The organism is Kluyvera genomosp. 3, from assembly GCF_011765685.1.
In the GTDB taxonomy this organism is placed as follows: domain Bacteria; phylum Pseudomonadota; class Gammaproteobacteria; order Enterobacterales; family Enterobacteriaceae; genus Kluyvera; species Kluyvera georgiana_A.
Genome location: NZ_CP050321.1, coordinates 4,447,649 through 4,505,319 on the forward strand (window position 1 = coordinate 4,447,649; position 57,671 = coordinate 4,505,319).

The 57,671-nt window shown below is 53.7% G+C and carries 52 protein-coding genes, 1 tRNA gene and 1 pseudogene (2 of these 54 running past the window's edge); 28 read left to right on the forward strand and 26 right to left on the reverse strand.

Going from position 1 to position 57,671, the window contains the following annotated elements; genetic code table 11:
- From GY169_RS20770 to GY169_RS20805, 8 genes and pseudogenes are all read left to right on the forward strand, one after another.
- On the forward strand, positions 1 to 230 hold the 3' end of the coding sequence (locus GY169_RS20770; RefSeq protein WP_167577002.1) for a fimbria/pilus periplasmic chaperone. It extends 514 nt beyond the left edge of the window; the window shows 230 of its 744 coding nt (coding positions 515-744); the start codon falls outside the window, past its left edge; it ends in the stop codon at positions 228 to 230.
- On the forward strand, positions 227 to 1,282 hold the full coding sequence (locus GY169_RS20775; protein WP_167577003.1) for a fimbrial protein: 1,056 nt from the start codon (positions 227 to 229) through the stop codon (positions 1,280 to 1,282). Before GY169_RS20770 ends, GY169_RS20775 begins: the two co-directional genes overlap by 4 nt.
- A gap of 156 nt (positions 1,283 to 1,438) precedes the next feature.
- Entirely contained in the window at positions 1,439 to 1,915 is a 477-nt protein-coding gene (locus GY169_RS20780) for a CaiF/GrlA family transcriptional regulator (RefSeq protein ID WP_167577004.1), read from the forward strand.
- On the forward strand, positions 1,908 to 2,768 hold the full coding sequence (locus GY169_RS20785; protein WP_167577005.1) for a hypothetical protein: 861 nt from the start codon (positions 1,908 to 1,910) through the stop codon (positions 2,766 to 2,768). The genes GY169_RS20780 and GY169_RS20785 overlap by 8 nt, the downstream gene beginning before the upstream one ends.
- Before the next feature lie 241 nt (positions 2,769 to 3,009).
- The gene (locus GY169_RS20790; RefSeq protein ID WP_163374925.1) at positions 3,010 to 3,468 is read left to right on the forward strand and encodes an IbrB-like domain-containing protein; all 459 of its coding nucleotides are present in this window, start codon (positions 3,010 to 3,012) and stop codon (positions 3,466 to 3,468) included.
- An 863-nt stretch (positions 3,469 to 4,331) separates the two neighbouring features.
- Complete coding sequence (locus tag GY169_RS20795) at positions 4,332 to 5,042, forward strand: hypothetical protein (protein ID WP_167577006.1); 711 nt, start codon at positions 4,332 to 4,334, stop codon at positions 5,040 to 5,042.
- A gap of 194 nt (positions 5,043 to 5,236) precedes the next feature.
- Positions 5,237 to 5,670, forward strand: a pseudogene (locus tag GY169_RS20800) (integrase core domain-containing protein).
- 425 nt (positions 5,671 to 6,095) lie between these two features.
- Entirely contained in the window at positions 6,096 to 10,343 is a 4,248-nt protein-coding gene (locus GY169_RS20805; protein WP_167577007.1) for a DEAD/DEAH box helicase, read from the forward strand.
- A 12-nt stretch (positions 10,344 to 10,355) separates the two neighbouring features.
- Here GY169_RS20805 and GY169_RS20810 read toward each other — a convergent pair whose 3' ends face one another.
- The 3 genes from GY169_RS20810 to GY169_RS20820 all read right to left on the reverse strand — a co-directional run bounded on the left by GY169_RS20810 (position 10,356) and on the right by GY169_RS20820 (position 13,218).
- The gene (locus tag GY169_RS20810) at positions 10,356 to 11,510 is read right to left on the reverse strand and encodes a DNA methyltransferase (RefSeq protein ID WP_223882130.1); all 1,155 of its coding nucleotides are present in this window, start codon (positions 11,508 to 11,510) and stop codon (positions 10,356 to 10,358) included.
- Between the two features lie 167 nt (positions 11,511 to 11,677).
- Positions 11,678 to 12,934, reverse strand: coding sequence for a tyrosine-type recombinase/integrase (locus GY169_RS20815; protein ID WP_167577008.1), 1,257 nt, complete (start codon positions 12,932 to 12,934; stop codon positions 11,678 to 11,680).
- A gap of 199 nt (positions 12,935 to 13,133) precedes the next feature.
- Positions 13,134 to 13,218 (reverse strand) — tRNA-Leu (locus tag GY169_RS20820).
- Positions 13,219 to 13,493: 275 nt separating this feature from the next.
- Here GY169_RS20820 and GY169_RS20825 point away from each other — a divergent pair.
- The 3 genes from GY169_RS20825 to ahr all read left to right on the forward strand — a co-directional run bounded on the left by GY169_RS20825 (position 13,494) and on the right by ahr (position 16,182).
- Entirely contained in the window at positions 13,494 to 14,507 is a 1,014-nt protein-coding gene (locus GY169_RS20825) for an HNH endonuclease (RefSeq protein WP_163445778.1), read from the forward strand.
- Positions 14,507 to 15,088, forward strand: a complete 582-nt coding sequence (locus GY169_RS20830; RefSeq protein WP_167577009.1) for a class I SAM-dependent methyltransferase — start codon at positions 14,507 to 14,509, stop codon at positions 15,086 to 15,088. Before GY169_RS20825 ends, GY169_RS20830 begins: the two co-directional genes overlap by 1 nt.
- 74 nt (positions 15,089 to 15,162) lie before the next feature.
- A complete protein-coding gene (gene ahr, locus GY169_RS20835; protein ID WP_167577010.1) occupies positions 15,163 to 16,182 on the forward strand; it encodes an NADPH-dependent aldehyde reductase Ahr in 1,020 nt (339 codons plus the stop codon).
- 45 nt (positions 16,183 to 16,227) lie between these two features.
- Here the strand turns inward: ahr and GY169_RS20840 are convergent, their stop codons facing one another.
- The gene (locus GY169_RS20840; protein ID WP_167577011.1) at positions 16,228 to 17,865 is read right to left on the reverse strand and encodes a dihydroxyacetone kinase subunit DhaK; all 1,638 of its coding nucleotides are present in this window, start codon (positions 17,863 to 17,865) and stop codon (positions 16,228 to 16,230) included.
- A gap of 134 nt (positions 17,866 to 17,999) precedes the next feature.
- On the opposite strand from GY169_RS20840, the gene GY169_RS20845 reads away from it, so the two are divergent.
- Positions 18,000 to 19,499, forward strand: a complete 1,500-nt coding sequence (locus GY169_RS20845; protein ID WP_167577012.1) for a helicase HerA-like C-terminal domain-containing protein — start codon at positions 18,000 to 18,002, stop codon at positions 19,497 to 19,499.
- 163 nt (positions 19,500 to 19,662) lie between these two features.
- Here GY169_RS20845 and lptG read toward each other — a convergent pair whose 3' ends face one another.
- Together lptG and lptF are read right to left on the reverse strand one after the other, a co-directional pair.
- Complete coding sequence (gene lptG / locus GY169_RS20850) at positions 19,663 to 20,745, reverse strand: LPS export ABC transporter permease LptG (RefSeq protein WP_163445783.1); 1,083 nt, start codon at positions 20,743 to 20,745, stop codon at positions 19,663 to 19,665.
- Positions 20,745 to 21,845, reverse strand: a complete 1,101-nt coding sequence (gene lptF, locus GY169_RS20855) for an LPS export ABC transporter permease LptF (protein WP_167577013.1) — start codon at positions 21,843 to 21,845, stop codon at positions 20,745 to 20,747. The genes lptG and lptF overlap by 1 nt, the downstream gene beginning before the upstream one ends.
- A 267-nt stretch (positions 21,846 to 22,112) precedes the next feature.
- Between lptF and pepA the strand changes: the two genes are divergently transcribed.
- The 4 genes from pepA (at position 22,113) to GY169_RS20875 (ending at position 27,757) form a co-directional block, all read left to right on the forward strand.
- The gene (gene pepA / locus GY169_RS20860) at positions 22,113 to 23,624 is read left to right on the forward strand and encodes a leucyl aminopeptidase (protein ID WP_064546996.1); all 1,512 of its coding nucleotides are present in this window, start codon (positions 22,113 to 22,115) and stop codon (positions 23,622 to 23,624) included.
- 111 nt (positions 23,625 to 23,735) lie between these two features.
- Entirely contained in the window at positions 23,736 to 24,179 is a 444-nt protein-coding gene (holC, locus tag GY169_RS20865; RefSeq protein ID WP_163445785.1) for a DNA polymerase III subunit chi, read from the forward strand.
- Positions 24,179 to 27,034 (forward strand): valine--tRNA ligase, encoded by a 2,856-nt coding sequence (locus GY169_RS20870; RefSeq protein ID WP_167577014.1) that lies wholly within the window; start codon positions 24,179 to 24,181, stop codon positions 27,032 to 27,034. The genes holC and GY169_RS20870 overlap by 1 nt, the downstream gene beginning before the upstream one ends.
- Before the next feature lie 219 nt (positions 27,035 to 27,253).
- A complete protein-coding gene (locus GY169_RS20875) occupies positions 27,254 to 27,757 on the forward strand; it encodes a GNAT family N-acetyltransferase (protein ID WP_163445787.1) in 504 nt (167 codons plus the stop codon).
- A 25-nt stretch (positions 27,758 to 27,782) separates the two neighbouring features.
- Here the strand turns inward: GY169_RS20875 and GY169_RS20880 are convergent, their stop codons facing one another.
- The 3 genes from GY169_RS20880 to rraB form a co-directional block, all read right to left on the reverse strand.
- Positions 27,783 to 28,613 carry a topoisomerase II gene (locus GY169_RS20880; protein ID WP_163445788.1) on the reverse strand — a complete coding sequence of 277 codons (831 nt, stop codon included), beginning with the start codon at positions 28,611 to 28,613 and terminating at the stop codon, positions 27,783 to 27,785.
- Positions 28,614 to 28,758: 145 nt separating this feature from the next.
- The gene (gene miaE / locus GY169_RS20885; protein ID WP_163445789.1) at positions 28,759 to 29,517 is read right to left on the reverse strand and encodes a tRNA isopentenyl-2-thiomethyl-A-37 hydroxylase MiaE; all 759 of its coding nucleotides are present in this window, start codon (positions 29,515 to 29,517) and stop codon (positions 28,759 to 28,761) included.
- 51 nt (positions 29,518 to 29,568) lie between these two features.
- A complete protein-coding gene (rraB, locus tag GY169_RS20890; RefSeq protein ID WP_163445790.1) occupies positions 29,569 to 29,988 on the reverse strand; it encodes a ribonuclease E inhibitor RraB in 420 nt (139 codons plus the stop codon).
- Positions 29,989 to 30,083: 95 nt separating this feature from the next.
- Here rraB and argL point away from each other — a divergent pair, with 95 nt between their 5' ends.
- Together argL and argF are read left to right on the forward strand one after the other, a co-directional pair.
- Entirely contained in the window at positions 30,084 to 30,179 is a 96-nt protein-coding gene (gene argL / locus GY169_RS23665; RefSeq protein WP_411908129.1) for a putative translational regulatory protein ArgL, read from the forward strand.
- Positions 30,149 to 31,153, forward strand: coding sequence for an ornithine carbamoyltransferase (gene argF / locus GY169_RS20895; RefSeq protein ID WP_167577015.1), 1,005 nt, complete (start codon positions 30,149 to 30,151; stop codon positions 31,151 to 31,153). Before argL ends, argF begins: the two co-directional genes overlap by 31 nt.
- Positions 31,154 to 31,192: 39 nt before the next feature.
- Here argF and GY169_RS20900 read toward each other — a convergent pair whose 3' ends face one another.
- Positions 31,193 to 31,645, reverse strand: coding sequence for a YhcH/YjgK/YiaL family protein (locus GY169_RS20900; protein WP_163445792.1), 453 nt, complete (start codon positions 31,643 to 31,645; stop codon positions 31,193 to 31,195).
- A gap of 264 nt (positions 31,646 to 31,909) precedes the next feature.
- On the opposite strand from GY169_RS20900, the gene GY169_RS20905 reads away from it, so the two are divergent.
- From GY169_RS20905 to ridA, 4 genes are all read left to right on the forward strand, one after another.
- Positions 31,910 to 32,014, forward strand: a complete 105-nt coding sequence (locus GY169_RS20905) for a pyrBI operon leader peptide (protein ID WP_191091012.1) — start codon at positions 31,910 to 31,912, stop codon at positions 32,012 to 32,014.
- A gap of 35 nt (positions 32,015 to 32,049) precedes the next feature.
- The gene (pyrB, locus tag GY169_RS20910) at positions 32,050 to 32,985 is read left to right on the forward strand and encodes an aspartate carbamoyltransferase (RefSeq protein ID WP_163445794.1); all 936 of its coding nucleotides are present in this window, start codon (positions 32,050 to 32,052) and stop codon (positions 32,983 to 32,985) included.
- A gap of 12 nt (positions 32,986 to 32,997) precedes the next feature.
- Positions 32,998 to 33,459, forward strand: coding sequence for an aspartate carbamoyltransferase regulatory subunit (gene pyrI / locus GY169_RS20915; protein WP_163445795.1), 462 nt, complete (start codon positions 32,998 to 33,000; stop codon positions 33,457 to 33,459).
- A 73-nt stretch (positions 33,460 to 33,532) separates the two neighbouring features.
- Positions 33,533 to 33,919 carry a 2-iminobutanoate/2-iminopropanoate deaminase gene (gene ridA / locus GY169_RS20920; RefSeq protein WP_000047541.1) on the forward strand — a complete coding sequence of 129 codons (387 nt, stop codon included), beginning with the start codon at positions 33,533 to 33,535 and terminating at the stop codon, positions 33,917 to 33,919.
- Between the two features lie 60 nt (positions 33,920 to 33,979).
- On the opposite strand, the gene mgtA is transcribed toward ridA, so the two are convergent.
- On the reverse strand, positions 33,980 to 36,688 hold the full coding sequence (gene mgtA, locus GY169_RS20925; RefSeq protein ID WP_167577016.1) for a magnesium-translocating P-type ATPase: 2,709 nt from the start codon (positions 36,686 to 36,688) through the stop codon (positions 33,980 to 33,982).
- Positions 36,689 to 36,840: 152 nt separating this feature from the next.
- Positions 36,841 to 36,891 carry a mgtA regulatory leader peptide MgtL gene (mgtL, locus tag GY169_RS23670; protein ID WP_122983162.1) on the reverse strand — a complete coding sequence of 17 codons (51 nt, stop codon included), beginning with the start codon at positions 36,889 to 36,891 and terminating at the stop codon, positions 36,841 to 36,843.
- Between the two features lie 155 nt (positions 36,892 to 37,046).
- Between mgtL and treR the strand changes: the two genes are divergently transcribed.
- The 5 genes from treR (at position 37,047) to nrdG (ending at position 44,407) form a co-directional block, all read left to right on the forward strand.
- A complete protein-coding gene (gene treR, locus GY169_RS20935) occupies positions 37,047 to 37,994 on the forward strand; it encodes a trehalose operon repressor TreR (RefSeq protein ID WP_167577017.1) in 948 nt (315 codons plus the stop codon).
- Between the two features lie 194 nt (positions 37,995 to 38,188).
- Positions 38,189 to 39,610: a PTS trehalose transporter subunit IIBC gene (treB, locus tag GY169_RS20940; protein ID WP_163445798.1), complete on the forward strand. Its 1,422-nt coding sequence runs from the start codon at positions 38,189 to 38,191 to the stop codon at positions 39,608 to 39,610.
- A gap of 55 nt (positions 39,611 to 39,665) precedes the next feature.
- Positions 39,666 to 41,309 (forward strand): alpha,alpha-phosphotrehalase, encoded by a 1,644-nt coding sequence (gene treC, locus GY169_RS20945; RefSeq protein ID WP_167577018.1) that lies wholly within the window; start codon positions 39,666 to 39,668, stop codon positions 41,307 to 41,309.
- A 386-nt stretch (positions 41,310 to 41,695) separates the two neighbouring features.
- Positions 41,696 to 43,834 (forward strand): anaerobic ribonucleoside-triphosphate reductase, encoded by a 2,139-nt coding sequence (nrdD, locus tag GY169_RS20950; RefSeq protein WP_167577019.1) that lies wholly within the window; start codon positions 41,696 to 41,698, stop codon positions 43,832 to 43,834.
- 108 nt (positions 43,835 to 43,942) lie between these two features.
- Positions 43,943 to 44,407, forward strand: a complete 465-nt coding sequence (gene nrdG / locus GY169_RS20955; protein ID WP_167577020.1) for an anaerobic ribonucleoside-triphosphate reductase-activating protein — start codon at positions 43,943 to 43,945, stop codon at positions 44,405 to 44,407.
- A 17-nt stretch (positions 44,408 to 44,424) separates the two neighbouring features.
- Here nrdG and GY169_RS20960 read toward each other — a convergent pair whose 3' ends face one another.
- The 12 genes from GY169_RS20960 to pmbA all read right to left on the reverse strand — a co-directional run bounded on the left by GY169_RS20960 (position 44,425) and on the right by pmbA (position 55,233).
- Complete coding sequence (locus GY169_RS20960) at positions 44,425 to 46,335, reverse strand: BglG family transcription antiterminator (RefSeq protein WP_167577021.1); 1,911 nt, start codon at positions 46,333 to 46,335, stop codon at positions 44,425 to 44,427.
- 22 nt (positions 46,336 to 46,357) lie between these two features.
- Positions 46,358 to 47,509, reverse strand: a complete 1,152-nt coding sequence (locus GY169_RS20965; protein ID WP_167577022.1) for a lactonase family protein — start codon at positions 47,507 to 47,509, stop codon at positions 46,358 to 46,360.
- Between the two features lie 164 nt (positions 47,510 to 47,673).
- Positions 47,674 to 48,414 carry a 2-dehydro-3-deoxy-phosphogluconate aldolase gene (gene dagF, locus GY169_RS20970; protein ID WP_167577023.1) on the reverse strand — a complete coding sequence of 247 codons (741 nt, stop codon included), beginning with the start codon at positions 48,412 to 48,414 and terminating at the stop codon, positions 47,674 to 47,676.
- A complete protein-coding gene (locus GY169_RS20975) occupies positions 48,411 to 49,529 on the reverse strand; it encodes a DgaE family pyridoxal phosphate-dependent ammonia lyase (RefSeq protein WP_167577024.1) in 1,119 nt (372 codons plus the stop codon). The genes dagF and GY169_RS20975 overlap by 4 nt, the downstream gene beginning before the upstream one ends.
- On the reverse strand, positions 49,513 to 50,646 hold the full coding sequence (locus GY169_RS20980) for an amidohydrolase/deacetylase family metallohydrolase (RefSeq protein ID WP_167577025.1): 1,134 nt from the start codon (positions 50,644 to 50,646) through the stop codon (positions 49,513 to 49,515). Before GY169_RS20980 ends, GY169_RS20975 begins: the two co-directional genes overlap by 17 nt.
- Before the next feature lie 41 nt (positions 50,647 to 50,687).
- Positions 50,688 to 51,332 carry a DUF4310 family protein gene (locus GY169_RS20985; RefSeq protein ID WP_065358444.1) on the reverse strand — a complete coding sequence of 215 codons (645 nt, stop codon included), beginning with the start codon at positions 51,330 to 51,332 and terminating at the stop codon, positions 50,688 to 50,690.
- Between the two features lie 12 nt (positions 51,333 to 51,344).
- Positions 51,345 to 52,121 carry a DUF4311 domain-containing protein gene (locus tag GY169_RS20990; RefSeq protein WP_167577026.1) on the reverse strand — a complete coding sequence of 259 codons (777 nt, stop codon included), beginning with the start codon at positions 52,119 to 52,121 and terminating at the stop codon, positions 51,345 to 51,347.
- A gap of 21 nt (positions 52,122 to 52,142) precedes the next feature.
- Entirely contained in the window at positions 52,143 to 52,442 is a 300-nt protein-coding gene (locus GY169_RS20995) for a DUF4312 family protein (protein WP_163445807.1), read from the reverse strand.
- A gap of 2 nt (positions 52,443 to 52,444) precedes the next feature.
- Positions 52,445 to 52,807 (reverse strand): SFCGS family glycine-rich protein, encoded by a 363-nt coding sequence (locus GY169_RS21000; RefSeq protein ID WP_004206501.1) that lies wholly within the window; start codon positions 52,805 to 52,807, stop codon positions 52,445 to 52,447.
- A 10-nt stretch (positions 52,808 to 52,817) separates the two neighbouring features.
- Complete coding sequence (locus GY169_RS21005) at positions 52,818 to 53,156, reverse strand: glycine dehydrogenase (protein WP_077248635.1); 339 nt, start codon at positions 53,154 to 53,156, stop codon at positions 52,818 to 52,820.
- A 289-nt stretch (positions 53,157 to 53,445) separates the two neighbouring features.
- Positions 53,446 to 53,832, reverse strand: a complete 387-nt coding sequence (gene cybC / locus GY169_RS21010) for a cytochrome b562 (protein ID WP_064546963.1) — start codon at positions 53,830 to 53,832, stop codon at positions 53,446 to 53,448.
- A 60-nt stretch (positions 53,833 to 53,892) separates the two neighbouring features.
- Positions 53,893 to 55,233, reverse strand: a complete 1,341-nt coding sequence (gene pmbA / locus GY169_RS21015; RefSeq protein ID WP_167577027.1) for a metalloprotease PmbA — start codon at positions 55,231 to 55,233, stop codon at positions 53,893 to 53,895.
- 106 nt (positions 55,234 to 55,339) lie between these two features.
- Between pmbA and yjgA the strand changes: the two genes are divergently transcribed.
- A complete protein-coding gene (yjgA, locus tag GY169_RS21020) occupies positions 55,340 to 55,891 on the forward strand; it encodes a ribosome biogenesis factor YjgA (RefSeq protein WP_064546960.1) in 552 nt (183 codons plus the stop codon).
- Positions 55,892 to 55,927: 36 nt separating this feature from the next.
- Here the strand turns inward: yjgA and GY169_RS21025 are convergent, their stop codons facing one another.
- Together GY169_RS21025 and mpl are read right to left on the reverse strand one after the other, a co-directional pair.
- Positions 55,928 to 56,449 (reverse strand): GNAT family N-acetyltransferase, encoded by a 522-nt coding sequence (locus tag GY169_RS21025; RefSeq protein WP_167577028.1) that lies wholly within the window; start codon positions 56,447 to 56,449, stop codon positions 55,928 to 55,930.
- Positions 56,450 to 56,604: 155 nt separating this feature from the next.
- Positions 56,605 to 57,671, reverse strand: partial view of a UDP-N-acetylmuramate:L-alanyl-gamma-D-glutamyl-meso-diaminopimelate ligase gene (mpl, locus tag GY169_RS21030; protein ID WP_167577029.1) — the 3' portion only. It continues 301 nt past the right edge of the window; only the last 1,067 of its 1,368 coding nucleotides appear in the window; its start codon lies beyond the right edge, outside the window — the gene reads right to left on this strand; its stop codon occupies positions 56,605 to 56,607.

The following is a 57,671-nucleotide window of genomic DNA, read 5'->3' on the forward strand; positions in this document are numbered from 1 at the left end:
ACCACATCACCCTCGCCTGGCTGGGGACCACCCGTCGTGAGCGCCTTGAAGGCTTCAGCGAGGGGGTGATGGTCTCCCCGCTGAGCGCGCTGCCGGTGAAGGCCATCCTGCCGGCCGGGTCCACCCGGCTGTGGGTAGGGTACGTGGACGACTACGGCGGGCTGCAGATGAACCAGTACACCTGTAACGCGCAGCGTTGTGCCATGTCACTGCGGGAGACAACACCATGACAGTACGGAGACGCCTTCTGCCGGCGGTGTTCTGTCTGCTGGCCGGGTACAGCCTCACGGCAGCAGCGGCAGACTGGAATGATCACTCCTCCTGCACAGGAACGGGCATCACGACTTTTCCGCTACAGAACATCACCTTCTACGCGGGCCGGCTACCCGCTGACGGAACGGTTTTGTACACCTCCCCGGCGTATCCCCTGTCGTATAAGTGTACGACCGAGCTGAACAGCCAGGCCATCTTTGCTCCCTCGCTGCAGAGACTGGGAGACTTTCAGGGGGTGGTTGATGCCCTTCAGCGTGCCGGACTGGGGCTGGATATCATCCTGCAGGAAACGGGGCAGCCAGAGGTGACCTGGTCCTGGCACGACATGCAGATACAGAATACGAAAAGGTTTGGTGCCTCCATGCCATCCAACGCCACTGATATTCCTCGTTCTGCCACCTTTAAACTGAGACTGTTTGTGGCGAAACGAATCGACAGTGCGCAGATTGTCCAGGTCCCCGCCCTGAGCGCCTTCAGCATCATTCCCGGCCCGAATCTCACCTCCTCGCCGGGTGTATACCTGACATCCACCGCGTTTTCCATCCGCTATATGCCGGACAACTTTGGCTATGTCAGTCTCAGCCCCACCACGGTCAACCTCGGTCACATCTACACGAATTATCAGAATCCGGCCAAACGGGCCCGTTTTACGGTCACGGCGGGTCAGCGGATGGGCGTCGGGGGACCCGATGGAACTTTTACCATCCCCCTGCAGACCACGTTTACCGCCACCGGTAAGACGCTGACCGATAACGGTCAGGCGGCTCGCATGACAAACGAGGATGGTCAGGCGAACGGACTGAAACTGAGCATTCTGGACACGTCTTCCGGCGACAGGCTGACCTTCGGGCAGCCCTCCGACCTGGGCAAACTGAAATCCGGCGGAACCGGCATCCCCGCGACGCCGGTCAGTAAAAACTATACGGCACTGCTGGAACAGGATGCCGGTGCACCACTGAAAACAGGGCCTTTCTCAGCGGATGTGGTGGTGACTGTGACGTACAACTGAAGACGTCACATGTGGATATCGGGCGCTCTGCAGCATGGGGCATGACATGAAAAATAACAGACAAAAAATCACAGACTGAAAAAGGAAACAACGGAAACAGGGACGCTGTCAGCGGGTTTACCGGGCCCCCTGTTATCCGGTTAAGGAGTTGCCATTATGTGTTCAGAGAAAAAAATTAACGAAGCAGACCACACACATCACCCGAGTCAGGCCGGATATGATGCCTGTTATATACCGGAGTCCGTCCGTCAGTATCGTGGAGAACCTCTGTATATCCTGGTGGCGTGGTGGTGCCTGCAACAGCACGACTGGGTCAACCGCAGTCAGATTTCGGAGGCGTTCCGTGTACCTGTCCAGCGGGCCAGTTTCCTGATGGCCTATTTGCGTAACAAAACCCGACGAGTAATCGTTGAAAGTCGTGAAATGTTACTGGCCAATAACGTTTATCGCTACGAAATTCAGGTCACCCGCGTGATGCCTCCCGGTTCCCGTAAAAAACGTCTCCCCGGGGAGAAAAGACGCCTGACCCGCAAACGTATTGGTAATGCAGACACGACACAGGCCACTCTTATCTGGAATAACCTGAGAAAAGGTAATCCATCCCCGGTAAAAGGGGGGACGAACAATGACTGAACCATCACTAAAAATGCCCGCAAGCAGGAACGTCATTCTTTATGGTGACTGCTGGCCTGTGGTCAGTGCCGTACAGAGCCTGACCACGACCATGCTGCCGGACAGTGAGTGCCGGGCAATATTCGACCTGCCATCACTGATTGAGCAGCTCACGGTTGAGCCACGGGCGGCACTGATTTTATGTCTTCGTCCACGAGAGCATGTTTTCCTTTTTTACGCCCTCAGACAGGAGCTGTCTGACCATCCTGCCCTGGTCATCAGCGACGAGATATTCTTCAACGACAGACTCATGCTCAGGGTATGGGGCGATCTTCCCTGCATGATGCATGACGAGTTATCCATGATGGTAACCAGCCAGCAACTCTGTGAATTCCTGACAGTTCCTTCCGGTTATTGTCCGGAAAAAAGCCTTCTGGCGGAATTTCTGCAATCTCCGACGCTTCCTGCCGGATTTTCTGAAGTGCCTCAGATATTCCACCTCGAAGCACCACTGATGGACTATATGTCGTTACTGATATATCGGGAAATGCTCGACAGAAAAATCACACCTTTTCGTATGCGAATGCTCCAGGCGATCTGGTCTGGTTTTCAGACAAGGGATGAGCTTATTACTGAATTAGATGCCCCAAAAAGCAAAATATGGAATGAAAAACACCGTTTACTGATGCAACTGGAGATGCCAGCACGTCTGCGTGACATTCTTTATGGCACACGATTTTGTTCTTTCCTGCAAAGAACAGAATTCATATCACCTGCTGAGGTGGAAAATATACGCTCTGAGGTCAGAGAACGACGGATAGCCAAGGTTGAAAAGAATTGCATAACAACTCTCTCTAACGAGACAATGTCCTGAATATACTGAAAAATGATAAAAAGCTGCTGCTGGACTCGCAAAAGAACAGACAGAATCAGGAGCGATAAATAAGTTAACACATACAGGTGATCATTGCGGATATTCCCTCAGGATTGCTGTCCAGTTACTGACATATAACCCACTGTCACCTGATTACTTTTAATATAATGTACTCAAAAATAACCATCATAATGGCAACTCTTACGACTGAAGCCTGTTATCTGATGCAGGAATAAAAATTATGTTACCCGAAGATATCGTACACTCACTTGCAGACTGGCTTTCAAAAATGAATGATTTAGAGAAAATTGCTGCACTGAACAGCCTGCAACGATTCATACACTATCATGGCCCGTTTCGCAATGAACCCGTCGGTTGCGTCCAGTGGATACCAGCTGAGTGCGTAATAGCTAATGACTATAATCCTGATACTATTGGCCCGGTTGAGCGAAAAATACTGGAGCTGTCATTGCTACAGGACGGTTTTACTCAACCTATCGTTGTCACTGTGGGACGGGCAGAAGAACTTCATTATCACGTGATGGATGGCTATCAGCGTTATCTTCTCAGTCAGAAACCACTATTACGTAAGAGGCTGCGTGGGCATATCCCCGTGACAATTATCCGCCCTCAAGATGATGCTATTTTCTCGCTGATGGCGGCGGTTACTCGTGAACAGGTGATAATCAATTCCAAATAATTTGATTCAGAATAGTTCAGGACAGAAAACATGATTCCTTAACTATGTATTTCCCCAATTTACTTACAGGGGTTTGATGCTGTCCAACAAAAGAATACCTGCCCGTGGACTCCCGATTATCCTGCTCCCGCAGTCCAGGCTATATGACTCTCCAGCGGATACCACCCACGCTTTATCTGTTCGATACAACTTCACAGTTTTACGAACTTTCCCTAGAGCCGTCTGCACAACCACAATCCCGGTATGAGTCTTTCTTATTCGTTGGTACATATCCCCCCCAATAAGACTGTCAGTGCCATCCTCTGATACCAATGATTTTTAACTCATTGGTATCATCATATGTTTTCGTATTTTTAGAATAATCACTACCCATTACTTCACACTCTGACTAGATGGTCATTATCTTTATCAAGTGTCCTTTAATCTTCAGAAAACCAGAACTAACCCAGTCACTGATTAAGATTAACTTTCAAAATTCAGTAAACCACTCGCTTTAAGCCCCTGCAATATCGCTGATATACATACATCACAATGGTGCTAAATCAATAAGCAAGGAATAACAATCCTAAACTCAAACAAATAAATTTTTTCATAACGATAAACACACCTTGCTTTAGAACAACAGATGAATCAGCATTAAATCTCATACAGATCCATCGATTTATTCTAATTATTCCCGGAACATCACGATGAGAAGACAGGTCTGCCTTTTGAGAATAAAAAAGTGGATACGATTAATGATATAGCTGTATTTGTATCAACAAGTGATTTCTAAAACAATTCATCTGTACTGAAACGGTATAACTCGCTATGCTATCCTGGTTGGCCTGAGTATTGATATTACGTGTTTAAGGAGTATAAGAATGTCATCGATTTCTGGGATTGATATTGTTACAGGGTTGCTCATCCCCGTAGTTCTGTATTTGATAAAGAAAATTATTGACTGGACAGGAAAAATCGTTGGTAACCCACGACCTAAACGAAAATACCAGTTTGATAAAATTCCTGCGGATAAGAAAGTAGAGATTTTTTCAAAAATTGATGCATTAAAAGAAAAAACAACAACGCCGCATGTTCTTGTTCAGATGAAACTTTTATATGAACAACTGGGAATGTATTTGCCTGTGTGGCATTGTCACCAGTTGGTTTCCTGTATGGCGGCTGAAAATATTAGCTCGCTGGATGTACGTCTGCGAGGTTTTCTGAAAAACACTATTATCGGTCACTATCCTGAGAAAGGATTCAGTGTTAACACTAAGGTTGTCCGCAGGTCCTACGTGATAACTACCTTGTTCGGGGTATTTGCAGTTGCTATGTTTATCTATGCAGGATGGGATGCCATCTCTTCTTTCTGGAGAAGCAAAGAGACAGGGTTGTTTATCTTGTTTTTATTGATTTATGCTTCCGCTATTATTACTGTTATAGGTTATATAATTTCCCAGATTGAAGATATCTACCTGGGATCTAAATTTGGGCATTTATTCGAGACTTGGCTCAGGAACCATCCACCGTGTAACGATGTGAACCCTGATACTTCTGCAGCAACGCCAACTGAGGAGCAAGCATCATCCTAAGGCTCCCAAGAAGATTCTCTCGCGAGTTAACATGATTTATTAACGGGAGAGAACCGTTTTAAGTGCGCTTTTCTGACCCTGACCCAAAATCCTGCGCCATTCAGAAACAGAATTCCGGCATGATCTACACTCCCTGAACGGAGGCGGTGCCGATGAAAAAATCACGATTCACCGAAGAGTAGGTTGTTTTTGCCCTGAAATAGGCTGAACTGGGAGGTCCGCACCGGATGTCTGTTGCAAACTGGGTATTTCCGATGCCACGTTCTATACGTGGCGCAAGAAATACGGTGGCATTTCGCCCTCTGAGCTGAAGCAAATGCTGCAGCTTGAGGAAGAGAATCTCAGGCTGAAGAAGCTAGTTGCCGATCTGAGCCTCGACAAGGCCATGCTGCAGGATGTGCTGGACAAATGGGTGTATGAGCGAGGGATCCGAATAGACTTCTCACGGCCGGGAACACCGACGGACAGTGCCACGGTGGAGTCGTTCAACGGCAGACTGCGACAGGAATGTCTGAACGAGAACGGGTTAATGTTCCTGGAGGACGCACGGTGCAAACTCGAGGACTGGCGCATACACTATAACCAGAGACGTCCTCATTCTACGCTGGGATGGATAACCCCGTCCTAATTTGCAGAAAAATCTGTCGGTTGCCAGAATATGCAGCCAAAATGAAGCCGGTTATTCCTGATTATGCTTGGAGCATATTCGGGGTCTGGGTCACAAGAAGACATTACTAACATCGCGGTGTGTTAATCAACGGGAGCAGGTTAAAAGCATGGATTTGCACAACAAATCTCCGTAGCTAGCTGCGTAGCCTATAAAAGACTTAAATCTTTGGATGAGGATAAATAGATTTTTAGAATTCCTCTTTAGAGGATATTTTATAATAACAAACTTGACAATAGGAGTTCTTTTTTTAAAATAGAGAATTATAGAGCCTAACTAACAATAAAAGTCGTTTATTATTTATATCTAATGACATATAGTTTATATTTTCTACAATTCTGTTACTCAGGAAAAGAACTGTAGATCCAATAAATAGGTATCATAAGATGGCAGATAAAAGAATATCAAAAAGCACTTTGTCAATGTTTCTAAGATCAAAGTGTGACAGAAGTTTATTTTTATCTCTTCACCAAGATTCTGAGTTGGCTACTCACAACATGCCGGTTCCCTTGCAAGCTCGACCTGGAGTTGGCGTTCTTCAAACAGCCGGTCGTAATTTTGAGGATCAGCGTAACGACCAACTGATTCGAGCTTTTGGTAGTAGAGTTATCTACCAGCCAGATAAATTAGGTACAAATAAACCAGTCAAAGCTTCTCTTTCTGATTTATTAAAAAAAGTCAACTCTCTTCCGTCTGTCATTCTCCAAGGAAAATTTGAGCCAATAGATTTCCAAAGTGACTTTCTAAATAACATTGGACTTAATTCATCTCACTCCTCACTTATTCCTCCTATAGCAGGGCTTATACCAGATATTATTTTAGTAAGAGAGCCAAGGGAGGACGACGAGGAAATAAAACCAAATGGAAGCCGGAATGTTATACAAACTGCAACAGAAAAACGTTTTGCCCTAAGCATTATTGATATTAAACATACAAGTGAGGCAAACCCAAGTTATTCTGCTGAGGTTGCATTGTATGCGCTACTCCTTTCAAATTGGATTATTAAACAAGGGTTGCAGAATAAATATTTCGTCACCATTCGTAGTTATCTATGGACAAGATTCAAGCAAGGACAGTCCATACTTGATACGCTATTATTAAACCCTAACAACATAGCACCTGAGCAATACATCAACGCTCTTATTTCAGATAGTGAAGATGCGAATCTTCGATTTTATCTACCTACAGTGTTACATTTTTTTCGCGAAGATTTACCGCGAGTAATTTCTATTGGTGATAGTTCTAATAAAGGCTGGGAAAATCTGGAATGGCATGTTGACAGCCGATGCAGTGCCTGTGACTGGCTCGGAAATGAAGTATGGGCAAATACAAAAGATAAAACCAGAATTTCTGCCTTTCCCAATCACTACTGCTTCACAGCAGCCAAAATTACCGGCCACCTAAGCCAAATCGCAGGAATGACACGAGGGGCAAGAAAAACACTTAATCTGAACAGAATAAATTGCACAAACGATGTCGCTACATTGCCTCCTTCAGATATTGCTTTTCAATCTCATAGTCACTTAAAGAAAGAGCGCAGCCGAATCCCAGCAAGAGCAAATGCTCTTTTATCATCGAATACAAATGTTGATACTTCAGCTGTACTTGCTAGCTTAGCTCCATGGCCACAACTACATTCATGTATAGCAGTTAACTTTGATCCAAGCGCCGGATTATTAACGGGATTATCAATTACAGGAAAAACTACTGCTTATATAAAAGGTCAAAGTCCACGATACTTCCCAACTAAATCGTTTGTTGTGGATCAGAAAAACTTAGACGATGAATGGAACGCTCTCGAAGGTTTATTATCTACACTATCTGATATGATTGATCAATCCGAAAAATATATTCGAGAAGCAGGAAAAACCCCTCTCACAGCTCAAATTGCATTTTGGGAAAAACGTCAGTTTGAGGAGTTATGTAATGCGATGGGGAGACATCTACCACGCGTACTTGGTCTAACTGATAGAAAAACAAAAGCATTAGCATGGTTATTCCCAGCGGATGAACTTATAGAAAAACCGGATGGAGCAGTTAGCCCATGTGTAGTATTCATTGATGACATTATTAAGAGAGTTGTTTTCTCTCCATCACCTCATGTCATCACTTTATTTGACACAGCAACAAACTATTACTTCGGGAACTTTCCTGTCGTACAAAAAGATGCTTATTATCGTGAGTTTCTTACTAATGGTATACCCCGTGAAAGAATATATGAAATATGGAGCAATGCGGCCACAATAAAAAGAGGAAGTGTCATATCTCCAAGAAATACTGTTATTCAAGAATTTGCAAACGCTTTAGAAAAACAATGTAAAGCGTTAAACAGTATTGTTGATAAATTACGATTTGACTTCAGCGGGCATTTAAAGGCAAATGCTCCTAAACTCTCTCTTTCTATCCCCAGAGGTACAACAAATGTTGCTTTTGACTCCAAACTATGGGTTTGGTGGGATGAATTACAATATCAGACAAAAAAATTAGAGTCACATCAGAGAATCGCTCTTGACGCCGAGACATTAGAGGCAAGCTACGATGCTATTAGAATTACAAATGGAAGACCAACAGGTCAACCTAACGAGTATGTATTCGATGTACTAACTGGTTCTACAGAGGCTAAACTTGATGACAATGATGGTTTTTTGATTCTTGGAAAAGAAGGATTCCCTGGTTTTCCATTACAACGTGCATTAGATATCTTAAATAAGGGTATTAACTATTCTATAATTCAAGATGCATTGTTGACCACTCCCTTATGGTCATCACTTAGCGTAACATTAATTTCATTCGATAGAAACACTCGTAAGGCAGTACTATCAATATTTAATAGAAAGCAAACTAATTTCTTTCAGTTACTTGTCGCAAATTCGCCTATAGATTTCATGAATGATATTTTTATAACAAAAGGGCAATCATCATTTAAATGGTACGAAAAAGTAAAAAATATCTTAAGCTTAGTTGGAAATCCATCAATAGCTGTTGCAGATACTAACGCTGCACATGCAATGGGGGCTAAACCTGCAAAATCTGGCAAAGATGTTGTGACTCCTCTTGCCCGCGTATTATGGGAAGCTGATACCCTTTATAATAATTCAATAATTTCAACAGCAGATGCTAAATCTATTGCCTCATATGCGAAAGCAAAATTTGGTTTGAATGATAGTCAAATGGCTGCTATATCACATGCTTCAGAAAAAGGATTAACGCTAATATGGGGACCACCTGGAACGGGCAAAACTCAAACATTAGCGGCATGTATTCATAGCATGGTCTATCATGCTATGAATACCAACGCCCCCTTAAAAGTCTTAGTAACAGGTCCAACATATAAAGCAGTTGAAGAACTTATAGAAAGGGTAATTAACTCACTAAGTGCGGAAAAATCGTGTAACACTGAGATATTCGTAGGATATTCACAATCTCACTCCCCAAAAAACATCTCGTGTTGCACAACACACTTAAAAGTATCTTCATTTAAACTCTCAAATAGCAATAATGAAACAGCTGATTGCATTGCAAGTTTAAGGAATACAAAATCTACTACAATAGTCGCAACATCTACTATGCAAGCTTATAAACTTGCCGAATGGATGCATGGTTCTTCCGTAGCTCCTATTTTTGACATTTTAATCATAGATGAAAGCTCCCAAGTTCAAGTTACTACAGCTATTTCTCCGTTAGCTACAATAAAAGATAGCTCACGTGTTATTATCGCGGGTGATCATTTACAGATGCCGCCAATATTAGCATTAGAACCACCAAAAGGATCTGAATATTTAGTCAGCAGCATTCAGAAATATCTCATGGAACGATCCTTTGGCAGTAAAATATTGCCATGTCCATTAGAAGAAAATTATCGTTCTGCCGAAGACATTGTTGCGTATGCAAGAACTATAGGTTACAGATCTACTCTTAAAGCATCAAATGAGAAAACAAGCCTTCATTTCTTGTCTAAATATCCGAAACCACTATCAAACTATCCTAGCACCCTTCCCTGGTCTACTTTATGGTCTGATATTCTAGATGAAAACAAAAAGATATTAACATTATTACATGAAGATGAACTATCATCTCAGAGTAACATTTTCGAAGCGAAGATTGTTTCTGCTTTAACTTGGATATTAAGTCAGACAGTTAGTAATAACTTGAACGGCAGGGAAGCATGTGTTCATGATACGCCGACCGCCGAACACTTCTGGCAAAAATGCATTGGTATAGTGACGCCACATAGAGCCCAACGAGCACTGGTAATAAGAGAGCTAAAATCTATTTTTCCTGCAGATCAAGGAGAACTTATTGATAGCGCAGTGGATACTGTAGAAAAATTTCAAGGTGGTGAAAGACATACGATCATTGTAACATTTGGAGTAGGTGATGCAGATGTCATCATCGGTGAAGAGACATTTTTAATGCAACTAGAACGTACAAATGTTGCTATATCGCGTGCAATGGCCAAGTGTATTGTAGTTATGCCTCAGACTCTTGCAGGGCATGTGCCCCAAGATAAAAAAGCACTTGAGACAGCCCATGCAATAAAAGACTATGTTGATGAATTCTGTAATCAAGAAATCCTTGCACAGATTCAATATGGCTCAGAAGTTAGGAATGCTAAATTGCGATATCATGTTTAGACATTGACTGAGCTAAATTCGCTCGACATGGAAGTCATATTCTATAGCGGCAGAAGACCCTGTTCTCATTTGATGGGCTTGCCGCTTACCTGCTTCAGCACTATCAGCAGCCCGAACAGATATCAATCGCCATAGAATGTTCGATTCTTCTAGTGAATTTCTAAATATCTCTTTAGCATTCACTGATGCAGATGGAATAATTCCAAATCTAACATACATATGCAGATCATTACTTTCAGAAGCACATTTAGCAATGTTACGCCAAACCTCACCAAGTGATTTTGAAAATGTATCCTTACCAGAATGATCTAATTGTGATCCAGAACTGTAATCTACGGATTCAGGACCACCTAAAAACCAATTCCTTAGCCACTGATCTTGTACATAGGTCTTCATACCATAATAAGGAGGAGAGGTAATTATAAGTGAAGGACGCATATTCAAAGACTGAAAAACATCAGCAGACCTTGAGTCTCCTTGGATCACTTGTTTAAATGTGTCCGGAATCCCGCTTGAAAGACCGACAAGACGTTCAATTTTACGACGAAGGACTCGCAAAACATCGACTTTAGGTGGACTCATTCCTCGCTCACTCCAAAACCTTACAGCATAATCTGGTTTAGAAGCATAAGTTCGAGGCATTTGATTTGAAAAATAACTCATATTATCTATATTTCTTGCAAGAGGGCCATGCAATGCCCCTAATATTGCAGCTCTAAGTATAACGGAACTGTCTGTATCTAATGGTAATTTAGATAGTCCTTCTCTTAATGCGCAAATATCTCTGAGAGTATCAGAATGATATGCAACCCTAAAAAATGGAGTATTAGGTATTTTATTTGGATCAACTTTAGAAAGAATATTTTCTGCAAGCTCAATAGGTGACATGGGATCACAACTAGCAAGTTTCGCTCTTGCAACAGCTACTGCAACGGGTGATGAATCAATCCCCCATGCAGAAACTCCAAATGTACGAGCTGAAAAAAGCGTTGTACCTCTCCCGCAAAACGGATCTAAAACCACCGGGCGTTGTTTTTTGTATTTCTTTATTATTTTATTAGGATATTCCAACGGAAACATAGTAAAATATGGGCAAATAGCATTCAGCGCATTTTCTTTACGGTATGCAAGGGCCATGACTCTGCTCTTCCTTAAAATTTTATCCATGCTACCTCATACCAAGATATTCTACTAGCAGTAGGTGATACACACTAGTCGACGATGAAGAAGCATTCAATTTCGTTTCACAAATAAGTGCGGTGTAAGTTAGCCATTGAATAATGGCACCAATAACATAAACATACTATTTTTCAATATGTTAATTAATAAAAATACTATGTCTTTACTTTAGCAAAATCAAACGGACTAATCCCCTTCTCCCGATTCACATCCAAATAATCCGCCCACCACTGCAACATCAATCGGCGCTCATCTAAGTGCTCGGCCTTGTGAATGTAAGCTGCACGTACTAAGTTACGTTCCATATGGCTCATTTGCCGCTCTACAGCATCCCTTGACCACAGCCCTGACTCAATCAGCGAGCTACATGCCATAGTCCTGAAGCCATGCCCACAAACCTCCACCTTAGTGTCATACCCCATAACACGCAGCGCCTTATTCACCGTGTTTTCACTCATCGGTTTACGAGGGTTATGATCGCCAACGAAAACAAAATCACGCTCGCCACTAAACTTGTGAACCTGTTTCAGAATTTCTAATGCCTGGCGAGACAGCGGTACTAAGTGAGGTGTTCGCATTTTAGAACCTCGTTGCGAATGCTTAACACCTTCTATAGCTTCTCGTTCTGCTGGGATTGTCCACATTGCCCTTTCAAAATCGATCTCGGGCCAACGGGCAAAGCGCAACTCACTGGAACGAATAAAGATTAATAACGTGAGCTCAACAGCCAGACGGGTTAAAGGTCGTCCGGAGTAGCTATCAATTCGCTGGAGTAGTTCAGGTAAGCTTTTCAGTTCAAGTGCTGGTCGATGGACACGATTACTTGAAGCAACTGCCCCAGCCATCTCCTGAGCAGGATTGTAATCGATCAAACCGCTTTGCACTGCATAACGCATAATCGCATTGGTACGCTGCTGAAGACGCGAAGCCACTTCAAGACGCCCTGTAGCCTCAACTACTTTGATAGGGACAAGGAGATCGCGCGTACTAAAACTATCAATACTCCGCTTCCCAATTGCTGGGAACAAATTATCTTCCAGGCTCTTCAGCACCCGTCGGCTATGTTCTTCTGTCCATTTTTTATTTGCTGCGTGCCACTCTCTGGCAACTGACTCAAAGGTAATAGCCTCTTTCGTCTGCTCTTCTTTCACTGCACGTTTGTGTTCACGGGGATCGATACCTGCAGCAACAAGCTTTCTGGCCTCTTCCCTTTTTTGACGAGCATCAGCCAGTGATGTTTCAGGATAAACCCCAAATGCCATCAGGTGCTGCTTGCCCCCGAAGCGAAAGCGGAACCGCCAGTATTTTGAGCCATTAGGGTGAATGAGCAAAAACATGCCATCCCCATCGACAAGGGTATACTCCTTTTCCTGTGGTTTTGCAGAACGCACTTTGATATCTGTCAGAGCCATAAAAGTTCTCCTTCCATGTGCCGAAGTGAGTATACAACCATTATCGAACCAACATATATACTCGGTTCTATACTCACAAGCGTCTTGATGTGGGTTGACTCAGATTGACTTAGGTTGAGTGAAAAAGCGAGGAAAGCCTTGCGGATACTGGATTTCAGGCACAAAAAAAGACGTCCGTTGACGTCTATTGATGTTCCGATGGTGCCGAAGGCCGGACTCGAACCGGCACGTATTGCTACGGTTGATTTTGAATCAACTGCGTCTACCGATTTCGCCACTCCGGCACGGAAAGGTATGCGGAAAACGTTGTGGATTATACCTGTCACGCGCCACCATGCAAGCGTCAGACACCCACTCCGCCACTAAGTGTCTAAAAAAACATCGACTCCCCTACAAAACCCTTAACCACCGCTAACTCAGCCGCCAGCCAGTGCTTTTTCCTGGAATCCGCCTCGCAAAAAAATGCAACGTGACCAGGTCGGTTTACATTTCCCTTTATTTGATATGAGATCGCGTAACTAAATCCTGTAATAACAGTCACCGCTTTCAGGACACCGTCATGCGCTTCTATCAGGTTGAACCGACGCTCGAAAACTACTGGCGCGGGATTATTCTTTTTGGCAAAAACGTCGCGTCCTATAAGTTCGCGCTGGCGCATGCGCTGTACGATCTCAAACCTAAAGGTAGAGATCTGATCTTACTGGACGATCTGGCTGTGCCGTTCAGCGAACATCTCTGTCGCCATCTGCAACATGCACCGAAGCAGATAACCTCACGCAGCAGCCAGTTTATTACCGCCTGTTCCCAGTTCAATGCGGGGGAGATCACCCGCGATGCGTTAACCGCCATTACGGTGCGTCAGGGGTTCAACAATGTGATTGATGCTTTCCACAACGTGAATCAGGGCGAGATTGAGAAACGTTTTTTTATTGATGAGCGCAAGACCCATAAGGGCATCCGACTGACGGAGAATTTTTATCGTCTGGGTGAGCGCCTGCAGTATCAAAACCTCAGCTTTGAAACCAACGCGCGCTGGAGCCTGGTCGAGCAGGCGTGGGCGATGAATATCGCCAGCCAACTTATCAACGTGGAGTACGACGATAACGATCAGATACTGTTTAGCCGCAGTAGCGATCGCCGCGTGGCCATCTCGAGCTGTCGTGATAGCCTCAACGGCTACCAGAAGGGGCGCTGCTTCTACTGTTATGCGCCGATCAGCCTGAAGCCGGACGATGAACAGTTTGCTGACGTTGACCACTTTATCCCGTGGAAGGCGCGTGAGCAGGTGCGTAACGTGAATGGCGTCTGGAATCTGGTGCTGGCATGTAAGGAGTGCAACCGGGGCGAGAAAGGCAAGTTCGCTCGCCTGCCGTCCCGCAAGCTGCTCCAGCGCTTGCACGATAGAAACGAATACTTTATCAATAGCCACCTGCCGCTACGCGAAACATTGATCAGGCAAACCGGAACGGCGACGGCGCAGCGCGAAAAATTCCTCGCTACCAGTTGGAACGATGCGCTACAAGTTCTTTTCCACCAATGGGAACCTGCCGCGCAGGGAACGGATACTTTCTGATGACGCTTGAATACTATCAGTACCACGCCGACGATTTTTTTAGCTCGACGGTTAACGTCGATATGAGCTCGCTCCATACGCCTTTTCTGGAGCATATTCCGCAAGGCGGCTGGATTCTGGATGCCGGATGCGGTTCGGGGCGCGATAGCAAAGCATTTTTACAGCAGGGCTATCAGGTTGAGGCTTTCGACGCAACAGCGGAAATGGCAAAGCTTGCCAGTCAGCATACCGGTCTGCCGGTTAAGCAAATGACCTTTAGCGACGTCAATACCGTTAATCGTTACGACGGCATCTGGTGCTGTGCCTCGCTGCTGCACGTCAGCGCCACCGAACTCCCGGATGCCATGGCAAAACTGGCGCAGGCACTTAAGCCCGGCGGTATCTGGTACGTCTCCTTTAAATATGGCGACGGCGAACGAATCAAAGATGGCCGCCGCTTTACCGATCTCAATGAACAAGGGTTGAATGCTCTGCTGGCAGGGTTTGCGGGCATCACGCTTGTCGGTCACTGGATAACGGAAGACAAGCGGCCCGGCCGCAGCGAGATGTGGTTAAACGCACTGTTACAGAAGCGTGCTTAATCCCCCCTTCCGCCAAGCGCCCTGCCCCCACATGCTCTACACTCTCAGTTCAACACCACACTGAGAGATACACGATGTCCATCATAAAAAGCTACGCCGCGAAAAATGCCGGGGCAGAACTGGAAGTCTGGGAATACGATGCCGGGGAGCTGTTGCCGGAAGACGTTGAAGTGAAGGTGGATTACTGCGGGATCTGCCACTCGGACCTGTCGATGATCGACAACGAATGGGGGTTCTCTCAATATCCGCTGGTTGCAGGCCACGAGGTGATTGGTCACGTGGTGGCGCTGGGCAGCGCGGCACAGAATAAAGGGCTGAAAATTGGTCAGCGCGTGGGTATTGGCTGGACGGCGCGAAGCTGCGGCCACTGCGATGCCTGTATCGATGGCAACCAAATTAACTGTACCGAAGGATCGGTGCCGACCATCCTCAATCACGGTGGCTTTGCCGATAAGCTGCGCGCCGACTGGCAATGGGTTATTCCGCTGCCGGATAACATTGATATCGAAACCGCAGGCCCGATGCTGTGCGGCGGGATTACCGTCTTTAAACCGCTGCTGATGCATCACGTTACCGCCACCAGCCGCGTGGGGGTGATTGGGATTGGGGGTCTGGGGCATATCGCCATTAAGCTGTTGCGGGCGATGGGTGCCGAGGTGACGGCGTTCAGTTCCAATCCGTCGAAAGAGCAGGAAGTACGGGCGATGGGCGCGGACCACGTGGTCAACAGCCGTTCGCCGGAAGCGCTCAAAGAGCTGGCGGGTCAGTTTGATCTGATCATCAACACCGTCAACGTGGATCTGAACTGGCAGCCGTACTTCGAAGCGCTGGCCTCGGGCGGCAACTTCCATACCGTTGGCGCGGTGCTGACGCCGCTGCCGGTCCCGGCGTTTACTCTGATTGGCGGCGACCGTAGCATCTCCGGTTCGGCAACGGGTAACCCGTTCGAACTGCGCAAGCTGATGAAGTTTGCCGGTCGCAGCAAAGTGGCGCCAATCACTGAGCTGTTCCCGATGTCGAAAATCAACGATGCCATCCAGCACGTGCGTGACGGTAAAGCCCGTTACCGTGTGGTGTTGAAGGCTGATTTCTGATGTCACTCCGGCGGCGTTCTGCCGCCGGATCTTCTCTCTGCGCCATTAACCTTTAGCAAACGCAGCGAAGACTTCCGCTACGGCAACGGCTCCGGGATCCGGCACGCCGTTCAGGTTGTCGCTGTTCACATAAGATGCGCGTCCTGCTTTCGCTTTCTGCATGGTCGCCGTGCTATCAGCGCCCTGCTGCGCCGCCGCAATCGCCTCTGCCAGCCCCTTGTCACGCAGCGCTTCCAACGCCGGCTGCAAGGCATCAATTAATGTACGATCGCCGGGTGCGGCACCACCGTAGAACTTCATCTGCTTTAACCCTGCCAGTAGCGCATCCGGTAGCATCTCCCGCTGTGCTAACGCCTGCCCTGCTGCGGTAAAGAACAGCGACATCAGCACGCCGCTGGAGCCCCCCATCACCGTTGCCAGACGCTCGCCAATCAGCTGCAAAAGTTGCGCCGGGTTGTTCAACGGCAGCGCATTCTGTTCAAGCTGCGTGGCGATATCCTGCGCGCCCAGCGCAAAGGTCGAGCCGGTATCGCCGTCACCCACTTTAGCATCCAGCGCGTTCAATCGCGCTTCGAGCCCCAGCAGCGTCTGCGTCGCTTGCTCCACCAGCGCATGCACCTGTGGGTTCTCCGATGGCTGAACCTCCAACGCGTCGTGCACTTTGGCATGCGTCAGGGTTCTGAGCGGCGCAAAAGCCACCGCCTTCACCCAGCCAGAGGTTTCAACATCAGCCAGCAGCGCTTCTTCGATGACCTGATTAAGAACAATCAGCGACAGCGAGAAACCTTTCATATCCAGCGAGCTAACCAGCGTCGCCGGGCCAATCAGATAGGCTATCTGCTCGCGCAGCGCGGAATGCGCCAGCTCTTTGGTGAGCAGCGCCATCTCCAGCTCCGACACGCCGCCCAGGTTGTTGATCAGCACTGCCACACGGTTGTCTCCCGCAGAGGCTTTCAGGGTCTCAACCAGCGTGCCTATCAGCTGTTTACTGTTATGGCTGCTGACCGTCGAGGCACCCGGCTCGCCGTGAATGCCCAGCCCCAGCTCCACCTGTCCTGGCTTAATGCGATCTTCGGTCTCTCCACCGGGCAGATTGCAGGTTTCCATCGCCAGCCCCAGGCTGAACACGCCCCGGCTGGCCTGCTGGGCTATCTCGTGCACTTCGCTAAGCGATTTACCCTGCTCCGCCGCGTAGCCCGCCACTTTATGCACCAGCGCCGTGCCCGCAATACCGCGCGGCTGTTTGTTATCCGGGAGCGCAACGTCGTCGGCGACAATCACCATCTCCACCTTCAGGCCGTAGCGTTTGGCCTTTTCGGCGGCAAGCCCGAAGTTGAGGCGGTCGCCGGTGTAATTTTTGACAATCAGCAGGCAACCTCGGTCGCCCGTGACCGCGACGATGGCGTTCAGTACCGCATCCACGCTTGGGGAAGCAAAGAGTTCGCCACATACGGCAGCGGTGAGCATGCCTCTGCCGACAAAGCCCGCGTGCGCCGGTTCGTGGCCGGAGCCACCGCCGGAGATAATCGCCACCCGGCTTTTATCCCAGTCACCGCGAGCCACAATACGAATAGCCGGATCGATATCCAGTCGAACCAGGTTGCCGTGAGGCGCAGATAACACTACGCCTTCCAGCGCATCGTCGACCAGCTGTTTGCGATCGTTAAAGAAGAATCTGGACATAACCTTCCAAAAAAAAGAAAACCGTATGCAAAGCATAGTCCGCACTGGATAACGCGCCGCAAAACAGACAATTTACTGCCGCGAGTTATCGTTGTTTTGCCTATACTCGACGCAGAATAAATGGAGGATTACCCATGAGCGCACCTTTGCTGATCGCACGCACCCAGGACAAGCAGCTTGAATTGCTGCCTAATATGGCCAACCGCCACGGGTTGATTACCGGTGCCACCGGTACCGGGAAAACCGTCACCCTGCAAAAAATGGCCGAGTCGTTCTCGGAGATTGGCGTGCCGGTCTTTATGGCGGACGTGAAAGGCGATCTGACCGGTGTGGCAAAAGAAGGCCTGGCCTCTGAAAAGCTAATGGCGCTCCTGAACAATATCGGTGTCACCGACTGGGAGCCGCACGCAAATCCGGTAGTCGTGTGGGATATCTTTGGCGAGAAGGGCCACCCGGTGCGGGCAACAGTGTCTGACCTCGGCCCACTGTTGCTGGCACGCCTGCTCAACCTCAACGAAGTGCAGTCCGGGGTGTTAAACATCATCTTTCGCATTGCCGACGATCAGGGGCTGTTGCTGCTGGACTTCAAAGACCTGCGCGCGATAACCCAGTACATCGGCGATAATGCGAAATCTTTCCAGAACCAATACGGCAATATCAGCAGCGCCTCCGTAGGGGCTATTCAGCGCGGGCTACTGACGCTGGAGCAGCAAGGTGCCGAACACTTCTTCGGCGAGCCAATGCTGGATATCAAAGACTGGATGCGTACCGACAGCAATGGCAAAGGCATCATCAATATCCTCAGCGCGGAAAAGCTCTACCAGATGCCGAAGCTGTACGCCGCCAGCCTGCTGTGGATGCTCTCCGAGTTGTACGAGCAGTTGCCGGAGGCCGGCGACCTCGAGAAGCCGAAGCTGGTCTTCTTCTTCGATGAAGCGCACCTGCTGTTTAGCGATGCGCCGCAGGTGCTGCTGGATAAAATCGAGCAGGTGATCCGCCTGATTCGTTCTAAGGGCGTGGGCGTCTACTTTGTCTCGCAGAACCCATCGGATATTCCCGATGCGGTGCTGGGCCAGCTTGGTAACCGCGTGCAGCACGCGCTACGCGCCTTTACACCGAAAGATCAGAAAGCGGTGAAGACGGCGGCGCAGACCATGCGCGCTAATCCGGCATTTAACACAGAGCAGGCGATTCAGGAGTTAGGGACCGGGGAGGCGCTTATCTCGTTCCTTGATACCAAAGGCAGCCCATCTGTCGTTGAGCGAGCGATGGTGATTGCGCCATGTTCACGCATGGGGCCAGTCACCGACGACGAGCGCAATGGTCTTATTAATAACTCGCCGCTGTATGGCAAGTATGAGGATGAGATAGACCGTGAGTCGGCGTTCGAGATGCTGCAAAAAGGGGTGCAGAACAGTGCAGGTCAGGCGGATGCTCCGCCGGCCAAAGGTCAGCAGGGCGTTGATGACGGCATACTTGGCGGGCTGAAAGATATTATCTTCGGCACCACCGGTCCGCGCGGCGGCAAACACGATGGTCTGGTGCAGACGGCGGCAAAAAGCGCCGTGCGTCAGGTGACGAACCAGATTGTGCGTGGGATGTTGGGTAGCCTGCTGGGTGGACGGCGGCGTTAGTTTCGTACCGTTTGTTTGCCGGATGGCGGCGTAAACGCCTTATCCGGCCTACATGATCCCGTAGCCCGAGCCCCGGGGGCAGCGCCAATGTACAAAAGGAATACAGCCATTCCAGGCATAAAAAACCCGGCGTCGCTTTCGCTTGGCCGGGCTACAAGAGAGGTTACGCTTTTCGCATCATCAGCCAGAGGCTTATCAGGAAGAAGCTGGCGCTTGGCAACAGCGCGCCGATAATCGGCGGAATGCCGTATACCAGCGTGAGCGGGCCGAAGATCTGATCGAGCACGTAGAACACGAAGCCGAAGCTAATCCCTGTCACCACGCGCACGCCCATCGGCACGCTACGCAGCGGGCCGAAGATGAACGACAGAGCCATCAGCATCATCACCGCTACGGAAAGCGGCTGGAATATTTTGCTCCACATATTCAGCTGGTAACGTCCGGCGTCCTGGCCGCTGGCGTGCAGATACTTCACATAGTTGTGCAGCCCGCTGATGGACAGCGCATCCGGGTCCAGCGCCACGACGCCAAGCTTGTCAGGCGTGAGGGTGGTTTTCCAGGTACCGCTCACCGTCTGCGAACCGGTAATCTGTTTCGGATCCGAGAGGTTAGATTCATCCACCTGCGATAAACGCCAGACCTTCTGTTCAGTATCAAATTTGGCGCTAGCCGCATAGCGAACAGACTGTAGACGACGCTCGTTGTTAAAACTGTAGATGCTCACGCCACCCAGTTCGTCGTTGCCCTTAACACGCTCGATATACACAAAACTGTGGCCGTCTTTCGCCCACATGCCCTGCTGGGTTGAAAGCAGCGAGCCGCCATACATCTGCTGCGCACGGTAGTTACGCGCCATCTGCTCGCCCTGCGGTGCGACCCATTCGCCCATCGCCATGGTCAGCAGCACCAGCGGAATCGCGGTTTTCATCACCGACAGCGCCACCTGCATACGGGTGAAACCCGAAGCCTGCATCACCACCAGTTCGCTGCGCTGCGCCAGCATCCCCAGCCCCAGCAGCGCGCCAAGCAGCGCCGCCATAGGGAAGAAGATCTGCACGTCTTTCGGCATGCTGAGAAGGGTATAGATACCCGCGCCCAGCGCGTCATAGCTCCCCTGCCCGGCCTTTTTCAACTGGTCGACAAACTTGATGATGCCGGACAGCGACACCAGCATGAACAACGTCATCATGATGGTGGTGAAAATGGTTTTACCGATATAGCGGTCTAGTACACCAAATGGCTGCATTATACCGCTCCTTTATTGGTCAAGCGGGCGCGAAGACGACGCATTGGGACGGTGTCCCACAGGTTCAGCGCCACGGCCAGCGCGATATACAGCAGGTTAACCGCCCACATCCATACCGCCGGGTCGAGCTTGCCTTTGCCGGCATTCGATTTCAGCGAGGTTTGCAGCAGGAAGAACACCAGATAGAGCAACATCGCTGGCAGCATCGAAAGCACACGCCCCTGACGCGGGTTGACTACACTGAGCGGAACCACCATCAGCGCCATAATGAACACCGTCAGCACGAGCGTCAGGCGCCAGTGCAGCTCGGCGCGGGCACGGTTATTGTCCGTATTCCACAGCGTGCTCATACTCATCTGCTCGGTATCGGTCGGGTCGGCGGCTACCGCTTGATGGCCAATAATCGCCTGATAGTTTTTAAAATCGGTAATGCGAAAGTCGCGCAGCATAGCGGTACCTTCAAAGCGGGTCCCCTGGTTTAAGGTCACCACCTGAGAGCCGTCTTTACGCTGCGAAAGCTGACCGGAATCGGCGACAACCACCGAAGGACGCGCGCTGCCTTTTGGCCGCAGCTGCGCCAGGAAGACGTCATGGAAGCTTGAGCCATTCACACCTTCGATGAATAACACCGCGTTACCATCGGTTGACTGCTGGAACTGGCCCTGCGCCAGCGCCGCCATACCGGGGTTAGCTTTCGCTTCGGCGAGCACTTCATCCTGATGGCGAGAAGACCATGGCCCAGCCCACATCACGTTGACAGCCGCGACGATGCCGGTAAACAGCGCCAGTACCATCGCCGCTTTAATCAGGACGGCTTTACTCAGGCCGCAGGCGTGCATCACCGTAATTTCACTTTCGGTATACAATTTCCCCAGCGTCATCAGAAGACCCAGGAACAGGCTCAGCGGCAGGATAAGCTGCGCCATTTCAGGCACGCCGAGCCCCAGCAAAGAGAGAACCAGGTTTGTCGGGATATCACCATCAACCGCCGCGCCGAGGATCCTCACCAGTTTCTGACAAAAGAAGATCAAAAGCAGGATGAAGAGGATGGCAAGCTGGCTTTTTAGCGTCTCCCGCACCAGATATCGTATGATTATCACTATAAATACGCCCGTAAAAACCCGTCTTATTGCAGGAAAATAGCTTGTTTCATGGCTTAAACGTCATTTATTCTCTTGAGTCGTCGAAATCATCGCTAAGATTAAATGACTCAGCGGTTTCACGTTTCATGACCTGTTCTGACGTGCCAGGACCGTAATAACGTTAAGATTAACACGAAGTCACCGCAACAGCGGAAATGAGTTACGTAAGCTTGCAATTCTATCCGTAGCCACCGCCGTTGTCTTTAAGATTCAGGAGCGTAGTGCATGGAGTTCAGTGTAAAAAGTGGTAGCCCGGAGAAACAGCGGAGTGCCTGTATCGTCGTAGGCGTATTCGAACCACGTCGGCTCTCTCCCATCGCCGAACAGCTCGATAAAATCAGCGACGGTTATATCAGCGCGCTGCTGCGTCGCGGCGAACTGGAAGGCAAACCGGGGCAGACCTTATTGCTGCACCACGTACCGAACGTGCTGTCAGAACGCATTCTGCTGATTGGCTGCGGGAAAGAGCGCGAGCTCGACGAACGCCAGTACAAGCAGGTCATTCAGAAAACCATCAACACCCTGAATGACACCGGTTCAATGGAAGCCGTCTGCTTCCTGACCGAACTGCACGTTAAAGGGCGCAATAACTACTGGAAAGTGCGCCAGGCGGTTGAAACCGCGAAAGAGACGCTGTACAGCTTCGACCAGCTCAAAACCAACAAAAGCGAGCCGCGTCGTCCGCTGCGTAAAATGGTCTTCAACGTGCCAACCCGCCGTGAACTGACCAGCGGCGAACGTGCGATTCAGCACGGTCTGGCCATTGCCGCCGGTATCAAAGCGGCGAAAGACCTCGGCAACATGCCGCCAAACATCTGTAACGCCGCCTATCTGGCCTCACAGGCGCGTCAGCTGGCAGACAGCTACAGCAAAAATGTCATCACCCGCGTCATCGGCGAACAGCAGATGAAAGAGCTGGGAATGCACTCCTACCTCGCGGTCGGCAACGGTTCGCAGAACGAATCACTGATGTCGGTCATCGAGTATAAAGGCGTTGAATCTGAAGACGTTCGTCCGATTGTGCTGGTCGGTAAAGGTTTGACCTTCGACTCAGGCGGCATCTCCATCAAGCCGTCCGAAGGCATGGACGAGATGAAGTACGACATGTGTGGCGCGGCGGCGGTATACGGTGTGATGCGTATGGTTGCCGAGCTTCAGCTGCCGATTAACGTTATCGGCGTGCTGGCGGGCTGTGAAAACATGCCGGGTGGCCGCGCGTATCGCCCGGGCGACGTGCTAACCACCATGTCTGGCCAAACCGTTGAAGTCCTGAACACCGACGCCGAAGGCCGTCTGGTGCTGTGCGACGTGCTGACCTACGTTGAGCGCTTCGAGCCGGAAGCGGTTATCGACGTGGCGACGCTGACCGGCGCCTGCGTGATTGCCCTGGGTCATCACATCACCGGTCTGATGTCGAACCACAACCCGCTGGCGCACGAACTGATTGGCGCGTCCGAGCAGTCGGGTGACCGCGCGTGGCGTCTGCCGCTGGGTGATGAGTATCAGGAACAGCTGGAGTCTAACTTCGCGGATATGGCCAATATCGGCGGCCGTCCTGGCGGTGCGATCACCGCAGGCTGCTTCCTGGCGCGCTTTACCCGTAAGTACAACTGGGCGCACCTGGACATCGCGGGTACCGCATGGCGCTCCGGTAAGGCCAAAGGCGCAACCGGTCGTCCGGTGGCGCTGCTGTCGCAGTTCCTGCTGAACCGCGCCGGGTTTAACGGCGAAGAGTAAGGCCCCCCCCTCACCCTAACCCTCTCCCCACTGGGGAGAGGGAACCAATCTTCCCCGCGTTCGGGAAGGGAGTCAGGGGGCGATTTAAATCCACCACAAGAAGCCCCATATATGAAGAATGCGACGTTCTATCTTCTGGACAATGACACCACCGTCGACGAGCTTAGCGCCGTCGAACAACTGGTGTGTGAAATTGCCGCAGAACGTTGGCGCGCGGGCAAGCGCGTGCTGATCGCCTGCGAAGACGAGCAGCAGGCCATTCGCCTGGATGAAGCCCTGTGGAGCCGCCCTCCGGAAAGTTTTGTGCCGCATAACCTGGCGGGCGAAGGCCCAAGAGGCGGTGCGCCAGTGGAGATCGCCTGGCCTGCCAGGCGCAACAGCAGCCCACGGGATATACTGATAAGTCTGCGGGTAAACTTTGCAGATTTTGCCACCGCTTTCACAGAAGTGGTAGACTTCGTCCCTTACGAAGAAACTCTGAAACAACTCGCACGCGATCGCTACAAAGCCTACCGCGTGGCTGGTTTTAACCTGAATACGGCAACCTGGAAATAATGGAAAAGACATATAACCCGCAAGATATCGAACAGCCGCTTTACGAGCACTGGGAACAGCAGGGCTATTTCAAGCCTAACGGCGACGAAAGCAAAGAGTCCTTCTGCATCATGATCCCGCCGCCGAACGTCACCGGCAGTTTGCATATGGGTCATGCTTTCCAGCAAACCATCATGGACACCATGATTCGCTACCAGCGCATGCAGGGCAAAAACACCCTGTGGCAGGCCGGTACCGACCACGCGGGTATCGCTACCCAGATGGTGGTTGAGCGTAAGATTGCCGCTGAAGAAGGGAAAACTCGTCACGACTACGGTCGCGATGCGTTCATCGACAAAATCTGGCAGTGGAAAGCGGAATCCGGCGGCACCATTACCCGTCAGATGCGCCGTCTCGGCAACTCGGTTGACTGGGAGCGCGAGCGCTTCACCATGGACGAAGGTCTTTCCAATGCCGTGAAAGAAGTCTTCGTTCGCCTGTACAAAGAAGACCTGATTTACCGTGGCAAGCGCCTGGTGAACTGGGACCCGAAACTGCGCACCGCCATCTCTGACCTGGAAGTGGAAAACCGCGAGTCCAAAGGCTCGATGTGGCACATCCGCTATCCGCTGGCCGACGGCGCGAAAACCGCAGATGGTAAAGATTATCTGGTCGTCGCCACTACCCGTCCGGAAACCATTCTCGGCGATACTGGCGTGGCCGTGAACCCGGAAGATCCGCGTTATAAAGATCTGATCGGCAAATTCGTTATTCTGCCGCTGGTCGACCGCCGTATTCCAATCGTAGGCGACGAACACGCCGATATGGAAAAAGGCACCGGCTGCGTGAAGATCACCCCGGCGCACGACTTTAACGACTACGAAGTTGGCCGTCGTCACGCGCTGCCGATGATCAACATTCTGACCTTTGACGGCGACATCCGCGAAACTGCGGAAGTGTACGACACCAAAGGCGAAGAGTCTGACGTTTACTCCAACGCGATCCCGGCAGAGTTCCAGAAGCTGGAACGTTTTGCTGCCCGTAAAGCAATCGTCGCTGCCGTTGACGCACTGGGCCTGCTGGAAGAAATTAAACCGCACGACCTGACCGTCCCTTACGGCGACCGTGGCGGCGTGGTTATCGAACCGATGCTGACCGACCAGTGGTATGTGCGTGCCGACGTGCTGGCGAAACCAGCGGTTGAAGCCGTTGAAAACGGTAGCATTCAGTTCGTGCCGAAGCAGTACGAAAACATGTACTTCTCCTGGATGCGCGATATTCAGGACTGGTGTATCTCCCGTCAGCTGTGGTGGGGTCACCGTATCCCGGCATGGTACGACAACGACGGCAACGTCTACGTTGGCCGTACTGAAGACGAAGTGCGTCAGGAAAATAACCTCGGCGCCGACGTTCAGCTTCGTCAGGACGAAGACGTTCTGGATACCTGGTTCTCCTCCGCGCTGTGGACCTTCTCCACCCTCGGCTGGCCGGAAAACACCGACGCGCTGCGTCAGTTCCACCCAACCAGCGTGATGGTTTCCGGCTTCGACATCATCTTCTTCTGGATTGCCCGCATGATCATGATGACCATGCACTTCATCAAAGATGAAAACGGCAAGCCGCAGGTGCCGTTCCATACCGTCTACATGACCGGTCTGATTCGCGACGACGAAGGCCAGAAGATGTCCAAGTCCAAGGGTAACGTTATTGACCCGCTGGACATGGTCGACGGCATCTCCCTGCCGGAGCTGCTGGAAAAACGTACCGGCAATATGATGCAGCCGCAGCTGGCTGAGAAGATTGCCAAGCGTACCGAGAAGCAGTTCCCGAACGGTATCGAGCCGCACGGCACCGACGCCCTGCGCTTTACCCTGGCGGCGCTGGCTTCGACCGGTCGCGATATCAACTGGGATATGAAGCGTCTGGAAGGTTACCGTAACTTCTGTAACAAGCTGTGGAACGCCAGCCGCTTCGTGCTGATGAACACCGAAGATCAGGATTGCGGCTTCAACGGCGGCGAAATGACCCTGTCGCTGGCGGACCGCTGGATCCTCGCTGAATTCAACCAGACCGTGAAAGCGTACCGCGAAGCGCTGGATAACTTCCGCTTCGACATCGCCGCGGGCATTCTGTATGAATTCACCTGGAACCAGTTCTGCGACTGGTATCTGGAGCTGACCAAGCCGGTAATGACCGGCGGTTCCGAGTCTGAACTGCGCGGTACCCGCAATACGCTGGTTACCGTGCTGGAAGGTCTGCTGCGCCTGGCGCACCCGATCATCCCGTTCATCACCGAAACCATCTGGCAGCGCGTGAAGGTCATTTGCGGCATTACCGCCGACACCATCATGCTGCAGCCGTTCCCGGAATATAACGCCGCGCAGGTTGATGAAGCCGCGCTGGCCGATACCGAATGGCTGAAGCAAGCGATCGTTGCCGTACGTAACATTCGTGCGGAAATGAACATCGCCCCGGGCAAACCGCTGGAGCTGCTGCTGCGTGGTTGCAGCGCTGACGCGATGCGTCGCGTGAACGACAACCGTAGCTTCCTGCTGAACCTGGCGCGTCTGGAAAGCATCACCGTACTGCCTGCCGATGATAAAGGTCCGGTTTCCGTGACCAAAATCATCGACGGCGCCGAACTGCTGATCCCGATGGCGGGCCTCATCAACAAAGAAGATGAGCTGGCGCGTCTGGCGAAAGAAGTGGCGAAAATCGAAGGTGAGATTGCCCGTATCGAAGGCAAACTCTCCAACGAAGGTTTCGTCGCCCGCGCGCCGGAAGCGGTCATTGCCAAAGAGCGTGAGAAGCTGGACGGTTATGCAGAAGCGAAAGCGAAGCTGATTGAGCAGCAGGCGGTCATCGCCGCGCTGTAATCATCGTGCCTGTACGTTTGCCGGATAGCGCTGCGCTTATCCGGCCTACAGCACCGTCAACGTAGGTCGGAAAAGCGTAGCGCATCCGACACTACTGACGATTAAAAAGCCTCTGGCGTCCTCGCTCAGAGGCTTTTTATTGAATTATCCTCGCTTGCGCTCCCCCTCACCGCAGTGGTATTAACTGCATATGTTCCACATTTCTGTCATGAGTTCGCTATGAGTGTCATTACACCTGTCTCGGCGACGCTACGCCGCATCACCGCCGACGACAACGCGGCTATCGCCCATGTGATTCGCCAGGTCTCCGCCGAATATGGCCTGACTGCTGATAAAGGCTACACCGTGGCCGACCCAAATCTCGACGAGTTGTTTCAGGTCTACAGCCAGCCTGGCGCGGCGTATTGGGTGGTAGAGCAGAATGGTCAGGTGGTGGGCGGCGGCGGTGTTGCGCCGTTAGGTTGTAGCGAACCGGATATCTGCGAACTGCAAAAAATGTATTTCCTGCCGAGCGTGCGCGGTCAGGGGCTGGCGAAGCGGCTGGCGCTGATGGCGCTGGATCACGCCCGTGAGCAGGGGTTTAAACAGTGCTATCTGGAAACGACCGCGTTTCTGACGGAAGCCATTCGTCTTTACGAGCGTTTGGGGTTCGCGCATATTGCGGAACCCCTCGGTTGCACCGGTCACGTCGACTGTGAAGTCCGGATGTTAAAACCCCTCTGAGGTTATCCTGAGGGGAACTACAACGTTATTGCATCTCGGCAGACAACATCAGGCGTATCACGCCGGCCGCACGCGCGGTCGGCAGTTTAAGTACCTGAGCCCATAAATCCTGCACCATGTCACAGGTCAGCTTCTCTTTTCCCACGCCTTTATTTGGGTCAGCCATGATTTGAATATCCTGACCATAACGCTGCACCAGCGTCGGGCTGAGGGTTTGCAGGTCCTGAAGCGCCAGCTGTTTTTCTTCTGCCGTCACGGTATGTTTTTTCGGGCCATGAGAGGCATACAGCATGCCCATGTCGCTCGCCATACGACGATCCATGATCTCGCGAGGAATAATGCGCACCGGATTAATCCCACCTTTTACCGCCGGGAACAGAAAACGGAAGCATTCGTCGTCCCCCACTTTCTGCACCGCGGCAATCTGCTCGAGATTAATCTTCATATAGCCAATCACCTCGGCATCAGGTGCCTGCTGCAAACGCGCCATCTGCATCTGCAGGATCTGCGGCTGAATGGCGTCAATAATCTGCTGCTCGCTTTTTCCGGCCTCTTTCATCTGTGCCGACTGGTTGCGAATATGCTCCCACAGAGCAGGTTCCTGCTCTTTAATGACCTGATAAACAGGCATGGTCAGCATCGCATCTTCGAATTTCTGCGCTTCCGTTTTCCCATAGTCCGGGCTTTCGCGCGGAATCAGGTAATGCACGTCAAACAGATTCCAGCCGACGATCGCAACCACGAAAATCACCCCGCCCGCGATCTTGCCAATCCAGCCTTTTTTGCGAAATACCCCCACGATGATGGCGATAACCGCGCCGATATACCCTGCCAGTAATACGTGTGCCCAGTTCATTGAATTTCCTTACCCAAATCAATCGTTATTCCGGGGATTATGCTTCCCCGTGATGAGTTTCGATTATTGCGGTAAAGATGAACGATTTCCAGCCACCAAATTTTTCTGCTGCAGGCTAGAAAGGTGTAAGGCGCAGGCGGATAACTTATACCGGCACGCCGCTATGAAAGCGGAACTCATTATCGGGAGAAGTAATAAGCCCAGCCTCCACTTCCCCAAAAAAACGCACCCGATCGCCAATGTCGTTCGCCGAAATCTGCTGTGCCAGCGCCAGATAATCCTGATAGTGCCGCGCCTCGGATCGCAGCAGCGACAGATAAAAGGCCTGCAAATCCGCCTCCAGATAAGGCGCTAACGCGGCAAAGCGCTCGCAGGAGCGGGCTTCGATATACGCTCCGCAAATCAGCTTATCAATCAGCGTCAGCGGCTCGTGGGTTCGTACCTCTTTGAGCATGCCTTTGGCATAGCGGCTGGCGGTGATTTTGACATAGGGAATATTGCGACGCTGCATCGCCTCACGCACCTGCCAGAAGTGGTGCAGCTCCTCTTTAATCAGCAGCACCATGCTGTCTATCAACTGACGTCCCCACGGGTCGTCGGTCTGCGGCATCGCGCTTTTGTTTATCTGCTTATTCAGCGCGGCGAAATCCGGCTCTTCTCCCTCACGAAAGGCAAAGGCTTCATACGGCTTAAGCCAGTCGAGCAGCGCCTGCGACCCCGCTTTGTCGGCGACATATTTACGCACCAGCAGCATTGCCGTTTGCGCCGCTTTCAGCTCGCAAACTAAATGGTCAGTCAGCAACAGAGGTAGATTTTCCGGATCGCGGGCTTTATCGAGCCATGCCTGAGGCGTTTTACAGTGCAGAAAGTTGAGAACCGGGGAGAGTATTTGCGGGTAATCCATACCGAAATCCTTGCCTACGGCAGCGGGCGCTGCCGTAGGTGATAAGATGACTTAGTGACGTACGCCGTCGTCTTCTTCGTCGACGTAATCTTCGTCGTCATCGCCTTCTTCGCCGTTCGGGTCTTCGTAGTAGGTGCCCCAACCGTCGTATTCCACTTCAAATTTCTCGGCCAGGTTCATCAGTTGCTCAACCTGTGCGTCAATCAGCTCGGCATTCAGCGCGCATTCACTGAGGATGTCGCAGCAGATCACGGTGTCGCCTTCTTCCACTTCCAGCTCTTCCGGCTCAGTCACTTCATAGCCCAGCTTGAACGCTTCGACTGCCGCTTTTTCCAGGCTTTCGAAATCGTCGGCGGAAAGGTGGTGCTCAATGGTGTACAGCGCGTCAGGATCGCTGCCGTCTTCCAGCAGTTCTTCAATAATCAGACGTGTTTCTTCACGCTGCTCTTCCAGGTGTTCCGGGTTTGCCATGGCTCTTTCCTCATAATGTGGCTGATACTCTTATTGTCACATACCGTTGCCATTGCCTCCACCTTTCCGATAAAGATTTGTTATTGGGGTTGCAAATGAATATTCATACATATAAAGTGAATTTTAATTCAATAAGTGGCTTGAGCCAGGTGAGGGAAAAATGTCTACTCTGTATAAAAAGAACTTCTTAAAATTACTCGATTTTACCCCTGCAGAAATCACCACGCTGCTGCAACTCGCGGCAAAACTAAAAGCGGATAAAAAAAGCGGCACGGAGTCGCCGAACCTGACCGGTAAAAACATCGCGCTCATCTTCGAAAAAGACTCGACCCGCACCCGATGCTCTTTCGAAGTTGCCGCTTACGATCAGGGCGCTCGCGTCACTTATCTTGGTTCCAGCGGCAGCCAGATTGGCCATAAAGAGTCGATTAAAGACACCGCGCGCGTGCTGGGCCGCATGTATGACGGCATTCAGTATCGCGGCTACGGCCAGGAAGTGGTCGAAACGCTGGCCGAGTACTCCGGCGTGCCGGTGTGGAACGGCTTGACCGACGAATTCCATCCGACGCAGCTGCTGGCGGACCTGCTAACCATGCAGGAACATCTGCCGGGCAAAGCATTCAACGAAATGACGTTGGTCTATGCCGGAGACGCGCGCAACAACATGGGTAACTCCATGCTGGAAGCCGCAGCGTTAACCGGACTGGATCTGCGCCTTGTGGCGCCAAAAGCGTGCTGGCCGGAAGAGAGCCTGGTGGCCGAGTGTAAAGCGCTGGCGCAGAAAAACGGCGGCGACGTGACGCTGACGGAAGATATCGCCGCAGGCGTAAAAGGGGCCGATTTTATCTATACCGACGTGTGGGTCTCGATGGGCGAAGCCAAAGAGAAGTGGGCGGAACGTATTGCGCTGCTGCGCGACTATCAGGTGAATAGCGCCATGATGAAGCTGACCGGCAACCCGCAGGTCAAATTCCTTCACTGCCTGCCTGCATTCCATGATGACCAGACGACGCTGGGTAAGAAAATGGCCGCTGAGTACGGTATGCACGGTGGGATGGAAGTGACCGACGAGGTCTTTGAATCACCAGCCAGCATCGTGTTTGATCAAGCTGAAAACCGCATGCACACTATCAAAGCCGTGATGGTGGCGACGCTGAGCCAATAAGCGGGCTACGCCCTGGCCTGACGGTCAGGGCGTGACTTCTCAGGCAACCAGCAGTTTCACCACCAGCTTACGCACTTTCGCCGGCGTGCCGACAGCGCACAGCGGTTTGTGTACTTCACCCGGGTAAAACACCACGAAGTCACCTTCGCTCATCACTACCATTTTTTCCTGCACGCCTTCCGGCAGGAAAGCGATGTCTTTGTCGGCCAGCCAGTCAGTGTCCGGTTTGCCCGCAGGCTGGGTGCTGAACGCCATCCCTTCCTGACCACTCAGCACCACCTGGATATCCAGGTAACGCGCGTGATACTCGGCGCGACGCTCGGCAAATGGCTCGGTCATGTTTTCTGAAACCATATAAAACAGACGGTTACCGTCAATGTCGTATTTCCCTTCCGGGGTTTCCGCGGTAACGTTAGCCTTAATGTAGGCAATCGCCTGACGCAGTTCTTCCGGCAGCCAGGACTGCACGTTGTGAATATTGCCAATAATCATGATGACTCCATAAATAAAACGATGTTTCAATTTTTAGTTGTTATACGTAAATTCGCGATACCATACCAGCACTTTTTACCCTGTTATTGCGGTCCTGCCGGTTTAGCGCACAGTTTGTGCCAGGCGAGTGGCGCTAAGAATTTAAATGCATAAAAAGCGAATACTCATTCTATGAGAATCGTTTTCGTTGATTAAAATGTGAATTCAGCGCTTGATCCCTTACCAAAGCTGCGTATAATGCCAGCCGTTTTGCCGGGAGGAATTATGGTTCAGTGTGTACGACATCGCGTCTTACCGCGTCTGAAAAAAGACGCTGGCCTGCCGTTTTTCCTTTCCGTTGCATCCGTATTCGTAAAGCCCCTTATTTAAGGGGCTTTTTTTTGCGCCGTCGTCAGGAGATAAACATGGCTAATCCGCTGTATCAAAAACACATCATTTCCATAAACGATCTCAGCCGCGAAGACCTTGAGCTGGTTTTGGCGACCGCCGCTAAACTGAAAGCCAATCCGCAGCCGGAGCTGCTGAAGCACAAGGTCATTGCCAGCTGTTTCTTCGAAGCCTCGACGCGTACCCGCCTCTCGTTTGAAACCTCCATGCATCGCCTGGGCGCCAGCGTGGTGGGTTTTTCCGACAGCGCCAACACCTCGCTCGGCAAAAAAGGCGAAACCCTGGCTGACACCATCTCCGTCATCAGCACCTACGTCGACGCCATCGTGATGCGTCACCCGCAGGAAGGCGCGGCGCGTCTGGCGACCGAATTCTCCGGCGGTATTCCGGTACTCAACGCCGGTGACGGCGCAAACCAGCACCCGACGCAAACGCTACTGGATCTGTTCACCATTCAGGAAACCCAGGGCCGTCTCGAAAATCTCAACATCGCGATGGTTGGTGACCTGAAGTATGGCCGCACCGTACATTCACTGACCCAGGCGCTGGCGAAATTTAACGGTAACCGCTTCTACTTCATCGCCCCGGACGCGCTGGCGATGCCGCAGTACATCCTCGATATGCTCGACGAGAAAGGTATCGCCTGGAGCCTGCATAGCGCCATTGAAGAGGTGATGGCCGAGGTCGACATTCTCTACATGACCCGCGTGCAGAAAGAACGTCTCGACCCGTCCGAATACGCCAACGTGAAAGCGCAGTTTGTCCTGCGCGCCGCAGACCTGGTCGGCGCACGCGACAATATGAAAGTGCTGCACCCGCTGCCGCGCATTGACGAGATCACTACCGATGTCGATAAGACGCCGCACGCCTGGTACTTCCAGCAGGCCGGCAACGGCATCTTCGCCCGCCAGGCGTTACTGGCACTGGTACTGAATAGCGAACTGGCTCTGTAAGAGGGAATGACGATGACACACGACAACAAATTGCAGGTAGAAGCCATCAAACGTGGCACCGTGATCGACCACATCCCGGCACAGGTCGGTTTTAAACTGCTGACGCTGTTCAAGCTGACCGAAACTGACCAGCGCATCACCATCGGTCTGAACCTGCCGTCCGGTGAAATGGGCCGCAAAGATCTGATTAAAATTGAGAATACCTTCCTCACTGATGAGCAGGTTAACCAACTGTCGCTGTACGCCCCACAGGCTACCGTGAACCGTATCGACAACTATGAAGTGGTGGGCAAATCGCGTCCGAGCCTGCCGGATCGTATTGAGAGCGTGCTGGTGTGCCCAAACAGCAACTGCATCAGCCACGCTGAGCCGGTTTCCTCCAGCTTTGCAGTGAAAAAACGCGCCGATGACGTTGCACTCAAATGCAAATACTGTGAAAAAGAGTTTTCCCATTATGTGGTGCTGGCCAACTAATTGCGGTTGGTATTGGAATTAGGCGTCCCTATAATGGCTACGACCTAATTACTGCAGTTCATCTGGAGATATCATGAGCAAAACTATTGCGACGGAAAATGCACCAGCAGCTATCGGCCCATACGTTCAGGGCGTTGACCTGGGCAGCATGATCATCACTTCCGGTCAGATCCCGGTTGACCCGAAAACCGGCAGCGTGCCGGAAGACGTGTCCGCACAGGCGCGTCAGTCGCTGGAAAACGTCAAAGCGATCGTTGAGGCCGCGGGCCTGAAAGTGGGCGATATCGTAAAAACGACCGTTTTCGTAAAAGATCTCAACGATTTCGCGACCGTTAACGCCACTTACGAAGCGTTCTTCACCGAGCACAATGCCACCTTCCCGGCGCGTTCCTGCGTTGAAGTGGCGCGCCTGCCGAAAGACGTGAAGATTGAAATCGAAGCGATTGCCGTTCGTCGCTAATTTCGATGCAGTATGAAGAAAGGCAGCCAATGGCTGCCTTTTTTGATGTTATACGCGGGATTACTGCCAGCCATAGCGGCGGCTAAAGAACCCTTTCACCATCTGAGTCAACGTCATATAACCCACCAGAATCGCCACCAGCCACGGGAAGTAGCTCAGCGGCAGCGGCTGCAATTGCAGGTAGCTTGCCAGCGGTGAGAACGGCAGCGCGATACCGACCGCCATCACCAGCAGCGTCATCGCGAACAGCGGCCAGGCGGCGCGGCTTTGCACGAATGGAATGCGGCGGGTACGAATCATATGCACAATCAGCGTCTGCGACAGCAGCCCTTCAATAAACCAGCCGGACTGGAACAGCGTCTGCATTTCCGGGGTATTGGCCTTAAATACCCACCACATCAGGCAGAAGGTCAGAATATCGAAGATAGAGCTGATCGGCCCGAAGAACACCATAAAGCGCCCCAGATCCGCCGGATTCCAGCGCTGCGGTTTACGAATCTGCTCATCGTCAACGTTATCGAACGGCAGCGCCACCTGGGATACATCGTACAGCAGGTTCTGAATCAGTAAGTGTAACGGCAGCATCGGCAGGAACGGCAGGAAGGCGCTGGCCACCAGCACGCTGAAGACGTTACCGAAGTTCGAGCTGGCGGTCATCTTGATGTATTTGAGCATGTTCGAGAAGGTACGACGCCCTTCGATCACGCCCTCTTCCAGCACCATCAGGCTCTTTTCCAGCAGAATAATATCGGCCGCTTCACGAGCGATATCCACCGCGCCATCCACGGAAATACCGATGTCCGCCGCGCGCAGCGCCGGGGCATCGTTGATGCCGTCACCCATAAAGCCCACCACGTGCCCTTCGCGTTTCAGCAAGGTCACAATGCGTTCTTTGTGCATCGGCGTCAGACGGGCAAACAGCGTGGTGCGTGCCGCAAGCTGCGCCAGTTCGTCATCGCTGAGGTGCTCAATATCGCTGCCGATAATCACTTCGCCCGCGTCCAACCCAACTTCGTGGCACACTTTTGCCGCCACCAGCTCGCTGTCGCCGGTGAGAATTTTTACCGTAATGCCGCTGGCCTTCAGCGCTTTCAGCGCCGGCGCGGTGGTCTCTTTCGGCGGATCGAGGAAGGCGATGTAACCTTCGAGGATCAGGTCAGACTCATCAATGCGCTGGTAGTCGCCTTCACGGGACGGCAGGTATTTGCTCGCCACGGCGACCACACGCAGCCCCTGACGGTTCAGGGTGTCGGTCACGCGCTTAATGCGGCGCAACATGGTCTCATCCAGCGGCACGATTTCGCCGTTGTGATACACCTGGGTGCAAACGTTGAGAATCTCCTGCAACGCGCCTTTGCAAATCAGCTTGTGCACGTCCGGCTTTTCACTCACCACCACCGACATGCGGCGGCGTTCGAAATCAAACGGAATCTCATCGATTTTCTGCCAGTCGGTCGAGAGCTGGCGCGCTACCGCCTCATCGACGCCTTCGAGCACCGCGGTATCCAGCAGATTCTTCAGCCCGGTCTGGTAATGGCTGTTCAGCCACGCGGTTTGCAGCACGCGCTCGCTCACCTTGCCGGAGACATCGGTATGGTTCTCCAGCACGATTTTATCCTGCGTCAGGGTGCCCGTTTTATCCGTGCAGAGAATATCCATCGCGCCAAAGTTCTGAATGGCGTCGAGGTGCTTGACGATAACCTTCTGTTTTGACAGCTTCACCGCGCCACGCGCCAGCGTCGAGGTGACGATCATCGGCAGCATTTCTGGCGTCAGGCCAACGGCTACGGAGAGGGCAAACAGCGCCGCTTCCCACCAGTCGCCTTTGGTGTAGCCGTTAATCACCAGTACAATCGGCGCCATCACCAGCATAAAGCGGATCAGCAACATGCTGACGCGGCTGATACCCTTCTGGAAGGCGTTCGGCTCGCTCTCCTGCTCGCTCACACGCCCGGCCAGTTGCCCGAACCAGGTGTTGGCGCCAGTGGCAATCACCATCGCCTGCGCGGTGCCGCTGACCACGTTGGTGCCCATAAAGCACAGGGTGTCGCACTCAAGCGGGTTGGTTTGCTGCGGCTCGCGGGTCTGCGCCACTTTCTCAACCGGCAAGGATTCTCCGGTCAGCGATGCCTGGGCCACAAACAGGTCACGCGCCTGAATCACGCGCAGATCCGCCGGGATCATATCCCCGGCGGCAAGCTTGATAATATCGCCCGGCACCAGCTGGTCGATAGGCAGTTCCACCCAGTTGCTCTCGCCCTTGTCATTGATGACGCGCAGCACCGTCGCGGTGTTGCTCACCATCGCTTTCAGGGTATCCGCCGCTTTGGTCGAACGGGCTTCCTGGACAAAGTTCAGCAGCGTAGAAATACCCACCATCAGCACAATCACTACCGCGGCGAACAGGTCTTCTGTGGCGTAGGAGACGGCAGCCAGCACGGTCAGCAGAATATTGAACGGGTTACGGTAGCAGAGCCACAGATGCACCCACCACGGCTGCGGCTGCTGAGCCGGCAGCTGGTTTTCACCGTGAGTGGCGCGCGCCAACTCGACTTCAGCCGCGTTCAGCCCTTCCGGGTGCGTGTTAAAGGTGTGCCACAGTTCCTGTTCATTGAGCCGGGCCATTTTCAGGCAGTGCTCGCTGAGCGAGGATGGAATCGGCGTATGGGCGACGCTTTGCTGAGTCGGCATCGGATCGCGCTGTACCAGACGGCGCGGAAGGTGGCGGCCAAGCTGTGCGAACAGCTGCCGGGTTAAATTTTTCAGCATACAAAATCCCCCTGCAGTCGCCAGACGCGACCGCAGTCAGGCCTACGGGCACAGCTAATCTGTACCGCACAGGCACTTAATTTTTATCTTGCAGGGACATGATTAAGGAATGTCACTGCCTCACATCATCGGCAAGGCAGCGCAAAACTGACTTACCGGAACGTTACTCTCCAGCGCGAGAGAGGTGTGGGATCGGGATCCATAAAGCCTCCGGTAAGGTTGATAGTAGAAAACGCCGCGCATTATACGCAGAAAATCATAAGTTTTGTGGCTATTAGGGCGATATAATAACGGCAGGTAATTCAACGGCACGTCAACCATCGGGTCTGACGGTAAAATATTCACGTGGGGCAACTATATGCAAAATCGGCTGACCATCAAAGACATCGCTCGCCTGAGCGGTGTTGGCAAATCAACCGTCTCCCGCGTGCTGAATAACGAAAGTGGCGTCAGTGAACGTACCCGCGAGCGCGTGGAAGCGGTGATGTTCCAGCACGGCTTCTCCCCTTCTCGCTCCGCGCGCGCCATGCGCGGGCAAAGCGATAAAGTGGTCGCCATTATCGTCACTCGCCTGGATTCGCTGTCGGAAAACCTGGCGGTGCAAACCATGCTGCCCGCCTTCTACGAGCAGGGCTACGACCCCATTATGATGGAAAGCCAGTTCTCGCCCGAAAAGGTCGTAGAACATCTGGCGATGCTCAAGCGCCGCAATATCGATGGCGTGATCCTGTTTGGGTTTACCGGCGTCACCGAAGAGACGCTGGCCAACTGGCAGCCCTCTCTGGTGCTGATGGCCCGCGATGCCAGCGGTTTCTCCTCAGTTTGCTATGACGATCACGGCGCCATCACACTGCTGATGCAGCGCCTGTATGAACGCGGCCACCGCCATATCAGCTTCCTCGGGGTACCACCGAGCGATGTCACCACCGGACAGCGCCGTCATGATGCCTATCAGACCTTTTGCCAGCGCCATCAGCTCACGCCGATGGCCGCGCTACCGGGCCTGGCGATGAAACAGGGCTACGACTTCGCACGTGAGGTCATTGCCCCCGAGACCACTGCGCTCATTTGCGCCACCGATACCCTGGCGCTGGGCGTCAGCAAATATTTCCAGGAACAGCGCATCGAGAGCGTCCAGCTAGCGAGCGTCGGCAACACCCCGCTGACCAAGTTCCTGCATCCAGAAATTATCACCGTCGATCCCGGCTATGCCGAGGCCGGACGCCGCGCCGCAGAACAGCTGATCGCCCTGATCGGCGGTAAGCGCGAACCGCAGCAGATAGTGATCCCCGCCATCCTCGCCTAAGCGTAAAGTCTGCTTTAATGTGATCTTTGCTGCGTTTCGGGAACGTTCCCATTTTCCCAAATGCGTAAACCCGCTACGCTTATATTCAGCGTATTACTCACTGTTCATATCCTGAGTCCGTCAGGTTACCCATACCAGGGCAGTCTGAATTGGCGGTTATCGGGGAGATCTTATCTCTGTTTGAAGGCCCTATCATGAGCAAAAAAATAGAACAAAAGAACATCGATAAACTTATCGAGCTGGTTGGCGGACGCGAAAACATCGCCACCGTCAGCCATTGCATCACGCGCCTGCGTTTTGTGCTGAACGATCCGGCCAAAGCCAATCCGAAAGCCATCGAAGAACTGCCTATGGTGAAGGGCTGCTTTACCAACGCCGGGCAATTCCAGGTGGTGATCGGCACCGAAGTGGGCGACTACTATCAGGCGCTGCTCGCCACCACCGGCCAGACCGGCGTGGACAAAGAGCAAGCCAAACAGGCGGCGCGCCAGAACATGAAATGGCACGAGCAGATGATCTCCCACTTCGCCGAGATCTTCTTCCCGCTGCTGCCGGCGCTGATCAGCGGGGGTTTGATCTTAGGCTTCCGTAACGTGATCGGCGACCTACCGATGAGCAACGGCCAGACGCTGGCGCAGATGCACCCGTCGCTGCAAACCATCTATGACTTCCTGTGGCTGATTGGCGAAGCTATCTTCTTCTACCTGCCAGTCGGTATCTGCTGGTCGGCGGTGAAGAAAATGGGCGGTACGCCGATTCTCGGCATCGTGCTCGGCGTGACGCTGGTTTCCCCACAACTGATGAACGCCTATCTGCTGGGTCAGCAGGTGCCGGAAGTGTGGAACTTCGGCCTGTTTACCATCGCTAAAGTCGGCTACCAGGCGCAGGTTATCCCGGCGCTGCTGGCGGGTCTGACCCTCGGTTTTATTGAGACGCGCCTTAAGCGCATCGTGCCGGACTACCTGTACCTCGTTATCGTACCTGTGTGCTCGCTGATTCTGGCGGTATTCCTTGCTCACGCGATTATCGGGCCATTCGGTCGCCTGATTGGCGATGGCGTTGCCTTCGCCGTGCGTCACCTGCTGACCGGCAGCTTCGCACCGATTGGCGCCGCGCTGTTCGGCTTCCTGTATGCGCCGCTGGTGATTACCGGTGTGCACCAGACCACGCTGGCGATTGATATGCAGATGATTCAGAGCATGGGTGGCACCCCGGTGTGGCCGATGATTGCCCTGTCGAACATCGCGCAGGCCTCTGCCGTCGTCGGCATTATCATCTGCAGTCGTAAGGCTAAAGAGCGTGAAATCTCCGTTCCGGCGGCGATCTCTGCCTACCTCGGCGTCACCGAACCGGCCATGTACGGGATCAACCTGAAGTACCGCTTCCCGATGCTCTGCGCGATGATTGGTTCCGGTATCGCGGGCCTGCTGTGCGGCCTGTACGGCGTGCTGGCGAACGGTATCGGCGTCGGCGGCCTGCCGGGCATCCTGTCAATCAAACCGACCTTCTGGGGCGTTTATAGCATCGCGATGATCATCGCCGTGGTCGTGCCGATTATTCTGACCATGATGGTATACAAGCGCAAAGAGAGTCAGGGCACGCTGCCCGTCATGTAAACACATCTTCTTCGGGGCGCATTTGCGCCCCTGATTCTTATTCGAGGACAACCCAATGAATACACTACCTCACTGGTGGCAAAACGGCGTGATTTACCAGATCTACCCGAAAAGCTTCCAGGACACGACTGGCAGCGGAACGGGAGATCTGCGCGGCGTGACCTCACGACTCGACTATCTGCAAAAGCTCGGCGTTGATGCCCTCTGGATAACACCGTTCTACGTCTCTCCGCAGGTGGATAACGGTTACGATATTGCTGACTACACCGAGATCGACCCCTCTTACGGCACGCTCGACGATTTTGATAAGCTGGTTGCCGAAGCACATCAGCGCGGCATTCGTATCGTGCTGGACATGGTGCTCAACCACACCTCCACCCACCATGCGTGGTTTAAAGAATCGCTGAATAAAGAGAGCCCGTACCGCCAGTTCTATATCTGGCGCGACGGTACCCCGGACACCCCGCCGAATAACTGGCGTTCGAAGTTTGGCGGCAACGCCTGGCAGTGGGATGCGGCCAGCGGGCAGTACTATCTGCATCTGTTCGCCACCGAGCAGGCGGATCTCAACTGGGAAAACGAGGCGGTACGCGCCGAGCTGAAAAAGGTCTGTGAGTTCTGGGCCGATCGCGGCGTCGATGGCCTGCGTCTCGACGTTATCAACCTCATCTCTAAAGACCAGTCCTTCCCGGACGATCATCAGGGCGACGGCCGCCGCTTTTACACCGACGGCCCACGCGCGCATGAGTTCCTGCAGGAGTTCAGCCGCGATGTCTTTACCCCGCGCGGCCTGATGACCGTCGGCGAGATGTCCTCCACCTCCCTCGAAAACTGTCAGCAATATGCCTCTCTCGACGGTAAAGAGCTGTCGATGACCTTTAATTTCCACCACCTGAAGGTGGACTACCCTGGCGGCGAGAAGTGGACGCTGGCGCGTCCGGATTTCGTGGCGCTGAAATCACTGTTTAGTCACTGGCAGCAAGGCATGCACAACCGGGCGTGGAACGCGCTGTTCTGGTGTAACCACGACCAGCCGCGCATCGTCTCCCGCTTTGGTGACGAAGGTGAATATCGCATCACGGCGGCGAAGATGCTGGCGATGGTGCTGCATGGCATGCAGGGGACGCCGTACATCTATCAGGGCGAAGAAATTGGCATGACCAACCCGCACTTCACGACGATAGAGCAGTACCGCGACGTTGAAAGCCACAACATGTATAACGAGCTGCTGGCGCAGGGGCGCGATGCCGACGAACTGCTGGCGATTCTGGCCAGCAAATCCCGCGACAACAGCCGTACGCCGATGCAGTGGGATGCCAGCCCTAACGCCGGATTTACCACTGGCGAACCGTGGATTGGCGTCAGCCATAACTTTGCCGACATCAACGTTGAAGGTGCGCTGGCCGATCCTGATTCCGTGTTTTACGCCTACCAGCAGTTGATTGCACTGCGTAAATCCGAACCGGTGCTGACCTGGGGCGACTACCAGGATCTGCTGCCGGAGCATCCGTCGCTGTGGTGTTACCGCCGTCAGTGGCAGGGGCAGACGCTGCTGGTCGCCGCGAACCTCAGCGGCGAGCCGCAGGACTGGGAGCCACCGGCGGGCTCCACCGATGGCGAGGTGCTGATGAGCAACTACGCCACTCCAGCCGGCATGACGCTGCGACCGTTTGAAGCCATCTGGTGGCTACAGCGTTAAACCTCCGCGGCCCGGTAGCGCCCTGCTGCCGGGCTTCTTCGCATCCCGCTGTTTTTCGGTCCTTTTTTGGACACTTCTTGAGCATAAAAATTTACATTACCCTCAACGCCTGTCATCTGTACTCTTGCATTTTTACTTTGTTCTGAATCAATAAAAGCGCAAACATCTTTGATGCAAATCACTACATATAGAACTTAAAATGCGTCCCGGCCCTACATATGGTATTTATCGTCTATCATTGCACAATGAGAATCACGAAAAAGATAGCCGGTATGTGGATAACCTAGGCCGCACGCGGGGGAAAGTATTGGTTAATGGAGTAAATACGCCAATCGCTGTTTTCCCACCTCTGTGGATAACCTGTTCTTATAAATATTGGAGTGATCATGACACCGCATGTGATGAAACGAGATGGCTGTAAAGTGCCGTTCAAATCAGAGCGCATCAAAGAAGCAATTCTGCGTGCAGCTAAAGCAGCGGGAGTCGATGACGCAGACTATTGCGCCACCGTCGCAGCAATCGTTAGCCAACAAATGCAGGACCAGTCGCAGGTTGATATCAACGAAATCCAGACCGCCGTTGAAAACCAGCTGATGTCCGGGCCGTACAAACAGCTCGCTCGCGCCTACATCGAATATCGCCATGACCGCGACAGCCAGCGCGAGAAGCGCGGCCGCCTGAACCAAGAAATTCGCGGTCTGGTTGAGCAGACCAACTCGGCGCTGCTTAACGAAAACGCCAACAAAGACAGCAAAGTGATCCCGACCCAGCGCGACCTGCTGGCCGGTATCGTCGCCAAACACTACGCTCGCCAGCACCTGCTGCCGCACGACGTGGTCATGGCGCACGAGCGCGGCGTGATTCACTACCACGACCTCGACTACTCGCCGTTCTTCCCGATGTTCAACTGTATGCTGATCGATCTGAAAGGCATGCTGACCCAGGGCTTCAAAATGGGTAACGCGGAAATTGAGCCGCCGAAATCCATCTCGACCGCCACGGCGGTAACCGCGCAGATTATCGCGCAGGTCGCCAGCCACATTTATGGCGGTACCACCATCAACCGCATTGATGAAGTGCTGGCGCCGTTCGTCACTGAAAGCTTCAACAAGCACCGTAAAATCGCCAACGAATGGCAGATTCCGAACGCGGAAGAATACGCTCGTTCCCGCACGGAGAAAGAGTGCTACGACGCCTTCCAGTCGCTGGAGTATGAAGTCAACACGCTGCATACCGCCAACGGCCAGACCCCGTTCGTGACCTTTGGTTTCGGCCTCGGCACCAGCTGGGAATCGCGTCTGATTCAGCAGTCCATTCTGCGTAATCGTATCGCGGGCCTCGGCAAAAACCGCAAAACCGCGGTGTTCCCGAAGCTGGTGTTCGCCATTCGCGACGGCCTGAACCACAAGCCGGGCGATGCCAACTACGACATCAAACAGCTGGCACTGGAGTGCGCCAGCAAGCGCATGTATCCGGACATCCTCAACTACGATCAGGTGGTGAAAGTCACCGGTTCGTTTAAAACTCCGATGGGCTGCCGCAGCTTCCTCGGCGTGTGGGAGAATGAAAACGGCGAGCAGGTGCATGATGGGCGTAACAACCTCGGCGTGATCAGCCTTAACCTGCCGCGTATTGCGCTGGAAGCGAAAGGTGATGAAGCCGCGTTCTGGTCACTGCTGGACGAACGTCTGGTGCTGGCGCGTAAAGCGCTGATGACCCGTATTGCTCGCCTGGAAGGGGTGAAAGCCCGTGTCGCGCCAATCCTCTACATGGAAGGGGCCTGCGGCGTGCGTCTGAAAGCCGACGACGACGTTTCAGAAATCTTCAAAAACGGTCGTGCCTCTATCTCTCTGGGCTACATCGGTATCCACGAGACCATCAACGCGCTGTTCGGCAATCAGCATATGTACGACAACGAAATGCTGCGTGAAAAAGGCGTGGCGATCGTTCAGCGTCTGCGCGATGCCGTTGACCACTGGAAAGAGGAAACCGGCTACGGTTTCAGCCTGTACAGCACGCCAAGCGAAAACCTGTGCGACCGCTTCTGCCGTCTCGACACCGCCGAATTTGGCGTGGTGGAAGGCGTTACCGACAAAGGCTACTACACCAACAGCTTCCACCTCGACGTGGAGAAGAAAGTTAACCCGTACGACAAAATCGACTTTGAAGCACCGTACCCGCCGCTGGCGAACGGCGGCTTCATTTGCTACGGCGAATATCCGAACATTCAGCACAACCTGAAAGCGCTGGAAGACGTGTGGGACTACAGCTACCAGCACGTGCCGTACTACGGCACCAACACGCCGATCGACGAATGCTACGAGTGCGGCTTTACCGGTGAGTTCGAGTGCACCAGCAAAGGCTTCACCTGCCCGAAATGCGGTAACCATGACGCGGCTCGCGTGTCGGTCACCCGCCGCGTGTGCGGCTACCTCGGCAGCCCGGATGCTCGTCCGTTCAACGCCGGTAAACAGGAAGAAGTGAAGCGCCGCGTTAAGCACCTGGGTAACGGGCAGCTCGGTTAAGGCCGGGCGGTTTATCCCCTCACCCTAGCCCTCTCCCCTCAGGGGAGAGGGAACCGTTTTACCGCTCGCTGTACGACCGTATACCGGCCAAAAATCTGGAACGCGAAAATGAACTTCCATCAATACTATCCGGTTGATATCGTCAACGGCCCCGGCACGCGCTGCACCCTGTTTGTTGCCGGCTGCGTTCACGAATGTCCTGGCTGCTATAACAAGAGCACCTGGCGCGTGAACTCTGGCCAGCCGTTCACCGCCGAGATGGCCGACCGCATCATCGCCGACCTTAACGACACCCGCGTCAAGCGCCAGGGAATTTCGCTCTCCGGCGGCGACCCGTTGCATCCGCAAAATGTGCCGGAGATCCTCAAACTGGTGCAGCGCATCCACGCTGAATGCCCAGGCAAAGATATCTGGGTGTGGACCGGTTACAAGATTGACGAACTTAATGCCGCGCAGATGGAGGTCGTCGACCTGATCAACGTGCTGGTTGACGGTAAGTTTGTGCAGGATTTAAAAGACCCGGCGCTGATCTGGCGCGGCAGCAGCAATCAGGTGGTTCACCACCTGCGTTAATCGCTTTCGTCAGCCGTTTAAAACCGGCTGACGCACTCCATCGCCACCGCCTTAAACTCATCAAAGCTGCGGGTCGCTGCCAGGCGCGCCATCGCTCGCTCGCGCAGGAAGGTGACAAAAATATCGTAGATAGCCATCGCCTCTTCATACTCGCTTTTGCTGATCGCCAGCAGGAAGATGATGTGTGCGGTTTCGTCGCCCCAGGCGATACCGTGGGGAGCAATAACGGTATACACCACGGTCTTCTGCGCCAGCAGTCCTAAGGCGTGCGGCAGCGCAATGCCGTCGCCGAGCATGGTGCTGACAATGGCTTCACGCTCCACCACCGACGCGTGGAATGCGGCATCAACAAAACCTTCCTGCTGCAACTGCTGGCATAGCTCGGCAAACAGGGTTTGCTGATCCATCGGCGCGTCTATCACGCGGAAATGCGCTTCATCGAAGTATTTGTTGAGCATAAATGGGCGGGTACGGTCCACCAGCACCAGCTTACCGATTTGGTCCAGCTGATAGTCGGTGGGGAACGGCGCAATCGTGATAACGGGTTTATCTTTTTCGCTAATACGTACCGTCGAGATGACGAAATCTTCCGCCACCGTCGCCCGCTGTTCGTACTCGCGCTGGGAGAGCGTGGCGCCAATTTCTACCTGCGGATATTTACGCTGCAAAATAGCTTCAATCATCCGCACCATCGCGTTACCCGCATCGCAGACCAGCAGCACCTGCGGCTGACGTTGATAGCCAATGTTGTAGTGGCGCTCCAGCCCGACGCCAATATGCAGCACCAGAAAACCAATCTCGTTTTCACTGATGGCGTACGGCGTATATTTTCCCCAACTGGAGACGGCCGCCAGCGTCATGTCCCAGGCCATGGGATAGTGCTGCTTGATGTTATCGAGCAACGGGTTGGGGATCATTATCTGGTAACGCACCCGGGTAATCATGGTTTTGATATGGGTCAGCAGGTCGGCATGCAGCTGGGCGTCGTTCAGTAGATTGTAGTTATATTGCTGATTAATATAGCTAAGAATGTAGTTCACCAGCGCCTCGTCATCGTCAGCGCTAATGGTTTCCGGGTCGACGTCCTGCACCTGGCGGGCGGCAAGGTGCACGCACAGCCACTCCCCTTCCGCCGGCGAAAAACCTTTCCCTGCCAGTTGTTGCAGAGTATTGGCGAAATCATGGGCGACATCGCGCACGTTTTGCGCCACATCTTCCGCGCTGAAATCCGCCAACGGATACCCGTCGCGTACGCGGCGTACCGCCACCGCACCATACAGACAAATAAAACGTTCGCCCGCATCGGTCAGACGCACATGGTGACGGGTTAACGTCTCCTGCAGCGTGCCTTCCAGCAAGGTTGGCACACTGGCATCAAACGCCTCTTCACGAATCAGCGGGTTCAGCGGCCCCTGCTGGCTTAGCTCCCACAGAAGATCGGTCAGGCAAGCGCGAATAGAGACTTCGCTGCCGAACAGCTTCATGCCGTGACGCGGGCGCGTCTCCAGCGTCAGCTGATAGCGCTGAAAATGCTCGCGTACGTCGACCATATCGCTCTGCAACGTGGCGCGGCTGACAAACCACGAGTCAGCCAGATCCTCAAGCTTGATGGAGAACGCCGACGTTAAAAAGCGCACCAGCAGAAAGTGCACGCGATCCTGAGCGGTACGCGGAATATGCTGCGTTTTCGGCGCACTCTCTTCCAGCGTTTGGTAGCGCATGGGATCGTCGATTTTTAGCTGGTAGCCGCTGCCACGCGTCAGCACAAACTGCGCGCCGTAATGCATCAAAAGCGCATTGAGCGCAGTGATATCGGCGCGTACGGTACGGGTTGAGACCGACAGCCGCTGCGCCAGCTCATCCTGGGGCAGCGTTTCGTTTTGCAGCAGGGTAAAGAGTTGCGCTAAACGTTGGTTGGGAAATCGCATGTCGGTTCCTTCATGTTACGGCTTAAGGTTGCGTGGAAATCACCATCTGAGACGGGCTGCCAACCGGCGTATAGTCCGGTGAAAACGTCAGCTTGCCGTCCTTCGGCGCCACGCTAAAGCGAGTAATATTATCGCTACGCTGATTCATGACATATAGCCAATGTCCTTGCTTATCAAGCGTTAGCGTTCGTGGATAGTCGCCACGCGTCCAGATATCTTCCTGGTGAGACAGGCTGCCGTCGGCCATCACGGTGAAGTGAGCGATGCTGTTGTGGAGGCGATTGGCGACATACAGCTGCTTGCCGTCCTGGCTTAACACCAGACCTGCGGCAAAGCTGGTGCCTTTGTACTCTTTTGGCAATGCTGAAACCGTCTTGCCTTCGCGCAGCTGGCCGCTTTGTTTATCGAGGTGATAAAAGGTCAGCGTGGAGGATTCTTCATTAATCAACCATAGCCCATCACCTGCTGGCGTAAAGACAAAATGTCGCGGCCCTGCCCCTGCCGAGGAGGCGGCGATGAATGGCGGATCGTTTGGCGTCAGCTTGCCGCTGGCGCGGTCCATACGATACTGGTAGATGCGGTCCAGCCCCAGATCGGTGGAATACACAAACTGACCGCTCGGATCGCTGGCAACCATGTGCGCGTGCGGGCCATTATGATCGCTGATGGCAAAACTCCCCTCCGCTGCGGCTGCCGGGCGCGCCGCGCCAGCCGGGCCCTGATCCTGATGCACATCTACCGCCTCGCCCAAACTACCGTCCTCTTTCACCGGCAGCACCGCGATCGACCCGCTCACGTAGTTGGCGACCAGAAGATGACGACCATCCGGCGTCAAGGAGAGATAGACCGGCCCCGCGCCGCCGGAGGCCACCTGATTCAGGCTTTTAAGCTCGCCGTTCGCGGCGATGCTCCACGCCTGCACCACGCCTTTTTCCACCTCACTGGCGGCATACAGCGTCTTACCATCAGGGCTGACGGTAAGCTGCGCGACGTTGGGCAGGGAACTCACCAGCGCTTTATCGTGTAGCGCGCCAGTCTTACCATCCAGCGTAAAACGGTATAGACCTTCGCCATTGGGATTGTAGGTGCCGACCCAGGCATACTGGGTTTGGGCGGTAACCGTGGTAGCAAGCAAAGAGAGTGAAGCAACAAGCAGATGACGAGCGGTTGGCATGGTGACTCCTTGATGGTTCGGTGGGTTATTCCCCTCACCCTAACCCTCTCCCCAAAGGGGCGAGGGGACCATTCGGTACTTTTACGCACGATAGGCGCCAAAGGCACGGTCGGTTTTCTCCCTCTCCCCTGTGGGGAGAGGGTCGGGGTGAGGGGCTATCGGCACTACTTAACAAGCTGTTTGGTTATCTCCAGCAGCCGACGCACGTCCGCCGGACGCGTATTGCCGCTGTCTTTATCAATGATTGAGCTGTAAATATGCGGGATAATTTTGCTTACCCCCGCATCCAGCGCAATTTTCAGGATCTCGCCGTAGTTTTCCAGATCGATCCCGCCGGTCGGTTCCAGCCAGAAATCATGGCGCGCGCAGGCTTGCGCCACCGCAATAAACTCATCACGGTGCTTCAGGCCGCCCATCGGGAAGTACTTAATCGAGCTGCCGCCCATGTCTTTCAGCAGGGCAATCGCGGTTTCCAGCGGCACGATACCGTCCGGCGCGTTGCTGGACAGCGGGCCGGTGGAGATCTTAACCATGCCGACGGTGCCGGTTGGGGAGACCAGGCCGTTGACCACGGTCTCGTTCTGCCCTAACAGCGCGCGGCTGGTCGCCACGCCGGTGAAGACCTGGTTAACGTGCTGCGGCTGCACCTGACGGGAGATTTCGCTGACCATCGCCGACTGGTTTGGGTCGCCCGCGCCCAGCCCGACGGAGAGCGCGTTATCAATCCGCTTTGCGTATTCGCGCATATCGGCCACCGCGCTGGCGATGTCCGGATAGTTTTTGGAGAGCACGCCCACCAGCACATGACCTTCCGCCGCTTCATAAATCTCGCTGGCGTTATCTTTGCTACCGGCCAGCACGTTCAGGCAGACGCGGTCACGGTAAAAGTTTGGGGTCAGTTTCATGCGTGATTCTCCTTGTTCAGAACTTCTGCAATACGGCGAGCAACAATCGCTAACTGCTGCGCATCCACGCTGCGGACATCAGCTTCGATAATGCCTTCATTGGCCTTATAGCCACGGAAGTAGATGGCGTATTCGCCCTGCTTCAGCGCCTGCACCAGCTCACCGGTATTCACGCCGGTCGCCGCTTCATCAAATTTAATTTCCGCACGGGCGATATCGCGGCCCGCGCTATCCCACACCACACGCGCGGTGACGCCGTTGAGCGTGTTGAGCTGGTTAATAAACGGTGTCATCTTCTCCACCATCTCTTCACCGCTCTCTTTGGTCGCCGTCAGATAGTGCTCAATGGCGCAGGTCAGGCCCAGAATGCCTTCTTTACCGACCTTCATGGCACGTCCAATGCCCATCGACTGGCGCTTCACCCACTCGACGTATTGGGTTTTACCAATCACCAGACCACTGGTTGGCCCTTCGATCGCCTTCGCCCCGCTGTAGATAACCAGATCCGCCCCCGCACGATAGTAGGCATGCAGATCCTCTTCCGCCGCCGCATCAACGATCAGCGGCAGGTTATGGCTACGCGCCACGCTGGCGGCCTGCGCCACGTTAAGCATGCTTTTCTGCACGCAGTGGTGAGACTTGATATACAGAATGGCCGCCGTACGCGGGGTAATCGCCGCCGCCAGTTGGTCGGCAGAACATTCGTTGGCATAACCCGCTTCCACCAGCTTGCCGCCGCCCAGCGCCACCATGGTGCCGACCGGCGCGCCGAAGTTGACGTTGTGGCCTTTCGGCAGCACGATTTCGTTGTTCTCAATCGGGGTGACATGCAGGTTTTCCAGCAGCCAGTCGTTGTCTTTCACCATCACCGCCGCCACGGATTGCGCAATACCGGAGGACGCGCAGGACACCACGGTCGCCCCTTCAACATCCAGCAGCTTCGCAATATAGGCACCGGTTTTATTGACCAGATCTTTCATCTCAAAGTACTGGTTCATGCCCGCCATCGCGGCTTCCACCACTTCCGGGCGCGGCGTAGAGACGCCGAGTGCGGTCATGCGGCCGGAGGTGTTAATCACTTGCTTTAAATCGTATTTTTCAAAAATTGAAGGCATTTTCCGCGCTCCCTTGTTCGGTCAAATAGCCCTTGCCCGCGCGAATCGCAGCAAGCGGCAGCAGAATCTTGTCAGCCTGAAGGCTCTCTTTTTCGGCATCCACCAGCACCGTTGGCGTCTGCGCGAGGGTAAACAGCGTGATATCCGCGTCGTAACCGACTGCCAGTCGTCCTTTGTGCGTCAGGCGTAAACCCTCGGCGGCATGACAGGTCACGCAATCAATCACCTGCGGCAGCGACATACCGATGGCGAGAAATTTCGACATCACCAGCGCCAGCGAGCGTACCGGGCCGTCGATACGGTTGCGGCAGTAGATATCAGAACTGATGGTGTGCGGCAGAATACCCATCGCAATCGCCCGGCGCGCTACCTCAAAGCTGAAGCTGGCGGTGCCGTGACCGACATCGAGCCGTACACCGCGCTTCAGCGCACGCACGATAGAGCCCCGCAACTCCCCTTGCGGGGTGAGAATGCGGTTCGGTTTGCCGTTGTAGCAGTGGGTGATGATGTCGCCAGCGCTCAGCAGTTCGGCGATTTCATCGAGGTTCGGCGGGTTGTTGCCAATGTGCACCATCAGCGGCAGGTCGCCGTTTTCTTGCTGGATGGCTTTGCCACGCGCCAGCGGCGTGATGCCGTTTTCGCCGACCACGCTGCTGCTCATGCGCGCTTTCAGGCCGACGATAAAGTCCGGGTGGCGCGCCACCGCCTGCTTCACCGCTTCCGCATCGATATTGGCCATATTGGCCAGTTCGTTTTGGGCAATCAGCCCCACGCGGGAGATGTTGAGCAGCGCATAGACGTCGGTCGCAGCTTTGCGGGTCAACTGGTAGAAATCGTCCACGTCATCCGCGCCGGTACTGCCTGCATCAATCACGGTGGTGACGCCGGTAGCGATACCGACGCTGTCCGGTTCGTCGTGATAAATCGGTGAGTTCGGGTAGCAGTGGACGTGGGAGTCAATCCAGCCGGCGCTGGCGTAGTATTTCCCGTCCAGCGCAATGGTTTTATGGGCAGGCGCGCTAATCTCGCCCAGCGCCACGATTGAACCGTCCTTGATGGCGATATCAGTCAGGGTATCGTCGACGAGGCGCGCACGGCGCAGGAGTAAATCAAACATATCTCTCTCCTGTTAAGGCGGGCGCCGCGCGCCCGCAGGGTTTAGCTAATCGCTACCGGGAAGATGGAACCGAGGATCATCGCCCCCAGGATCGCGCCGCCGGTGATCGGCTTCTGCCAGATGTAAAACAGCAGTGCGCCAACCAGAGAACCGATGCCGATGGGAATCGAGGCGGTCATCGCGCTGAGGATAATCAACGGGCCAAGGAAGCGGCCGGAGGCGTTACCCGCGCCCATCATCACGTCGGCCCCGTAGGTGGAATCGCTCTGGTTGATGGTGAATTTACGCGCCAGGATGATGATGTAGCCAATCGCCAGACCAATCACCAGCCCGGTAATCAAGGAGGCGATAAAGTTGGTCACCGGGAACATGATGCCCGCGCCGAGCAGCAGCGCCGGAACGCCGAGGCCCACGCCGGTCTGAATCGCGCCGCCAATGTCCAGAATCCCCACCAGCGAACCTTCAATGATTCGGGCAAACAGGAAGCTCGCGCCGAACGCGGCCACCGCGCCGTAAGCCCCGGTATCAATCCCGGCTTTCAGCATCGCCACGAAGGCCACTTCGTTGAAGGCGCCGATGCCGTAGAGGTAGTACATATGCGTCCCGGCAAACACGCCGGAGGAGAGCAGGCCAACGAAGATCGGGAACGACCAGTCGGCATACCAAAAACCTTTATTTTGTTCCATGTCAGGCTCCCGTTATTTGCCGCTGATTGAGCTGTGGATCAGATCCAGCCAGTTCGGTACGGTCAGGTGGAAGGATTCAATCATCTTCATGTCGAAACCGCGGAAGAAGGCGCTCAGAACGAACAGCGCAACGATGGCGCCCATCATCACTTTGGTGACGCGATGCCAGCCGCTCTCTTCAACGCCCTTACCAATCAGAATGCCCAGTACCAGACCCGGTACGGCGTTACCCATAATCAGCTGCGCCGCGCCGCCGAAGATGGTGGCCCAGAAGCCTGATTTCTTACCGGCATCAATCGCCGCCAGCCAGAAGATAACTGGCATCACTGTGTTGACCAGCAGGTTGGCCGCCGGAACCAGCACCTTCACGGCGGTGACCTGCAACGCCTGCGGAACGGAAGAGGCCGTCAGGTTAAGGAAGGCCACGACAATCATGCCGATGATGCCGCAGGCAATCGCCATTTTGCGTGGGTCATGCAGCGTCTCACCGACGTTGCGGTTTTTGAGCATCAACGCAGCCGCGCCCCAGTTCGGGATAATGCGGTGGTCAACGTCCTGGGTGAAGGAGCCTGCTGCAACGGAAGAAGCCCAGGCGTTAAAGAAGAAACCGAGGCCAAACGAGAAGTGGGAAGCCGGATCGCCTTCACAGGAGTTCAGCTCGCCCAAGGTACGAAACGCCCCCATCCCCTGCGTGGTGGGCGCGTGAAACATGCGTGCCGCTCCGGCGCCCACGCCGACGCCAACCAGGCCGCCGATGATGAGCGATTTTATTAAAATTATCAGGAACATAGTCTGACCCTTTGGTAAAAATCAGGTTTGCGTGACGAAATCCACTTTATCGATATCAATGGCGGTCACGTTGACGGTAACGTCCAGCTCCACGCTGTACGCTCGTCGTTCACGGCGTAAAAAGAAGAATAAGAACGCCTCTTTTCGTACCGCTTCGCGCGCATGAACAACCTGCACATCCTGTGGCTCAATACGCAGTAAGATATGCGATGATGTTTTCATCACCGCAGCCTGCACGTGGTTCAGGGCATCGGCGAACGCCCGTGTTTTGCTCTCGCCTTTGCCCGTGACCCTCACCGTGGTGGTGAATTGCTCTTTCATACTCAAGCGCCGTACTTCTTCTTCCAGGCCTCTACCAGGCGTTCGCCCAGCTCTTCTTTGTCCATAAAGCCGAAGCCCAGCACGTTGCAGCCTTCGTTGATGGCAGTCACGCCCTCTTCCACCGAACGCATGCCGTATTTCGCCTTGTAGCCATATTTGGTCTGCGCGGTGATAGCCCCCGCACCACCGCTGCCGCAGAAGGAGATACCGAAGGTCGCGTTCTCGGCCTTCATCATGTCGCCCAGCTTCATATCGGCGGCCACGCCCGGTACCACCACTGCACGAGCACCGGCTTTTTCCGCGCCAGCGGCAACTTTTTGTCCTTTACCCAGGCGGTCGCCAATTACTACGGTGATCTGTTCCATTTGTTGCTCCTTACAGGTTGTCTTTTGCTACTTCGAAGTGAACGGACAGCAGCCAGGCCTCTTCATCAGGCAGGTTGCCAAACGCCGCGACCACTTCGCGGGCAAGCATCATTGAATCGTCAGAAATCTCTTCAAACAGGCTGGCATCCACTTCCGGCAGCGGCTCGCCGCTGATTGACCGGTGGGCCATGGCCCGCACGTGGGAGGTCAGCATTTGCTCCTGCACATCGTTAGGGGTGATATCGCGGCGGCGTAACAGTGCGAACACCTGCTGCAACATTTTGTCGGCCAGCCGTTCGGTCTGTAGCGCCTGCTCCCCTGCGTCGTGTATTACCGCTCCGTTATTCACTCGTGTTACCCCGCTAATGTCTCTGGGGATAAACCTAACGCTGGGGGATGGGAGTTTGTAGCGAGTTGTTTTCCACTTCGAAGTGGAAAGGTAGACGGCCTGAGTGATCGGATTCACACATTCGCCACGAAAATAACGATTTCGATATATTCGCGTGATGAATGTCACGTCTGAGGGACAAGGTCATTGGAAAGACGAATGGCAAAATGAAGGTGAAAAGTGTGATATCGATGAAGTTTTACGGGGGAGAAAGACGGAAGGCATCGGGCGACACCTTCCGGAAAAGGCGTTAGCGGAACTTCTTGTGGTTCTCGTTGCGGGTGGTTTTGAAATCTTCCGCAGCGGCCTGGGCCTCTTTCACTTTGCCCTCGTTCGCCAGCTTCAGCGCACCGTCAATCTGACCAATCAGCGTATCCATGCCATGACGATAGTCTTTCATTTCCGCGCTGTCAGCCGCTTTGCCTTCCAGCTTCGGCGGGGTCTCTTTTTTGGCGTCTTCTGCTGCGGTGCGCATCTTCGTCAGCGCCGCTTTCAGTTCACCCGCGTCGGAGGTTTTCTGCACCACCTGCAGATTTTCCGCCAGGGTGTCCATATCTTCACCCAGGTCGGCGAACGCTGAAGCCGAACCCAGTGCCAGCGCGGAGACCGCCAGCATCGCTACCAGTTTTTTACGCATTGCTCACTTCCTTTTTATTATTTAAGCGAACGGGCGCAGCAGGATGCGCCCAACACGTGATTACTGCCCGGCGATTTTCATCTCCGACAACAGTACGGAACCACATTGGATATTACTCCGTGTCTCAATATCGTCGGCGATGGTGACAATATTGCGCCACATATCTTTCAGGTTGCCCGCGATGGTGATTTCGCTCACCGGATACTGAATTTCACCGTTCTCCACCCAGAAACCTGAGGCACCGCGCGAGTAGTCGCCGGTGATGCCGCTAACACCCTGCCCCATCAGTTCGGTGACGACAAGACCCGTACCCATCTCTTTAAGCAACTTTTCAAAACTCAGGCCGCGGCCCTTGATGCGCCAGTTGTGGATGCCGCCCGCGTGACCGGTGCTCTTGAGGCCCAGCTTGCGCGCGGAGTAGTTGGTCAGCAGCCACTGGGTCAGGATACCGTCTTTAATAATGTCGCGACGTTCGGTACGCACGCCTTCGCTGTCGAACGGCGTCGAAGCCAGCCCTTTCAGCAGATGCGGATGCTCTTCAATGGTCAGCCATTCCGGCAGAATTTGCTTGCCCAGCGAGTCCAGCAGGAAGGTCGATTTACGGTACACCGAGCCACCGGCAATCGCGCCGACCAGGTGACCGAACAGCCCGGTCGCCACTTCATTAGCGAAAATGACCGGCGCCTGCATGGTGGAGAGTTTGCGCGGTTCCAGGCGCGACAGGGTACGACGCGCGCACTCTTCGCCGACCCATTCCGGAGACTTCAGGTCGCCCAGCGCGCGGCCAATGGTGTAAGCGTAATCACGCTCCATGTCGCCGTTCGCTTCGGCAATTACGCAGCTGGAAAGGGAATGACGGGTTGAGCTGTAGCTCTGCAACATACCGTGGCTGTTGCCGAACACTTTAATGCCGTAATGGCTGTTGAAGCTGCCGCCTTCGGTGTTGGTGATGCGTTTGTCGGCTTTCAGGGAAGCCTGCTCAGCGCGGGCCGCCAGTTCAATCGCTTCATCCGGTGAGACTTCCGCCGGGTGGAACAGGTCAAGATCCGGCGCATCAAAGGCCAGCAGTTCTTTGTCCGCCACGCCCGCGCACGGGTCCGGCGAGGTGTAGCGGGCAATATCCAGCGCCGCCTGTACGGTACGGGCGATGGCGTCCGGGCTCAGGTCTGTAGAGGAGGCGCTGCCTTTACGATTCTGGTGATAAACGGTGATGCCCAGCGCGCCATCGCTGTTGAATTCGACGTTTTCAACTTCACCGTAGCGCGTGCTGACGCTGATACCGGTGGTCTTACTGACCGCGACTTCCGCGCCGTCCGATTGAGCGGCTGCCAGCTCGAGTGCCGTGGAGACCGCTTTTTCCAGCGCAATACGTTGTTCCGCAACTTGTGTGATCACTTTCATCGTCTAAGCCATAATCTGAGGTAAAGTTAAATGAAGTCTAACAGAGAACCCTTTCTCAGTATGCGCTCAAGCTGTTAGTATTAGCCTCTTTTTTAAGGAGCCTGAAATGACAAAGCAGCCCGAAGACTGGCTCGACGAAGTCCCCGGTGATGATATCGAGGACGAAGATGATGAAATTATCTGGGTCAGCAAGAGTGAAATTAAACGTGATGCCGAAGAGCTGAAAAAGCTTGGGGTAGAACTGGTTGAGCTTGGTAAGAACGCGCTGGATAAAATCCCGCTGGACGCCGACCTGCGTGCCGCCATTGAACTGGCGCAGCGCATTAAGATGGAAGGCCGCCGCCGCCAGCTGCAGCTGATTGGTAAAATGCTGCGTCAGCGTGACGTTGAACCTTACCGCCAGGCGCTGGATAAGCTGAAAAACCGTCACAACCAGCAGGTGGTTGTGTTCCACAAGCTGGAGCAACTGCGCGATCGTATGGTCGACGGTAGCGATGAAGCCATCGAAGAAGTGATGAACCTGTGGCCTGCCGCCGATCGCCAACAGCTGCGTTCGCTGGTGCGTAACGCCAGGAAAGAAAAAGCCGGCAACAAGCCGCCGAAATCTTCCCGCCAGATCTTCCAGTATCTGCGCGAGCTGTCTGAAAACCAGGAATAAGCTTCCGTAAAATGCCCTCTTAGTGAGGGTATTTTTTTATGCCATCACCACCCGACGTAAATCATCGTTGAAACGCTGGTACTGCGCCTCGTCAATCGGCTGCGGATAGCTCAGCACAATTAATACGTGATCGGCGATACCGGCGTGATAGGTCGGGTGCGTATGCGGCCACGGGTTAGCGAAGAACCCCATCCCCTCATAAAAACGCAGACGTTTGTGGGCAATCTCGGTGGTCAGCGGGTCGATTTCCAGAATCGTTGTCGGCGCGCGCTTAAGAACCTGCCCCAGCAGGCGCTTACCGTAGCCCTGTGAGCGCAGGCTGCTGTCAACGGCCAGATGTTCAATGTAGATATAGCCGTCAAATGCCCATGTCCCGCTCATCCCGATGAATAGCTCACCGTCGAACCACGCTTCCAGCGCGTAGTGCGGGTCGTGGAGTGCGCGCTGTTTGGCGGGGAGTTCGCGCTGTTCGTGCCACGGAAAGGCGTGGGTATAGAGGGCATCGAGCGGAGGGAATAAGGGGGAGTCGGTGGTCGTGATTTTTTTGGCGGTGAGCATGTTTGGGTACCGAGGGAGAGTGTTGTATTGAGCGAGCCCCCTCACCCCGGCCCTCTCCCCAAGGGGCGAGGGAGAAAACCAATCGTGCTCGCTGCTCGGTCGGTCCCCTCTCCCCTGTGGGGAGAGGGTTAGGGTGAGGGGCTCAGCTCAGCCGTTTAGTGCTGAGCTTTCTTTTCCAGCCTTTCCAGCAGCTTCTGATGAATACCGCCAAACCCGCCGTTGCTCATCACCAGAATATGGTCGCCCGGCTCGGCGCTTTTGACGATCATATCCGCCAGCGCGTCAACGTCTGCGCTCCAGTGAGCTGGCTGCACGCAGGCTTCCGCCACTTCCGCCACCTGCCATGGAATATGCTGCGGCTGAAGCAGGAACACTTCATCCGCACGGCCCAGAGACGGCGCGAGGTCGTCTTTGCAGACGCCCATTTTCATGGTGTTCGAGCGCGGTTCCAGCACGGCGATAATCTTCGCGGTACCGCCCACTTTGCCGCGCAGCGCTTGCAGCGTGGCAAGAATCGCGGTCGGGTGATGCGCGAAGTCATCGTAAACACACACGCCGTTGGCTTCACCGCGCAGTTCCAGGCGGCGACGGGCGTTGATAAAGCTGCCCAGCGCATTGGCGGCGTCAGCAGGCGTCACGCCGACATGACGCGCGGCGGCAATTGCCATCAGGCCGTTGTGCATGTTGTGTTCGCCCACCAGGCCCCACTTCACTTCACCGACCTTTTCACCGTCGAGCAGCACTTCCCACTCGGAGGCGTCGGTGTTCAGCTTTTTCGCCTGCCAGTGGCCCTGCTCGCCCACCAGCTCCTGCTCACTCCAGCAGCCCATCGCCATCACCTGCTTCAGGTTCGCGTCGTTCTCCGGCAGGATGATACGGCCCTGACCCGGCACGATGCGCACCAGGTGGTGGAACTGTTTCTGGATAGCTTTCAGATCGTCGAAGATGTCCGCGTGATCGAACTCAAGGTTGTTGAGGATCAGGGTGCGCGGGCAGTAATGCACGAATTTGGAACGCTTATCGAAGAAGGCGCAGTCGTATTCATCGGCTTCAATCACGAAGAACGGGCTGTCGCCCAGACGCGCGGAAACCTCGAAGTTACCCGGCACGCCGCCAATGACGAAGCCCGGCTTGTAGCCGCACTCTTCGAGGATCCAGGTCGCCATACCGGCGGTGGTGGTTTTACCGTGGGTACCGGCAACCGCCACAACCCAACGGTCGC

What these genes read in the sequence shown, in the direction of transcription:
- GY169_RS20880 (WP_163445788.1), bottom strand. Translation starts at nt 28,613, where the DNA reads ATGAACTGGGCACACGTATTACTGGCAGGGTATATCGGCGCGGTTATC.
- treR (WP_167577017.1), top strand. Translation starts at nt 37,047, where the DNA reads ATGCAAAATCGGCTGACCATCAAAGACATCGCTCGCCTGAGCGGTGTT.
- GY169_RS20810 (WP_223882130.1), bottom strand. Translation starts at nt 11,510, where the DNA reads ATGGATAAAATTTTAAGGAAGAGCAGAGTCATGGCCCTTGCATACCGT.
- GY169_RS20875 (WP_163445787.1), top strand. Translation starts at nt 27,254, where the DNA reads ATGAGTGTCATTACACCTGTCTCGGCGACGCTACGCCGCATCACCGCC.
- nrdG (WP_167577020.1), top strand. Translation starts at nt 43,943, where the DNA reads ATGAACTTCCATCAATACTATCCGGTTGATATCGTCAACGGCCCCGGC.
- GY169_RS20985 (WP_065358444.1), bottom strand. Translation starts at nt 51,332, where the DNA reads ATGGAACAAAATAAAGGTTTTTGGTATGCCGACTGGTCGTTCCCGATC.
- GY169_RS21025 (WP_167577028.1), bottom strand. Translation starts at nt 56,449, where the DNA reads ATGCTCACCGCCAAAAAAATCACGACCACCGACTCCCCCTTATTCCCT.
- GY169_RS20980 (WP_167577025.1), bottom strand. Translation starts at nt 50,646, where the DNA reads ATGTTTGATTTACTCCTGCGCCGTGCGCGCCTCGTCGACGATACCCTG.
- pyrI (WP_163445795.1), top strand. Translation starts at nt 32,998, where the DNA reads ATGACACACGACAACAAATTGCAGGTAGAAGCCATCAAACGTGGCACC.
- GY169_RS20775 (WP_167577003.1), top strand. Translation starts at nt 227, where the DNA reads ATGACAGTACGGAGACGCCTTCTGCCGGCGGTGTTCTGTCTGCTGGCC.
- rraB (WP_163445790.1), bottom strand. Translation starts at nt 29,988, where the DNA reads ATGGCAAACCCGGAACACCTGGAAGAGCAGCGTGAAGAAACACGTCTG.
- GY169_RS20825 (WP_163445778.1), top strand. Translation starts at nt 13,494, where the DNA reads ATGCGCTTCTATCAGGTTGAACCGACGCTCGAAAACTACTGGCGCGGG.
- dagF (WP_167577023.1), bottom strand. Translation starts at nt 48,414, where the DNA reads ATGAAACTGACCCCAAACTTTTACCGTGACCGCGTCTGCCTGAACGTG.
- GY169_RS20990 (WP_167577026.1), bottom strand. Translation starts at nt 52,121, where the DNA reads ATGTTCCTGATAATTTTAATAAAATCGCTCATCATCGGCGGCCTGGTT.
- treC (WP_167577018.1), top strand. Translation starts at nt 39,666, where the DNA reads ATGAATACACTACCTCACTGGTGGCAAAACGGCGTGATTTACCAGATC.
- treB (WP_163445798.1), top strand. Translation starts at nt 38,189, where the DNA reads ATGAGCAAAAAAATAGAACAAAAGAACATCGATAAACTTATCGAGCTG.
- GY169_RS20780 (WP_167577004.1), top strand. Translation starts at nt 1,439, where the DNA reads ATGTGTTCAGAGAAAAAAATTAACGAAGCAGACCACACACATCACCCG.
- argF (WP_167577015.1), top strand. Translation starts at nt 30,149, where the DNA reads ATGTCTACTCTGTATAAAAAGAACTTCTTAAAATTACTCGATTTTACC.
- yjgA (WP_064546960.1), top strand. Translation starts at nt 55,340, where the DNA reads ATGACAAAGCAGCCCGAAGACTGGCTCGACGAAGTCCCCGGTGATGAT.
- lptG (WP_163445783.1), bottom strand. Translation starts at nt 20,745, where the DNA reads ATGCAGCCATTTGGTGTACTAGACCGCTATATCGGTAAAACCATTTTC.
- GY169_RS20900 (WP_163445792.1), bottom strand. Translation starts at nt 31,645, where the DNA reads ATGATTATTGGCAATATTCACAACGTGCAGTCCTGGCTGCCGGAAGAA.
- GY169_RS20790 (WP_163374925.1), top strand. Translation starts at nt 3,010, where the DNA reads ATGTTACCCGAAGATATCGTACACTCACTTGCAGACTGGCTTTCAAAA.
- GY169_RS20960 (WP_167577021.1), bottom strand. Translation starts at nt 46,335, where the DNA reads ATGCGATTTCCCAACCAACGTTTAGCGCAACTCTTTACCCTGCTGCAA.
- GY169_RS20870 (WP_167577014.1), top strand. Translation starts at nt 24,179, where the DNA reads ATGGAAAAGACATATAACCCGCAAGATATCGAACAGCCGCTTTACGAG.
- miaE (WP_163445789.1), bottom strand. Translation starts at nt 29,517, where the DNA reads ATGGATTACCCGCAAATACTCTCCCCGGTTCTCAACTTTCTGCACTGT.
- GY169_RS20840 (WP_167577011.1), bottom strand. Translation starts at nt 17,865, where the DNA reads ATGTCCAGATTCTTCTTTAACGATCGCAAACAGCTGGTCGACGATGCG.
- mgtA (WP_167577016.1), bottom strand. Translation starts at nt 36,688, where the DNA reads ATGCTGAAAAATTTAACCCGGCAGCTGTTCGCACAGCTTGGCCGCCAC.
- GY169_RS20965 (WP_167577022.1), bottom strand. Translation starts at nt 47,509, where the DNA reads ATGCCAACCGCTCGTCATCTGCTTGTTGCTTCACTCTCTTTGCTTGCT.
- GY169_RS20805 (WP_167577007.1), top strand. Translation starts at nt 6,096, where the DNA reads ATGGCAGATAAAAGAATATCAAAAAGCACTTTGTCAATGTTTCTAAGA.
- GY169_RS20905 (WP_191091012.1), top strand. Translation starts at nt 31,910, where the DNA reads ATGGTTCAGTGTGTACGACATCGCGTCTTACCGCGTCTGAAAAAAGAC.
- nrdD (WP_167577019.1), top strand. Translation starts at nt 41,696, where the DNA reads ATGACACCGCATGTGATGAAACGAGATGGCTGTAAAGTGCCGTTCAAA.
- cybC (WP_064546963.1), bottom strand. Translation starts at nt 53,832, where the DNA reads ATGCGTAAAAAACTGGTAGCGATGCTGGCGGTCTCCGCGCTGGCACTG.
- GY169_RS20845 (WP_167577012.1), top strand. Translation starts at nt 18,000, where the DNA reads ATGAGCGCACCTTTGCTGATCGCACGCACCCAGGACAAGCAGCTTGAA.
- GY169_RS20830 (WP_167577009.1), top strand. Translation starts at nt 14,507, where the DNA reads ATGACGCTTGAATACTATCAGTACCACGCCGACGATTTTTTTAGCTCG.
- pyrB (WP_163445794.1), top strand. Translation starts at nt 32,050, where the DNA reads ATGGCTAATCCGCTGTATCAAAAACACATCATTTCCATAAACGATCTC.
- GY169_RS20785 (WP_167577005.1), top strand. Translation starts at nt 1,908, where the DNA reads ATGACTGAACCATCACTAAAAATGCCCGCAAGCAGGAACGTCATTCTT.
- GY169_RS20815 (WP_167577008.1), bottom strand. Translation starts at nt 12,934, where the DNA reads ATGGCTCTGACAGATATCAAAGTGCGTTCTGCAAAACCACAGGAAAAG.
- GY169_RS20975 (WP_167577024.1), bottom strand. Translation starts at nt 49,529, where the DNA reads ATGCCTTCAATTTTTGAAAAATACGATTTAAAGCAAGTGATTAACACC.
- ridA (WP_000047541.1), top strand. Translation starts at nt 33,533, where the DNA reads ATGAGCAAAACTATTGCGACGGAAAATGCACCAGCAGCTATCGGCCCA.
- argL (WP_411908129.1), top strand. Translation starts at nt 30,084, where the DNA reads ATGAATATTCATACATATAAAGTGAATTTTAATTCAATAAGTGGCTTG.
- pepA (WP_064546996.1), top strand. Translation starts at nt 22,113, where the DNA reads ATGGAGTTCAGTGTAAAAAGTGGTAGCCCGGAGAAACAGCGGAGTGCC.
- holC (WP_163445785.1), top strand. Translation starts at nt 23,736, where the DNA reads ATGAAGAATGCGACGTTCTATCTTCTGGACAATGACACCACCGTCGAC.
- GY169_RS20795 (WP_167577006.1), top strand. Translation starts at nt 4,332, where the DNA reads ATGTCATCGATTTCTGGGATTGATATTGTTACAGGGTTGCTCATCCCC.
- ahr (WP_167577010.1), top strand. Translation starts at nt 15,163, where the DNA reads ATGTCCATCATAAAAAGCTACGCCGCGAAAAATGCCGGGGCAGAACTG.
- pmbA (WP_167577027.1), bottom strand. Translation starts at nt 55,233, where the DNA reads ATGAAAGTGATCACACAAGTTGCGGAACAACGTATTGCGCTGGAAAAA.
- GY169_RS21000 (WP_004206501.1), bottom strand. Translation starts at nt 52,807, where the DNA reads ATGGAACAGATCACCGTAGTAATTGGCGACCGCCTGGGTAAAGGACAA.
- GY169_RS20995 (WP_163445807.1), bottom strand. Translation starts at nt 52,442, where the DNA reads ATGAAAGAGCAATTCACCACCACGGTGAGGGTCACGGGCAAAGGCGAG.